Here is a 57,671-nt window from a genome sequence, read left to right as displayed (position 1 = left end):
CACTTCCATGACGAACCACTGGAAATCAGAGGGTGTACTGTCATCGGGGCGGACACGAGGAGGTTTCTCGCCGCACGGGTTTAGTTTTCTCGGATACGGTGGTTCAGCGAGCTTGTCGAGCGTGTTTTTCGTCTTTTTGAATGCCTTACCAAGATCACGCATGATCGCGCCCACGCCATTACCGTCAACATGGACTACACCAACTGAGGACAGAAGAGGAGGAGTGGGGTCCTGGTCTAGATCTGATCCCTGGGACGCGTCGCCTTCTTGGATTATTTCCTGCTCGCCGAGTGCTGTCTCCTGAAAGGCTGCTTCCAAACGGGTTGGATCGCGATAAAGATCGGCCATGGAAGTCTTCAAATGACCAGCGATGTCGTCGAGCTGTTTGAAACGCGCAGGCAACGCCCACGCGCGCTTGACGCGAGCGGGAAGCGACAGCTTGTGCTCGGGTTTTGCGTCTTCCTCCGTAGCCGTGTACAGGATCGAGTTGAAATCAAAGGAAACAGTAGGCTGCGAGCCTTCGGTGTTTTCTACCTTCTTCTGTTCCTTGAGCTTTGCGCGACCCTCGTATGATTCCTTAACTCCGACTGCACGCGCCGTCTTGTAGATCCTATTCGTCTCTGGCTCTGTTAAGGGTACGACAGCTGGGAGTGCGGATTCGTCGGCCCGTTCCAGGAACGGGAACTGCGGGAAGCGCGCCGCCGCCGGACGGCGGTTCAGCGAGTAGTCCAAGAACACGCGATCAAGCTCTTGTAGGTCGTCCGCATCTACCGTGTTGGATGACGCCTTGACGAAGACACCCGTGACGTCGAGGCCCGGGGCGTCGGTGAGGGCTCGGAGGGTGACCTTCCTGATCAGCTCCTTGGCCTTCTTCTTTGGCTCGTCTCCGTGTCCAGTGAATCGGACGATCACCTTGCCGGACGAGTCGGAGACCCAGAAGGAGTTCGGAACGGTGAGGGGCTTCTGCTTGAGGATCTCTTGCGCTTCTTCCTTCACCCAATGGGACAGCAGCGTGATCTCAAAGGAAGCGCCGATCTGCTCGCGCAGGCGAGGCGACGAAAAGATGAAGGGTTGATTACTGTTCGTCTGCAGCATAACGAGGTAACTTGTCATGGTCGGTTCCTCCCTACTCGCCATTGCGTGGGGGAAGTGTTGTCAGGAGTGAATGAATGTCGCTCACGATTCGACCGCTGAAATTAACGAGAACTGAAAACGGGCGATTATTAATCTCAGCCTTAGTGTCATCGTGTAACCAGCCATCCGTGTAGACGATGAGCGCTTGTTGTGGAGTTAGTGTGGCTTTCAAGGCGGTGACTTGATCGTGCGCTTCTTTCTCCCACTTCGACATTTCCTTCGAATCGCTCGTTTGATTAGGGCTGTTTGAATTTTGCTCACTTTTCTTTGTGGGTTCTTCTTCGCTCTGCTTTGTTGGCTCTTTTTCAATGCAGAGAATTGCTATGTCGGCCTCGTAGGCGGCGATAGTTGAGTCCATGTAGTTTTCGGACTTGATGAGGTTGGAAATCTGGAGGGCATCTCTGATTGTCTTAATAGAATCTGAGTCCCCCTCAAAATATATCTTTCTATTGGTTAATCCGTATCCGATTCGATCGTTGTATCTATCGAGAATATTGTTAGATATTGCTATTGCCGCACAGCTCAAAATTACTGAACCAATTAAGGTGCAGCTAAGAGGATATAGAAAAGTCTGTGTTAGGTCCGTCCAGCGTCTGTCGTCAGAAATGTTTACGCAATTAAATGCCCACAGAACGATAAGCAATGCGACGGAGAAGATGCTTGCGTTAATCAGCCAGTGTTTTTGTTTCATAATGGTTCTGTTCCTCAAATGTGGTTGTCTTACGCGGCCACAGCGTCTATGACGCCCATGCCGAAGCTCGTGTGTGAGCCGACGTTCGTGTATGCGGACAGGGCCATGAGGCGCGAGAAGATGCGGGTCGCTTCGGCCCCCTCGACGCCGCTGATGCGCAGGTGGCCCTCGTGGGCGGGGATTTGGCGTGAGCTGAGGCGGCCCTGGCCCGAGTTGCGTGGCATCACCAGTGACACCGTGGATGAGTGTGTGAAATCCTGGGTCGCCAGCACACTCGCCATGGCATGACGGTCGATGCGTGGGGGAGCGAGCCTCCGATTCCACGTCCACCAGCGCTGCTGCAGGCTCGTCGCAATCGTCGCCGGAGACAGGCTCGGAACGTGATGCCCCTTCGATGAAAACGTCGTCGGCGTGACCAGGCGTATCTCCCACGCGGTGTCCTGGTCCTGCTGCGCCAGCTCCTCCCAGGATGCTTGGTTGATGATCTGCCCCTCGGTTGCAATCAGCACCGCGTCGTCCTCGGTGCCTGCGCCCACGCGCATGACGCCTCCCCACGACAGCCATGCATCCAGCGTATCGACCAGGCGATCATCCAGGAAACGCACCTCCACGCCGAACGTGGATTCGGAGTGGCATAGCTCCCCAAGTGAATACGGTTTCACGCTGCCCGCGCCGTGCGGGGGCCGGTGCGCCAGCGTCGGGAACTGGGAAGCCCTGGCCGGGCTGATACCCGGCGGTAAGTCCAACACTGCTGACAGGGCAGCGTGAAGCCGCCTAGGTGTGGCTGGCACCCCTTCGGGCGCGTCAAAGCTCACGTAAACGGACGCTGGCATCGGTGCCTCCCATCACTCGCGTGTGACTGTCATCTCTGACGGTAGCATAAAATGTCTGACAGATCATGTCCAACTGTCAAGTGTTGCGCCTAGTCGACCAATGCCTGCGTAAAAGGACTTTCCCGCATGAAAGTCGCCTTGAGTACCGCTATTTATTTCAATTGGTGAACAACTGTCTAGTGCATTGTTGGATTCATCTGCGGATTTGTGGACTGGGAGCTGCTATAAGCCTGCCGCCCGTCGTCAAAAATGCTCAAATCCCTACCCGTCGCCACAAATTAGGTCAAGACTTCTTAAAATGTGAAACCCCTCTGGGAGGTTTGTCAGGAACCTTGAGATGATTGACACTATGGCGCGTTGTCTGGACTGACCAGGGGCCGCGTCTCCGTTAGCACAGCAGCACAGAAACGAGGAACTCTGATGCACCAACGCTCATGGAAGGCCCTCATCGCGGGAGGAGCCGCCCTCACGGTCGGCTTAACTCTCACCGCGTTCGGAGCGCCCTCCCACGCAGAAGGCGTCGCCGGAATCACCTCCGAGGCGCGCGCCCAGGATGAGGTCATGAACTACGCGGTCAACCTGCCCGCCACCGCCTCGCGCTACGATTTCAACGCGGCCGTCTCCAAGGCCTCGGAAAATGGCGTGGTCCTGGCCCAATACCCCGAATTCAACTCCTTCTTCGTCCAGTCGGTGAAGGCAGCCTATGCGCCCGACCTCGGCAAGAGCCTCGTGGCCGCGGGCATCTCCTACGACTCCATCGGCCCCACCCGCTACAAGACCGTCACGGGTGACGAGGTCCGCACCGAGCAGCCCACGAAGACCGACGCCGAAGCGAACGCCGTCAACGAGGCCGCCGCCGAGCACGAGACCGGCTTGTCTGCCGAATCCCAGCTCAACGACTTCATCCCCGACGAGGGCGACGCCAACGCCTGGGGCCTGTCCGCCATCGGCGCGGTCGAAGCACAGACGGTCGACGTGCCCCGCGCGACAGTCACCGTCGCCGTCATGGACACCGGCATCGACCCCGACCACAAAGACCTGAAGGACCGCATCGACGCCTCGCGCTCGGTCGGCTGCCAGGTCAACGGCATCCCCAACCAGGACCCTTCGGCCTGGAAGGATGACCACTACCACGGTACGCACGTCGCCGGCACCATCGCGGCCTCGCACAACGGTTACGGTGTGGACGGCGTGGCACCCGACGCGACGCTGATCGCCATCAAGACCTCGAACAAGGCCGGCTCCTTCTACCCCGAGTACGTGGCCTGCGCCTTCGACTGGGCGGCCGAGCACAACGTCGACGTGTCGAACTCCAGCTACTACATGGACCCCTACGCCTTCTGGTTGCCGAACGAGGCCTCCCAGGCCGCGGGCCTCGAAGCGGCGTCGCGCGCGGTGCGCTACTCCAAGGAGCACGGCGTCGTTAACTTCGCCTCCGAGGGCAACTCCGACGACGACCACGACAACCCGACGATCGACAAGGATTCCCCCAACGACGTTGAGGGTGCGGCCGTTGAGCGTAACGTCGCGGGCGGCATCGACGTCCCGGCGATGCTGGGCGATTCGGTCCTGTCCGTCTCCGCGCTGAAGCTGCCGACCGGTGCCGACCCGGCTACCGCGAAGCTAGAGCGCGCTGGGTTCTCCAACTACGGCAAGAACTCGGTCGACGTGGCCGCACCCGGCCAGCGCATCTGGTCCACGATGCCCACCTGGGAGAAGGATCCGCCGTTCGGCTACCTGTCGGGCACGTCCATGGCCTCCCCGCATGCGGCGGGCGTGGCCGCGCTGGTCAAGGAGATCCACCCGGATTACACGGCCGATGAGGTCATCGCGCTGGTCAAGAAGCAGGCCGGCTACACCTACGACCGCCTCGCCGAGCCGACGGACGGCAAGGAATACCGCGGCGCGGGCCTGGTCAACGCGCTCGACGCGGTCCTGAAGGATCAGCCCAAGCCCGTCATGGGCAGCATCGAGTACTCCTACGACGGCGGCACTGACTGGCGTCCGCTGGCCGACGCCCACGTCGCAGGCATGATCTACGTGCGCACCACCGTCACCGGCCCGGTCACCACGGCCACCATGAAGGTCGAGGACCAGGATCCCGTGACGGTTGAGGGCACCGGCGAGTTCACCGGCAACCAGGTCGTCCTCCTCGGCGGCCCCTACGACACCAGCAAGCTGCCCGCCGACGAGCCTTTCGCCTCGGTCACTGTGACCGCGGAGGGCCGCAACAAGGACGAGCGCGCCGATGACGATGTCGCGGACGCCGTCCACTTCCACGTCGATGCATCCGCTCACGAGGGCGGCGCGTGGGTGAACGACCCCGCCGGTTGGAAGTACTGCTACACCGACTCGACGTGCGCGAAGGGTCCGCTCGCCATCGGCGCGGACAGCTACTACTTCGACGAGAACGGCATCCTGGGCACCGGCTGGGTCTCCTACGATGGCGCGTGGCACTGGCTGGGTACCTCCGGCCGCATTGCGACCGGCTGGACCAAGGTCGCCGACGCCTGGTATTACATGGACAACTCCGGCGCGATGACGACGGGGTGGACACAGGTGCGCGGCTCCTGGTTCTACCTGGCGGACTCCGGAAAGATGGCCACGGGCTGGACGAAGATCGGCGACTCCTGGTACTACTTCCAGGAGTCGGGCGCGATGGCGACCGGCTGGGTCAACGACGGTGGCACCTGGTACTACCTGAACGAGTCCGGCCAGATGGTGACCGGACGCGTCCAGATCGATGGCACGTGGTACACCTTCGGCAAGTCGGGTGCCTTGCGCCGCTGAGCCACCACTGACGAGGCCGTGGCCCCTTCCCCGGTCACGTGTCCTCGCGCTCTCCTGAGAGCATGAGAAAGCGGGCGGGTCCGAACGTATGGTTCGGACCCGCCCGCTCATATGTTCCAGAGCGGAAAAGGGGCTTCGGGCACTCGAAGCGCCCTAGCCTCGCTCCGGTGTGTCAGCCCAACGAATCGAAGAGGATCTGCAGGCCCTCCGCCATGGTCGGGTGCGCGACCGGGAGGAAGCGGAGCTGCTCGTAGGTCAGGCTACCGGCCATCGCGAGCTGCACGGAGGTAATCACCTCGGAGACGTTCGGGCCGATCAGCGTCGCGCCCAGGATCTGGTGCGTGTTCGCCTCCACGACGGCCTTCCAGAAGCCCTCGCCCGCGTAACGCAGCGTCTTGGCGCGCGGAATCGCAGCCGTCGGAACCTTCGCGATACGCACGTCGAGGCCGGCCTCGCGGGCCTCGCCCTCGGACAGGCCGATGCGGGCCAGCTCGGGGGTGGCAAACACGGCGTAGGGGATCGTGCGGTCCTTCGTGGTGGTCGTCGGATCATCCAGGGACGCGCCTGTCAGCTGCGCGCGGATGATGCGGAAGTCCGACCAGGACGCGTGCGTGAACATGGGGGTGCCCGCGCAGTCGCCGGCCGCCCACACGCCCTCAGCGGACGTGCGCAGGTGCTCATCCACCGCGACGAAACCGCGATCCGTCAACTCAACCCCGGCCTCGTCCAGGCCGATGCCGTCAGTGTTGGGCACGCGACCCACGGCCACCAGGACCGCCTCGGCGGACACCGTGGAGCCATCCGTGAGCGTCAGCGTCGTTGTGTTGCCCTCGCGCGAGGCCGACGCCGCGCGGCCGCGCACGATGCGCACACCGGCGGCCTCAAGGCCAGCCTCAACGACGCGGGCGGCGTCCTCGTCTTCGCGCGGCAGCACGTGATCCCCCGAGGAGATGAGCGTAACGTCCACGCCGAAGGCCGCCATCATCGATGCGAACTCCACGCCGATGTAGCTGGCGCCGATGATCGCCAGGGAGGAAGGCAGCTCCTCCAGGCGCAGGATCTCCTCGTTCGTCCACGCGCCAGACTCCCACAGGCCGGGGATCGCGGGACGCGCCGGGCGCGAACCCAGGTTGATGAGGACGCGCTCGCCGCGGATCGTGCGCTCGCCGCCCTCCTCAAGCGCGATTGTCACCGTACGCTCGCCCGTGAAACGAGCCTCGCCACGGATGAAATCCAGGCCGGGGGCCGCGAACATCTTCTCGTGCGCATCCACCATGGCACCGACGATGCCCTCCTTGTGGGCGCGGAGCTTCGCCAGGTCCACGCGCGCACCCTCGGTACCGACGATGCCGAACGCCTCATCCGTGCGGGCGTCGTTCAGGCGACGAGCCGAGTTGACCAGCGACTTCGTGGGGATACACGCCACGTTAATGCAGGTGCCGCCGACGAAACGCCGCTCCACCATGGCGACCTTCCAGCCGGCCTTCGCGCGTTCCATCGCGAGGGATTTGCCGGCCTTGCCGCCGCCAACAACCAGCAGGTCGACGGTCTCGATTGCGTTCGTGGACATGTTTCTCCTTCAGTTAGTGAGGTGATACTTATTAGAACGACTGGGTGGCGGATCTATTCCACAGGGTGACCACCCCGGGCGTGTCGCTTTTCACTCGCAAACGGCGAGATACCAGTCGATTGGCTGTTGTATGGGAGCGCTATGTCATAGTGTGGTCCTGCCGGTCGTTGAAAGTGCCTCCGGCATGCTTGAATAGAGCCATGAGGGCTCTAGAAATTGGTGATTTCAAGGAGGATGTAGGAGCCGCGCTCGCGCGGGCCTCATCCGGGGAAGTCGTCACGCTCACACAAGAAGGCCAGCCTGTCGCCGAGCTTGGTCCTGTGCGCATGTCGACGTACCAGCAGTTGCGCGACTTGGGTCTCGAGCGCCCCGCCATGGCGGACCTCGACACCTACCAGATGCCGTCCAAAAACCTCCCTGACGGGCGGGGCATCGTCGGCAAACTGCAGGACTGACGAAGTTTGTCACCAGGCTCCATGTGCTACCATGTAGCACATGGAGTCCGTTGGTATTCGGGAACTGCGTCAAAACGCCTCCCAAGTGGTGGCCAGGGCCGCCGCCGGCGAGGTCATTACCATCACTGATCGCGGCCGCCCGGTCGCGCAGATGACGGCGACGCGCCCCAGCAAGATTGAGCAGTTGCGGGCGCAGGGGCGTATCGCGCCCGCAACGCGATCACGTACGAAACTCCCCGTGCCGACGCAGGGGGAGTCGCTCTCCGACGTTCTGGCGCAGATGCGCAACGAGGAACGTTACTGATGCTTCTCTATTTCGACACGTCCGCCATCGTTAAGCTTATGCGTGATGAGGCTGAGACTGCTGCCCTGCATCGCTTCATGAACAGCGAGCCGAACATCTATTTCACGTGCGATCTATCCCGCACGGAGATTGGTCGCGTCGCGATTCGTCAGCAGCTGGACCCCGCAATTGTGGCCGAGACCGTGGGGATCTTTGACATCCTCACACTGGACACGGAAACATACAATCAGGCGGGTTCCCTGCCGCATCCCTTCTTACGCAGCCTCGACGCCATACACTTGGCCTCAGCCCTCGAGCTGGGCAGTGAATTAGACGGAATCGTTACCTACGACGACCGTATGCGCGAAGCTGCGCACGATTGCGGGTTGCAGGTGTTTTCGCCGCGTTGAATGATTCCAAACCCACGGATGCGGTCGCAATGATCCGTTTGCATTGGACTGGCACTTCCCACTAGCTCCGCCGCTTGGCCCGGTTTGTCGGCTCCGCGTGCAGCGGGTCCTCGGGCCACGGGTGCTTGGGGTAGCGCCCGCGCAGCTGCGCGCGCACGTCCCGGTAGGGTCCCGCCCAAAACGACGTCAGGTCCGAGGTGACCGCCGCAGGCCGCCCCGCCGGGTCCGTCAAGTGCAGCACCAGGGGGACGCGCCCGTCCAGCAGGCGCGGCGTGTCCGTCCACCCGAACGCCTGCTGGACGCGCAGCGTGAGCACCGGATGCGCACCGCTCCAGTCAATCGGGCGCGTCCCGCCGGAAGGAATCGGCAGCTTTTCGGGTGCCAGCTCATCCAGGCGCGCCGCCTGGGGCCACGGCAGCAGCGAGCGCAGCACGTCCAGCATCGACACCTGCGACAGGGGAACGCCTGACGCGAGGCGTCGCCCCCACGGAGCCAGCCACTGGTGCGCGCTGCCCGCCAAGGCCTCGTCCGACACGTCCGGCCACGGCTCGCCGAAGACCTCGTGCAGCGCCCGCATGCGCTCCCTCAGGGACGAGGCCTCCTTCCCCCAGCCGAGTTCGCCGAGTCCGCGGGAGGCCAGGTGCTGCGCCACCAGCGCGGTCGCTTCCTTGTCGCTCAGGGCGCGAGCGGGGGAGGAAGACAAGGGGATCGCGCCGAGGCTGCGCGTGCGCGTCGCGCGCAGCACGCCCTTGTCGATCGACGCGTCCGTGCGGGTGACGAGGAGAGTCGTGCCCGCCGCCAGCGCGTCCTCCTCGCTCAGCGGGACGGCGGCGAGGATGCGTGCGTGGCGCGAGGCCGGGGCGCGGTCAATGGAAGCCACCGCCAGCCACTCCTGGCCCTCCAGGGGAGAACCGTCGGGCAGTTCGCCGCCCACGCCGCCCGCCAGAATGTACGCGGACGAGGCCGGGCGACGCCGCGCGATCCACTGCGGGTAAGCGAGCGCGCAGGTCAGGGCCAGCTCGTCCTCGCGGGTTCGCGTGCCCTGTCGCCTCTCCCGAGAGCCACCCGTAGCCCGTGCGTTGCCGCGCGTCGCGTCAGACGTGTCAGTGCCGGGCAGGTCGAGTCCCGCCAACTTCCTGTCGGCCAGCCTGGACACGAGGCCCCTCAGGCGTGCCTCCGTTTCCTTGACGCGCGCCGCCTGGGCGCGGCCGACTCCCGCGTCCCCGCCGCGCCCAAGTCGGCGCTCGAGGCCTCCCAGGTCGGCACCCGGTGCGCGCACGTCCTCCGACAAGAGGGCCACGAAGCGCGCCGCCTTCGACGCCCCCAGGAGAGCGCTCGCAGCCAGAAGCGCCCTGCCCAGGGGCGGGTCCAACGGCAGCGACGCCAAAGTGCGGCCCAGAGTGGTCGCGGCCCCGGCCTCGTCGATGGCACCCAGGGAGGACAAACGCTCCCCGGCGGCCTGCCACGTACCCGCGGGTGGAGCGTCGAGCAGGGCCAGCTCCTCCACCGGCGTGCCCCACGCGGCCACCTGCAAGCGCGCGTCCGTCAGGTCCTGCGTGGCGATGCCCGGAGCGGACTGGGCGGGCCTGCGCGCCACGTCCACGGGGTCCATGACGCGAACGGCGATGCCCGGCCCAGTGCGCGCGGCGCGGCCCGCACGCTGTTCCAAACGAGCAAGCGAGGCGGGAACCGTCACCAGCGAAGACAACGAGCGCCCCGCATCGAAGCGCGGCTCGCGGGCCAGGCCGACGTCGACCACGACGGACACCCCCGGAATTGTCAGCGACGACTCAGCAATCGAGGTGGAGAGGATGACGCGGCGCTGATCGGTGGGGGAGAGCGCGCGGTCCTGCTCGGCGGCGCTAAGTTGGCCATGCAAGGTCAGAACCTCGACGCCGGGGACGCTCAGCGCGCCATGCACGGCCTCGATCTCCCCGACGCCCGGCAGGAACACGAGGATCGACCCCTCGGTGGCAGCGACCGTGTCCTCGACCGTGCGCGCCACGTGCGCCAGGTACTCGCGGCGCACACCCACGCGCTCATTCCCGATCGCGCCCACGGCCTCGACGCCGCGCGGCGGGGGAGCGTAACGCAGCTCCAGCGGAAAAATATCGCCCGGAATGTCAACGAGCGCGGGCTCTTCGCCCGTCGCCTCGCGCAGCCACGAGACCGTGCGTGAGGCCTCCAGCGTCGCGGAGGTCAGAGCAATAAACAGGTCCTCGCGCAGCGCTGAGCGCGCATCCAAGGTGAAGGCCAGCGCCAGGTCCGTGTCCAGGTCACGCTCGTGGAACTCGTCGATGACGAGGCCCGCGACGCCCGGCAGCTCCGGGTCACGCTGTAGGCGGCGCAACGCCACGCCCGGCGTCACCATCTCCACGCGCGTGCGCTCGCTAACCCTCGAATCCCCGCGCACCGAATAGCCGACCTGCCCGCCGACCTCCTCGCCAAGCAAGCGGGCGATCCGGCGGGCTGCGGCGCGCGCGGCCACCCTGCGCGGCTGGGTGACGAGCACCCGCCCGGCCGAGGCCTCGTGCTCGGTGAGCGCAACCGCGACAGCGGGCGGCAGCAGCGTCGTCTTACCCGTGCCCGGGGGAGCGGTCACCACCGCGCAGCCGCCCGGTCGCGTCGCCGCCGCGATAGCGCCCAGCGCGCGCGTGACCGGCAGCTCCGGCGGGTTGGAAACAAGTTCTTCGAGGGTGGGCATGGCTCAATATTTCACAAGCGAGTGATACTGCTGACGGGCTTTCACTGCGCGGAGCTGCCGTTTTTTCGCAGCATTTCAACGTCGTACCCTGCTTCTGCCTCTGCGACCCACGCGTCAATCTGGTCCTCGCTGACAGCTTCTCCGTGCACGGTCTGTTTGTTCATACACACAGGCTAATACGAAGGTGATGAGGCTGAGGAAGATGGGGCGGCAGAGTAGACTGGAAGCAGTATGACTACGGAGAACACTGCGCCGACGCTCGCGGCGGCCACCCTCGCACACACCACGGGGCGCGTCACCATCCCCGCAGACATGGACCCGATTGTGGTCCTCGGAATCGCAGACCAGGTGCTTCGCGCCCTCGAACGCGGCTTCCCGCACGTCCGCTTCCTCGTGACCGGGCGCGACATCTCCCTGGCAGGCACCCAGGCGGACATCGACGTGGCCGCCGGACTCCTCGAGGAACTCATCGGCATGGCCCGACGCGGCACCGCCCTGGATGCCACCGCCGTCGAACAGGCCATCGGGCTGCTCGGACGCCTCACCTCGGGCGAAGCCCCCACAGAGGAGATCCTCTCCGCGCGCGGCCGCTCGATCCGCCCCAAGACCCCCGGCCAGAAGGCCTACACGGACGCCATCGACCGCGCCACCGTCGTCTTCGGCATCGGCCCCGCGGGCACGGGCAAAACCTACCTGGCTATGGCCCAGGCCGTGCGCCGCCTCCTCTCCGGCGAGGTGCGCCGCATCGTCCTGACCCGCCCCGCCGTCGAGGCCGGGGAAAACCTGGGCTTCCTGCCCGGCTCCCTCACCGACAAGATCGACCCCTACCTGCGTCCCCTCTACGACGCCCTGGGGGACATGCTCGACCCCGAGGCCCTGCCCAAGCTCATGGCCGCCGGCACCATCGAGGTCGCGCCACTGGCCTACATGCGCGGCCGCACCCTCAACGACTCCTTCATCATCCTGGACGAAGCCCAAAACACGACGGTAGGCCAGATGAAAATGTTCCTCACGCGCCTGGGCTTCGGCTCCAAGGTCGTCGTCACGGGCGACGCCTCGCAGGTCGACCTGCCGGGCAGCCAGACCTCCGGCTTGTCCGTCGTCGAAAACATCCTGGGCGACATTGACGACATCGAATTTTGCCGCCTGACCAGCGCCGACGTCGTGCGCCACGAGCTGGTTGGTGCGATCATCGACGCCTACCAGCGCTACGACGATCGAAACGCCGCGCGCCGCGCGCGCACCCGCAGCCACAACACCGCACGCAGGGAGTACACGTCATGACCGAGGTCATCAACGAGACCGACTACGAGATCAACGAAGCCGAGTTTTCCGCCCTGGCCGACTACGTGCTCGACCAGATGCATGTCAGCTCCGACGCGGAAGTCAACATCATCTTCATCGACCCCGAGCCGATGGAAGACCTGCACGTGCGCTGGCTCGACCTGCCCGGCCCGACCGACGTCATGAGCTTCCCCATGGACGAGCTGCGCCCCGGCACGGCCGACCGGCCCACGCCCCCCGGCATGCTCGGCGACATCTGCATCTGCCCGGCGATCGCCTCCCGCCAGGCCGCAGAATCCGGCCACAGCGCCGCCGAAGAAATGCTGCTCCTGGCCACGCACGGCATGCTGCACCTCCTCGGCTACGATCACGCGACCGATGCCGAGCGCGAGATCATGTTTGCCCTCCAGCGCAAGCTCCTGCTGACCTTCCTGGCCACCCGATGACCCTCACCGTGCCCCTGGAGGCAGCCCCGGCCTCGTCAATCGTCGGTGTGCCCTCCATGGCCCTCCTGATCCTGGCAGTCATCGCCCTGGCCTTCGCGTCCATCGCGCAGAGCGTCGAGCAGGCGATTCAGCGCCTGACCCTGGCCGGCGTCGAAGACCTCATCGAGGAAGAATACAGGAACGCGCGCACCCTCTACGGCCTCGTCGATCACCGTCGGCGCACCCTGCTGTCGCTGCGCGCTTTCCGTACCTTCTGGCAGGTCGTCTACGCCGTCACGGGCACCATCGTCCTGGTGGACACGCGCCTGCCATGGTGGGCGATCGCCCTCATCGCGGTGTCCGTCATCGCAGTGATCCAGCTGATTTTCGTCTCCTTCCTGCCCGCCCAGTGGGGCGCGCGCAACCCCGAAGGAATCGCGTTGGTCGGAACGGGGCTGGCTGATCGCCTCGCGCGCCTCAGCCACGTCGCAGACCCGCTGCTGACTCGCGTACGCTCTTCACGCCCCGCCCCCGAACCAACCGAAGCGCAGGCGCGCGCCGAACTGATCTCCGACCTGCGTGAAATCGTCGACGAGGTCGGCGAACCCGAAAGCTTCGAGGAAGAGGACCGCGACATGGTCCGATCCGTCCTGGACCTGGGGCACACGCTCGTGCGCGAGGTCATGGTGCCGCGCACCGACATGGTGACCATCGACGCGGACACGCCCGCGCCCTCCGCCCTGCGCCTGTTCGTGCGCTCCGGCTTCTCGCGCATCCCCGTCGTCGGCGACGACGTGGACGACATCCGAGGCATCCTGTTCTTCAAAGACCTGGTCTCCCGCTGGGAAGCCACCGGCGGCCACCTGGACCTGCGCGCCGAGCAAATGATGCGCCCCGCCGAGTACGCCGTCGAAATGAAGCCCGCGGACGACATGCTGCGCCAGATGCAAGCCGAGCGCTTCCACATGGCCATCGTCATCGACGAATACGGCGGCGTCGCCGGCCTGGTCACCCTCGAGGACATCCTCGAGGAGGTCGTCGGTGAACTCACCGACGAACATGACCGCCACTCCATCGAACCCGAGGAAACAGAGCCGGGCACCTGGCGCGTGCCCGCACGTTACCCGATTTCCGAGCTGGGCGAGCTCCTCGGCCGCGACATCGAAGACGAGGACGTCGACTCCGTCGGCGGCCTTCTCGCCAAGGCGATCGGCAAGGTTCCGCTGCCCGGCGCGACCGGCACCCTCGCCGGCGTCATGATGACGGCGGAAGAGGCGCGCGGACGCCGCCGCCAAGTCTCCACGATCCTGTGCCGCCTCGACCCCGACGTCCAACTCATCACCGACCACAACCCCGCCGACGACAAGGACAACTGACATGCGATTTCCCTCCGACGACGAACTCATGGCCGGCCCCAATGCCTTCGGGGACGCGCGCATCGAGGTAGCACCCGACGCCGCCGACCCGGAAGCCGACGCCCGCGCGCAAATCGAGGCCGGCCTCGGCGAAACCTCGGACGAGGCCGGGGCTGAGTCCGGCGACGACGCGGACTCCGAGGACTCTGACGGCTCTGAGGACTCTGAGGAGGACGAGGACTACGACGACCTCGAGGGCCTGGAGGATGAGGAGGACGCCGATCTCGACGCGTTCGAGGCGCTGACCTCGCTGGCGTCCCTGCGCGAGGACGCGGCAGCGACCATTGAGATCCCGGACTTTCCCGAGGACTTCCGCGCTGGCTTTGTCTCGATTGTCGGGCGCCCCAACGTCGGCAAGTCGACCCTGACGAACGCGTTGGTCGGGCGCAAGATCGCGATCACCTCGGGCCGTCCCGAGACGACGCGCCACAACATCCGCGGCATCGTGCACGGGGAGGGCTACCAGCTGGTCCTCGTGGACACCCCCGGATACCACCGGCCGCGTACGCTGCTGGGCAAGCGCCTCAACGACATGGTGCGCGAGGCCCTGTCCGAGGTCGATGTCGTGCTCTTCTGCCTGCCCGCCGACCAGCGGATCGGCCCCGGCGACCAGTTCATCGCCCGCGAGCTGCGTGGCATCAAGCGCCCGATCATCGCGGTGGCCACCAAGTGCGACGCCGTGCCGCGCGAGCGCGTCATGAAACACCTGCTGTCCATCGAAAAGCTGGGGGAGTGGGCCGCCATCGTCCCCGTCTCCTCCGTGGAGGGCAAAGGCATCGACCACCTGCGCGAGGTGCTCGCCGAGACTGTGCCGCTGTCTCCGCCGCTCTACCCCGAGGGCGACGTTACCGACGAGTCGCGCGACACCCTCATCGCCGAGTTCATCCGCGAGGCCGCCCTGGAAGGCGTGCGCGACGAGCTGCCGCACTCCCTGGCCGTCCAGGTCGAGGAGATCATCGAACGACCCCGCCGCGAGGGCGACGACCGCCCGCCCATGCTCGACATTCACGTGAACGTCTACGTCGAGCGCGACTCCCAAAAGGCCATCATCATCGGCCGCAAGGGTTCGCGCCTCAAGCAGATCGGCACCCAGTCGCGCGCCCACATCGAGGAGCTGTTGGGCCAGCGCGTCTTCCTGGACCTGCACGTGCGCACTGCGAAGGACTGGCAGTCCGACCCGAAAATGCTGGGCCGATTGGGCTTCTGATATGCCCAGCGTCATCCGCGTGCGCGGTGCCCGTGTCCACAACCTGAAGAACGTGGACGTTGACGTTCCCCTGAACACCTTCGTTGCGGTCGCGGGCGTGTCCGGGTCGGGCAAGTCCTCCTTGGCTCTGGGCACGCTCTATGCGGAGGGTTCACGGCGTTACCTGGAGTCCCTGGCGACCTACACGCGCAGGCGTATCTCCCAGGCAGCCAAGGCCTCGGTGGACGAGGTGGCGCACGTACCTGCCGCGCTCGCGTTGCGCCAGCGCCCCGGCGTGCCCGACGTGCGCTCCACTTTCGGCACGGCGACGGAACTCCTCAACCATCTGCGCCTCCTGTTCTCGCGCGCGGGTTCCTACCTGTGTCCGAACGGGCACCGCGTCCCTCCCTCGCGTAACGTCGCCCGGGGGGTTCCTCTCACGTGCCCGCAGTGTGTGGACTCCTTCTACGGTCTCGGCGCGGAGGAAATGGCCTTCAACTCGGGCGGCGCGTGCCCGGTGTGCGAGGGGATGGGCGTCCAGCGCGTCGTCAACCGAGCGTCCCTCGTGCCCGATGAATCCCTCACTATTGACGAGGGCGCGGTTTCCCCGTGGGGGTCCCTCATGTGGAAGCTCATGAAGGACGTCGCCCGCGAAATGGGCGTGCGCACGAATGTGCCCTTCCGGGACCTGAGCGATGCGGAGAAGACGATCGTCTACGAGGGACCCGCCGAGAAACGTCACATCGTCGTCGCCACCAAGACCGGTGGCGCGGAGCTGGACTTCACCTACTTCAACGCGGTCGCCACGGTCGAAAACGCCCTGTCGAAGGCGAAAGACGAGAAGGCTCTCGCCCGCGTCGACAAGTACCTCATCACCCGCACGTGCCCGGCCTGCGACGGCACGCGCCTGGGGGAGCGGGTGCGCTCCACGCTGATCGAGGGCATCGACCTGGGCGAGGCCTCTCGCCTGACGCTCACGGAGCTGCGCGAGTGGGTCCAGCGTGTCCCCGGCCTCGTTCCGGATGAGGTAGCTCCCATGGCCCGCGTCATCGTCGAGGAGATGACCGAGCCGATGCAGCGTCTCGTGGAACTCGGTCTGTCTTACCTGTCTCTCGACCGCGCCTCCTCGACGCTATCCAACGGCGAGCGTCAGCGCGTGCAGCTCGCCCGCGCCGTGCGCAACCAGACGACTGGGGTCCTCTACGTTCTCGACGAGCCGACCATCGGCCTGCACCCCGCCAACGTTGACGGCGTCCTGGCGATCATCCGTCAGCTCCTCGCCGACGGGAATTCCGTTGTCGTTGTCGACCACGACACACGTGTCCTCGCAGCCGCGGATCACCTGATCGAGATCGGACCCGGAGCGGGAGCGGACGGCGGTCGCGTCATCTTCCAGGGGTCTATCGACGAGGCCTCCCACGTCCCCGCATCCCGCATCGGCCCATACGTGGCTGGGTCTCGTCGGGTTGAGCGCGCGGCGGGGGAGTCGGATCAGGGCACGGATATCGATGGGCGCGGCGCGCTTTACTTGGAAACCTCGCAGATACACACGGTGCAGTCCCTGAGCGTGGACATACCCGTCGGATCTCTGACAGCCGTCACGGGCGTGAGCGGCTCGGGCAAGACGACGCTCGTGCTGGAGTCGCTGGTTCCCGCGCTGCGTGCGCGCCTTGCTGGTGAGCCTTTACCCGCGCACGTGCGCGACGTGGACGCCGCCGGGATCTCCCGCGTCAACCTGATCGACGCGACACCGATCGGCGTGAACGTGCGCTCGACCGTGGCCACGTATTCCGGTGTGCTGGACGAGCTGCGCCGGGCGTTCGCGCGCACGGAGGAAGCGCAGGCGGCTGGACTGAAGCCCGGCGCGTTCTCCTACAACACGGGTTCGCTGCGATGCCCGACCTGCGACGGGACCGGGCAGATCACCCTGGATGTGCAATTTTTGCCCGACGTGGACATTGAGTGCACAGATTGTCGAGGGAGCCGCTACGGCGCGCAGGCCGCATCGATTCGCCGCGATGGCCTCTCGTTACCCGATATTTTGGCGATGAGCGTCGACGAGGCCCGGGTGGCCGTGCGCGGGCTGAAGAAAGCAGGCGTCCTCCTCGAGACCCTGGCCGGCCTCGGCCTGGGCTACCTGACGCTCGGCGAGGCCACGCCCGCTCTGTCCGGTGGCGAGGCGCAGAGACTCAAGCTGGCCTCGGAAATGGGGAGGCGTCAGGACGGCGCGCTCTTCGTCTTCGATGAGCCGACCATCGGCCTGCATCCGGACGACGTGCAGGTCCTCGTGGATGTGCTCCAGCGCCTCATCGAGCGGGGAGCGACCGTTGTCGTGATCGAGCACGACCTGGACTTGATCCGCTGCGCTGACTGGGTCATCGACATGGGCCCAGGCGGCGGCATCGAGGGCGGTCGCATCGTCGCACAGGGCACCCCGAGCGAAATTGCGGCCAACGAGGCCTCGGTGACGGGCCGTTACCTGCGCTGACGGGGTCATCATTACCGGCTCAGTGCCCTGTGCACGGGCTGGTTGTGGGCCAGGAGTGGCTCGGTTTGCCAGTGCCGCGTTTATTCTTGTGTGTTGGGGCGCTGCACCCGATCCGTAGGCAATGCACCTCTTCTGATCGGGTGCAGTGCCCCTGATCGGGTGTAGTGCCCCTGATCGGGTGCAGTGCCCCCGTGCTTCTGGCAGTTGTGGCGGTTGCCGGGGACGTGGGTGTCTTCTGGGAGTTGCCTTCTGCTGGGTTTTTGTGGCCTCGTGTTGTGGTCCTCAGAAGGGCCGAGCTGCCATGCCCTGGGACAGAACAGCCCACGAAGAAGGCATAACGCGGTGCCCGGCTACCGAATGGCAGCCGGGCACCGCGCTGTATTGTGATCAGATCACTTGACGATGACGACTCGCAGGAAGCGGGGACCGTGCACGCCGTTGACGCGGACCAGCTCGATGTCGGAGGTCGCCGAACCGCCGGCGATCCAGGTCATGGGACGGGTCGGATTCTTACTGAGGATGTCCACCGCCTGGGGGACCGTGGGGACGATGTCGGCGGCCTTGAGGACGACGACGTGGGTGTCGGGCACGAGCGAGATCGCGCGTCGACCCTGGTCGGGCTCTCCGTCGAGAACGATGGTGCCGGAGATAGAGATAGCAACGCGGCAGCGCGTGACGACCGCGTCGATCTCATCCAGCTCCAGCGTCGGGATGGCCTGCTCACGGCTATCCTCACGGACCGTGCGACCGTCGCGGGCAGCGGCCTTCTTGAAGGCCTCGTCCAGGCCGGTCGGCACGACGACGGAGGTGGCCTTCTGGTCGGCCAGGAAAGTCGAGATCGCGTCGGCGACCTCGGACTCCTTGGAGACCACGACGACCTTTGCCGAGTAGTCCTCAAGCTTTTCGATCATTTCGTCGATGACGGCCTGCGAACCGGGCGCGTGCTCGGTGGAACGGATGTAGTCGCGGGGGATCGGGCGCACGGGACGGCCCTGCTGGGAACGGGAGATGGCGTCGCGTGCGCGAGCCAAGATCGCGGTCTTTGCGTCCATGGTGGTGGTGCTCATGTCACGCCTCCTTCGGGGTCGTGTTGGTGGTCATGCCGTGTTCGGAAGCGAGCGGGAGTCCTGTAGCGGGGCGGTCCGTGCGCGGCGCATTGGCGTCGGAGTCCTTGTGGGTGCGCTTCCACCACTGACGGAAGGTCTCCTTCGGGGCGACCGGCAGGTCGCGTGCGCGCGTCCACAGCGAGGCCGGGAACGGCAGTGCACCGATGGCACCCTTCTTGGCGAACAGGCGGGTGGCCTTCGTGCCGGTGCCCGCCATCTTCCACAGCGTCGAGTTCGACATGACGGGCGTGGCCATGCCCAGCGCGAGGTCCCACACGTCGGGCACGAGGTTGCGCTTGACATCAACCGTGCGCGCTCGCATGTGGATGAGGATCGTCGGGATGTCGATCTTGACGGGGCAGACTTCGCCACACGCGCCACACAGGGAGGAGGCGAAGGGCAGGGTGTGCACCGGATCGTCCTCGGCGAGGCCCTGGGTGAGCTGCGGGGTCAGGATCGCGCCGATGGGGCCCGGGTAGACGGAGCCGTAGGCGTGGCCGGAGGTGTGCTGGTAGACCGGGCAGATGTTCATGCAGGAGCCGCAGCGGATGCAGGCGAGGGCCTGGCGGCCGATCGGGTCGGTGAGGACCTTGGTGCGGCCGTTATCCATGAGGATCAGGTGGAACTCCTGCGGGCCATCGCCGGGGGTGACGCCCGTCCACATGGAGGTGTAGGGGTTCATGCGCTCGCCGGTCGCGGAGCGGGGGAGCAGCTGGGAGAAGATCTCCACGTCCTGGAAGCGGGGGACCAGCTTCTCGATGCCCATCAGGGTGATGAGTGTGTCGGGCAGGGTCAGGCACATACGGCCATTGCCCTCGGACTCGAAGATGGAGACGGTGCCGGTTTCCGCAATACCCATGTTGGTGCCGGACACGGCGACCTTGGCGTGCAGGAACTTCCTACGCAGGTGGGCGCGGGCGGCGGCCGTCAGTTCGGTCGGGTCGTCGGAGAGGTCACGGGGCGCGTCCTCCATGCGATCCAGGAAGATACCGCGGACCTCGGAGCGGTTGCGGTGGATGGCGGGGACCACGATGTGGCTGGGCATGTCGTCAGCCAGCTGGACGATCATCTCGGCGAGGTCGGTCTCGCGAGCGCTGATGCCCTGGTCCTTCAGGTACTCGTTGAGGTTGGTCTCCTGGGTGGCCATGGACTTGACCTTGACGACCTCGGTGACGCCCTTGGACTTGATGATGTCCGCGACGATGCGGTTGGCCTCGTGCTTGTCGCGCGCCCAGTGGACGATACCCCCGCGGGCGGTCACGTTGCGCTCGAACTCCTCGAGCAGCTCGGGCATGCGCGAGGCGACCTCGAACTTGACGGCTTCGGCGGCGCTGCGCAGGTCCTCCCAGTCCGGCATTTCCGCGACGCGCTGGGCGCGCTTAGAGCGGATCGTGCGGGTGGCGTGGCCCAGGTTGCGGCGCATCTGGGTGTTGGCCAGCGTCTTGTGGGCGCCTTCCGGGAAGGTCGTGCCCCAGCGGAGGGTGTCCTCGGGGATGGTGACGGTGGTGCGCCAGCCGCCGGTGTGCGACTCGGGGGCGGAGGGCATTCCGATGAACGTTGCGGTCATGTCAGATCACCTGTGCGCTTTCGGGTGCGAAGGAGATGTTGCCCTCGAAGGGCTGGTCCTTGGTGGATGCCAGGATTTCGGCGAGGTGCATGGGGCGGATGCCGGAGTTGAGGCGGGAGAGGCCGCCGCCGACGTGCATGAGGCAGGAGTAGTCGCCCATGACGAGGACTTCGGCGCGCGTGGACATGACGTTGGTGACCTTGTCCGCGAGCATGGAGGTGGAGGTCTCGGAGTTCTTCATGGCGAAGGTGCCACCGAAACCGCAGCAGACCTCGGCGTCGGGCAGGTCGACGAGGGTCAGGCCCTCGACGGCGCGCAGGAGGCGGTAGGGGCGATCGCCGACCTTGGCGATACGCAGCGAGTGGCAGGTCGGGTGGTAGGTGACGGTGTGGGGGAAGTAAGCGCCCACATCCTCCAGGCCGAGAACGTCGGTGAGGAGCTCGGTCAGGTCGTAGGTGTGCGCGGCGATGCGCTGGGACTGCTTGGCCAGCTCGTGGTCACCCACGTGCTCGGCGACGACCTTCTGCTCGTGGCGCACTGCACCGGTGCAGGAGCCGGAGGGGACGACGATGGCGTCCCACTCGCCGTCGAGCACGGGCTCGAAGGCCTTGACATGGTTGCGGGTGATCTTGGCTGCGTCTTCGAAGTAGCCGGTGTTGGCGTGCATCTGTCCGCAGCACACCTGGCCTTCAGGGAAGACGACTTCGTGGCCGAGGCGCTCGAGCAGCGTTACTGTCGCCTGGGCGGCCTGGGGGAACATGACGTCTGCCAGGCAAGTGGAAAAGAGAGCGATTCGCACTGGGGATCCTTCCTCGTGGGTGCTGTCGCCCATTAGTATGACTGGGTCTGAGGTCCCAGGAGAACGATTCTGTGGGGTCCCCGCGAAGTTACCTGTGAGAGTGGCGGAAATATGCGGAAAAGTCGTTGTAAATAGTCCGTTGAAAATCGCCGTCAAACAGGTCATCTAGGACCTCTGGGACCCGACTTAGAACAAGGTGATCTTGCGTTTATCGTTTGTCTCTCGTCGCATGACCGCGTGCAGTAACCCCGGCCTCGTTCATGGAGGGGGCATGAACGAGGCCGGGGCAGGCAATCGTGGGCGCGGCGCGGTCAGCCGGTGGTGCCCTCACCGGTGACGATAATGAGGTTGCAGTCGGCAGACGCCGCGAAGCCAGTGATGGTGAACGACCCCCAGTCGGAGTAGATGTCGTTCGCCTTCGTGTTGAGAATATCGTTCGCGTGATCGGAGGGGACCGTGTAGAAGTGGCAGTCCTTCGGCACGTACTGGTAGAGGCCCGGGTAGATGCCGGGCAGGAGGGAGTTGTTCCCGTCTGCGCCGTCCGTGAGCATCTGGATCGTGTCGGCGCGGACGGTCGCGACGCCGGTCACCCAGAAGTGGTGGTCGGGGGAGGGCAGTCCGCGTCCCTCAGGGAAGTTGGCCGCCGCGACGTGTCCCTCGGTCGCGCCCATGGTGGGCATGCGCACGTTGAAGGAATCGGTGCGCTCCTGGACCTTGATCTCCCCGTCGGTTGTGTAGGTGAATTCCGCGAAGCGGGGATCCTCGAGGAGGCGCTCACGTGAGGATGGTGAGCCGAAGGGGTTGCAGGCGGCGGTGAGAGCCGCGACTGCTGCGAACGCGGTCAGTAAACGCAGGGGAATCTTCATCGGAGGGCCTTCCTGACGGAGGGACGCAACGGGCGTCGTTGCGGCATTCAGTGCGTCGAGGCTACAAGCGTGCGCAACGTGCACGCAAATAAGTGGGGCCCGGCAGACGCGCGTCTGCCGGGCCCCACCGCACACAATGACGGGAATTAGTGCGGCATGTAGGAACCCAGCCACCCCTGGGAGGCGACGAACACCAGGACGCACAGCACCAGGAGCAGGCCAATCGAGTACGGAGCGGCCTTCTTGAGGATCTCCGCGTCCGAACCCTCCGAATCGACGGAGGTAGCGGCAATCGCCAGGTTTTGCGGGGACACGATCTTGCCGATGCCACCGCCGATGGTGTTGGCGGCCAGCAGGATGGATGGGTCGAGGCCCGCACCCGCAGCAGCGGTGGACTGCAGGTTCGCGAAGAGCGCGCCCGCCGAGGTCGCGGAGCCGGCGACGGCCGTGCCGATCCAGCCCAGGATGGGGGAGAGGAAGGCGAAAGCAGCACCCGTCGTCGCCAGGGCGGCACCGATGGAGGTGGTCTGGCCCGAGAAGTTCATGACGAAGGCCAGCGCCATGACAGAGGCAATCGTCAGGATCGCCATGCGCAGCGAGTAGATGGTGCGCGGCAGGACCGTGAACATCTCACCCACGGAGGTCTGGAAGCGACCGTTCGAGGAGTTCGTGCCGTACACGATGGCGACGATGATGCCGGTGACGAAGATCCAGGTGCCGGGGTTGGACAGGATCGACAGCGAGTAGATCGCGGCGCTTGAGGGGGTACCGTCGGCGGTCAGCAGGTTGCCGTAGACGCCGGGCCAGTGGATCTTGACATCCGTGGAGGAGAAGAAAGCAGCGACGGGCTTGGCCAGCTTCGTGATCGCGATGATAACGACGACGAGGACGTAGGGCAGCAGGGCCAGGCCGATGCGCGACCCGGTGGGCTTGTCGGATTCGTCGGTCGTCGTGGCGAATTCCTCGGGGGTCGTGGGACCCCAGAAGAGGAGGAAGACATAGCAGGCGGCGAAGCCGAGGAGGGAGGCGACGACCGCGGTCAGCTCGTAGGAAACGGAGGGGGTGAAGAAGTGGCCGACGCCGGCTGCGGCACCCGCGACGAGGGCGAGGGGCCAGAGCTGGCGCACGCCGCGCCCGCCGTCCAGGATGAACAGCATCAGGAACGGGATGAACAGACAGAAGATCCAGGTCAGGTGGCCCATGTCGCCTGCGACGATGACGGGTTCAGCGCCACCGAGCTTGCCGGCGGTCGTCGTGGGGATGGCCATAGCGCCGAAGCCGACGTTGATAGCGTTGCCGACGACGGTGACGACGGCTGCCTTGATCTTCGGGACGCCCAGGGTCACGAGCATGGCGCAGGTGATGGCCACGGGCGCGCCGAAGCCAGCCAAGCCCTCGAGCAGGCCGCAGAAGCACCAGGCGACGAGGAGTGCCTGGGCGCGCTGGTCGCCGCGACCGATCGTGTTGAACACGGCCTTGAGATCGGACGATCGGCCGGACTTCTCCGTGAGGTTGTAGAGCCATACGGCTGCGATGATGATGTAGATGATGGGCATGAAACCCATGGCCGCGCCCTGCGTACCGGCCAGGAGCGCCATGCCGATGGGCATCTTGAACGCGAGGACCGCGATGACGAGGGACGTGACGAGTGAGATGATCGCGCACCAATGGGTGGCGACCTTGAACACGCCCATGAGAACGAAGAAGAGGATGAGAGGGAGGAGGCCGACGATGGCCGTCAGGAAGACGTTGCCCGCGACCGACGTCGTCGAGGGGGTAAAGGATTGGGCTAACAACAGGGGGGTCATGACTGCTCCGCGCATCGCTGAGTGGGACATTGGACCCATTTATCATGGCATATGAATGGCGCGATTGACGAATGTTGGTGCGGATTTTCAGGCCGTTGGTCCTTGACGCATCCGACGTGTCTTGGTGATGCGTCGTCGGATCGTCGCGCCGCATCTCACGTCCAGTATGTGCAGCCCTCTCTCACGTCACCAGGAGCGTCGATAGACTACGAAGTGTGAAGACTACATCTGACGTTCCCGTTCCCACCGGCTCGCGCATGCCTATTGGCAAGTACCGTGCGTTCCTGGATACGAATCCGATCGACCTGTCGGATCGCCAGTGGCCCTCCAAGCACATCACGAAGGCGCCGCGCTGGATGTCCACCGACCTGCGCGATGGCAACCAAGCCCTCATTGAGCCGATGGACCCGGCTCGCAAGCGCCACATGTTCGACCTGCTCATCAAGCTGGGCTACAAGGAGATCGAGATCGGTTTCCCCTCGGCCTCGCAGACCGATTTTGACTTCGTGCGTTCGCTGATCGAGGATGACGCGGTGCCCGAGGACGTCACGATCTCGGTGCTGACCCAGTCGCGCCCCGAGCTGATCGAGCGCACTGTCGAGGCCATGGTCGGCTTCCCGCGCGCCACCGTTCACCTGTACAACGCGACCGCCCCCGTGTTCCGCGAAGTGGTCTTCCGTGCGGACAAGGCGCAGACGATTGAGCTGGCCCAGTTCGGTGCGCGCGAGGTCATCGCTCAGGCGGAGAAGCGCCTCGGGGATGACACGATTTTCGGCTTCGAGTACTCCCCGGAGATTTTTGTCGACACGGAGCTGGACTTCGCCCTCGAGGTGTGCGAGTCGGTCATGGATGTGTGGGAGCCGGGCGAGGGGCGCGAGATCATCCTGAACCTGCCCTCCACGGTCGAGCGCGCAACGCCGAATGTCTTCGCCGACCAGATCGAGTGGATGAGCCGCAACCTGAGCCGCCGCGAGTACATCGCTCTGTCCGTTCACCCCCACAACGATCGAGGCACCGGCGTGGCCACGGCGGAGCTGGCACTCCTGGCGGGAGCGGATCGCATCGAGGGCTGCCTGCTGGGCCAGGGCGAGCGCACCGGGAACGTCGACCTGGTGACGCTGGGTCTGAACCTGTTCAGCCAGGGCATCGATCCGGGCATCGACTTCTCGGACGTGGACGCGATCCGTCGGACGGTCGAGTACTGCACGCAGATGGAGACCTCTCCGCGCGCCCCCTACGTCGGCGACCTCGTCTACACGAGTTTCTCCGGCTCGCACCAGGACGCGATCAAGAAGGGTTTCGCGGCCCGCAAGACGAAGGTGGATGCGGCCGGTGGCGACGAGAACGCTGTCGTGTGGGAGCTGCCCTACCTGCCGATCGACCCGCACGACGTGGGCCGCTCCTACGAGGCCGTGGTGCGCGTGAATTCGCAGTCCGGCAAGGGGGGCGTCGCCTACCTCATGTCGACCGCGCACTCCCTGGAGCTTCCGCGTCGCCTGCAGGTGGAGTTCTCCCGCATCGTTCAGCGTCACACGGACACCTATGGCGGCGAGATCAACGCGGCAACGCTGTGGAAGATCTTCGCGGACGAGTACCTGCCCACCAGCGCCGCTCCCGGCCTGGAGCCGTGGGGCCGTTTCGAAATGCGCTCTTCGCAGGTGTCTTCTATCGATGATGAGCACGTCGAACTCAATGCGACGCTCTTCGACGGTGGCGAGTCCGTGAAGGTCCAGGCGGTGGGTACGGGTCCGATCGACGCCTTCGTCTCGGCGCTGCACGAGTTCGACCTGGACGTGCGTATCCTCGACTACTCCGAGCATGCGATGAGCCAGGGCCGCGACGCGCGCGCCGCCGCCTACGTGGAGGCGGCCGTAGATGGCCAGATCGTGTGGGGTGTCGGTATCGACTCCTCGATCACGCGCGCCTCGTACAAGGCTGTTATTTCGGCGGTCAACCGCGCTTTGCGCTGAGCGCATCGACAGAGGAAACACCGGCCTCGTCCCAATGGGCGAGGCCGGTGTTTTGCTGCGCGTCAGGCGCGTGCCGAGGTCATGGTTGGCTTCTGCGTGAATATGGTGAGCGCGTGCAGTACCTGGCCGTCGAGGATGCGGGAGATCCTCTCTGTGAGGATATAGGGGTCGGAAGTCATGCCGGAAGCCAGCCACTGGCTGACGTGTCCGAGCATGCAGAGCGTGAAGTGGTCGGCGATGAACACGCGGTCGCCCTCGGTGACTCGCAGGTCTTGGCTCAGCTCGTCAACGACGGGTTCCATGACGGAGTGCAGCTGCTTGTAGAGGAAGATCTGGAATTCCTCCATGCCGAGCGAGGAGAGGACCGAGCGGGTCTCCTCCGGGTGGGACTGCATCCACACGAGCATGGCGAGCAGCCCGTCGGACCATTCGTCGTAGGTGGAGTGGGCGGCGACCTGGTTGCCGACCTCGCGCTTAAAGACCCACACGGTCAGGTCGCGAATGTCGGAAAAATGATAATAAAAGGCCTGACGGGTCACGCCGGCGGCGCGCGTGAGACCGGAGACTGTCACCTTAGACAGGGGTGTGGTTGTCAGCGCGTCGCGTAAGGCGCGCGCGAGTGCCGTTTTGGCATCAGTGTGGGGCATCAGAAGTCCTCGTCAGCGGTAAAAGAGAGGTTACGTGCGGACTGTACATGTCGGAATGCGGAACCGCTAGATCCCGCGTCTAGACACAGTTGCCTGTTTGGGTAGCGTGTCCTCTCTTACACGTGAATACGCCGCACATTTTGTATTTTGACACCATGTTCTGACCGTAATCAAGAAGTTACATTTGGCATTGTAGTAAAGGTTTGCCGCTGTGTCATGCGTGGTGTGTGGGGTCGTTGTTGTGACACTTCCTTGCTTCTGTGGTCAGGTTACGATGCAGGGGTTGTCGTCACAGGGGAGTGTGGGGGAGGTGTGTAGAAAGAATCCCGGCCTCGTCGATGAGGACGAGGCCGGGGTGAGGCAAGCTGTGCACCTTCGCGCGGTCGGTGGGAGGTCCGCGTTACTGTGCCAGGCGCGCCAGAGCCGGGGTGGTTTGGTCGGTCATGAGGACGCGCATGCGAGCGATCGCCAGCGAGGGGTTGACCTCCAGGCCGGAGAGCATCCACTGGGCCATATGGGCGGTGGTTGCCAGGGCAAAGTGCTGAGCGACGACGTCGCGCGCGGTGGCCGTGGCTGTGCCGGGCAGGCGAGACTCGATGAGTTCCTGGATGTGCGAGGCAAAGAAGGCCCACAGGTCGTTCGGTTCGATGGTCTTCATTGCGGAGGCGGTTTCATCACGATGCTCATGCATCCACATCATCGTCGTCTCGATGGCATCAAGCCATTCTCCCGAACCGGTGGTCAGGCGAGCTGTGACCTCCTCGCGGAAAACCCAGGAATTGAGGTCGTTGAGCGAGCTGAAGTGGTAGTAGAACGCTTGACGGGTAACCCCCGCAGCGCGTGTCAGTGCGCTGACAGAGATCTTTGACAGTGGCATTTGCGTCAGGGCCTGACGCAGCGCAGTGCCAAGCTTTTCACGGGCATCAATCGGGGGAGCCATATCTTTCCTTCCTTCGACGGTTACGAGTAAACCATACCACTTACGAGAAAACTATCTACCCGAAAACTACCTTAAAGGTGTTAGACCGACCACGCTGTCAGTTTCTCATACTTTGTTGACAACGCCCACAGATAGACTTGTCGGCGATTCTGACACCACACTTCACAAGGAATTTCGCCAATCGCGACGCCCCGAGCGCGAGGCAACCCCGGCCTCGTACCCGTGACACAATGTGTCCGTGATGAAGTCCTATCGAGACGAGGCGATCGTCCTGCGCACCCACAAGCTGGGCGAAGCCGACCGCATCATCACCCTGCTCACTGCCGAACACGGTCAAGTCCGCGCCGTCGCCAAGGGCGTACGCAAGACGACCTCGAAGTTCGGTGCGCGCGTCGAACCCTTCTCCGTCATCGACGCACAGCTCTACATCGGGCGCACCCTCGACACCCTCACTCAGGTCACCTCCATCGCCCAATACGGCGACGCCATCGCCGCCGACTACGACCTCTACCTGGCGGCAACCGTCGTCGTCGAAACCGCGCAGCGGCTGACCGCCGACACGCAAGACGGCACCCACTCCCAATACCTGCTGCTCCTCGGTGCCCTCAACGCGCTCGCGCGAGGCCGGCACGACCCCACTCTCGTCCGTACCTCCTACACGCTGCGAGCCCTCGCCCTGGCGGGCTGGGCACCGTCCTGCTTCGACTGCGCTGTATGCGGTGCGCAGGGGCCGCATGGGTCGTTCTCGATCCCCGACGGCGGCACTGTTTGCGACACCTGCCGTCCGCCCGGCGCATCCTCCCCGGCGCCCGACACCGTCGCACTCCTCGGCCAACTCCTCAGCGGCGACTGGGTGCGTGCGGACCGCTGCGAGGCCTACGCGTGCACCGAGGCCTCGGGCCTCATCTCCTCCTATACTCAATGGCATCTCGAGAGGCGCCTGCGCTCGCTGACCGTTATCGACAGGAGTCACCAATGACCACCCATCGCCCCACCCCCATGGACCGCGCCCCCAGCGATCCCACGGCACCCCTGCTGGGACCCGGCCAGTGGCACGTGAATGCGCCCTCCTTCGGACGCGGCGAAGTCCCCGCACACGTCGCCCTCATCATGGACGGAAACGGGCGCTGGGCGAACTCGCGCGGCCTGACCCGCACCGAGGGCCACCGGGCGGGGGAGTATGCGCTTATGGACACCATCGCGGGTGCAATCGACGCGGGCGTGCGCTACCTGAGCGTCTACACCTTCTCGACAGAGAATTGGAAGCGATCGCCCGCCGAGGTCTCCTTCATCATGAACTACGCCTCCGACGTACTCGCACGGCGCACCGGCCAGCTGGCACAGTGGGGCGTGCACGTGCGCTGGAGCGGACGCCGCCCGCGCCTGTGGACGAGCGTGATCAAGGCGTTGGAAAAGGCTGACCGAGCGACTGCTCATTGCAAGACTCTGGACCTGATCATGTGCGTCAACTACGGTGGGCGCGCTGAGCTGGCCGATGCCGCGCGATCCATCGCCGAGGGCGTGGCTGCGGGACGCCTGAGTCCGCGCGGCGTCAACGAAAAGACCTTCGCGCGCCACCTGTACCTGCCCGACGTCCCCGATGTGGACCTTATGATCCGCACGTCGGGGGAGCAGCGCCTGTCCAACTATCTGCTGTGGCAGATGGCCTACGCGGAGATGATGTTCGTCGATACTCCCTGGCCCGCATTCGACCGCGAGGAGCTGTGGGGCTGCCTGGAGGAGTTCGCGGGACGTGATCGCCGCTTCGGCGGGGCGATTGATCGCGTCGCGCAGTCTTAGTTGCGGTCCTTGGCCAATGAGTGGTCGACGGCGGCGCGCTTACGGTGGCCCCACACGACCTTGGCGGTGATGAGACCAATGATGAGCGCCAGGCCGGCCCACCCCCACGGGGATCCGGCAATCGCTCGGACCGCCGCGGCGAACACCGCAAGCATGCCGAGGCCGTAAAGTAGCGCCCATAGAACGCACCCGGGGATCATTGCGAACGTGTAGGTGCTCCAGCGCATGCGCACCAGCCCCGCGCCCGCGTTCACCGCGGTCTGAATGCCGACCGTCAGAAAACACAGGGGGATTGCGATAATGCCCCACTTGTCGAGCAAAGCCGCGCCCTTGCGGGGAACCGGGCCGTCAAACCAGCGGGCCATGGCCCCCAGGAATCCGGTGCGTCCCGAGGCACGCATCGCGCCGGAGGCAACGCCGCGCGCAAGCCAGTAGGTTGACTGGGCGCGGAAGAAAACGACCCCGAACAGAAAAACGAAGAGGAAGATCCCCTCGCGGGCGAATTCAGGGACCATGTTGTCGATTCCTGCGGTGTGCACGAACCCTCCATCGGATACACAATGAAACGTAGGTTATCCTAACCTATCGAGCAGTGTGGAGGGAATCCCCTGCTGCCGCCTGGGCACCCCTAGTGCGTGGCGGCCTTGGCCTGGCACGAGGAACAGGTGCCGAAGAGTTCCAGGGAATGCTCGACGCCCGCGAATCCGTGAGCCCGCGCGACGCTGGTCACCCACGACTCGATCTGAGACTGCTCGATTTCTTCGGTGAAGCCGCACTCGCGACACACCAGGTGGTGGTGATGATGGTTGCTCGTGCAGGTGCGATACAGGGACTCGCCGTCGGAGGAGCGCAGCGTGTCGACGCGCCCGTCCTCGGCGAGTCCCTGCAGTGAGCGGTAGACCGTCGCAAGGCCCACGCGATGGCCCTGGGAGTGCAGGTCCTCGAAGATCTGCTGGGCGCTGCGGAAGTCAGTCACGCGCGTCAGCTCGTCCAAGACGGCCTGGCGTTGCTTGGTCATGCGCTGCATGTGTGGTCCTTACGTGGTGGCGAATTTAGTGGGTGACCGCCTGCTCGGGGTGCTGGTTGTGTGTGCGAGCCACGCGCAGTCGGCGCACCCGGCGAATGCGGTCCACGACTGCCCTGATCATAAACCCGACCGCGTACAGTCCGATGGCACCGACAACGATGGTCGCGCCGGGGGACAGGTCGATGAAGTAGGTCAGGGACAGGCCGCAGGTGCAGATGAGGACGCCGAGCACCATGGCGATGCCCATGGTTGAGCGGAACGACCGCGCCCCCAGCTGCGCGATGGCAACGGGAATGACCATGAGTGCACTCACCAGGAGCGAGCCGACGACGCGCATCGCGACCGCCACGGTCAGGGCCGACAGAATCGCGATGAGGAGGGAAAGCGTGCGCACGGGCAGACCTGTCGAGCGCGCAAAGTCCTCGTCGTTGGTCACGGAGAAGAGGGCGGGTGCCAGGCCCACGCCGAGCACGATGATCGCGAGTCCCAGGATCGTGATGAGCGAGATGTCGCTCCAGCGCACAGTCGAGATTGATCCGAAGAGATAGGAGTTGAGCTGGGCGGATGTGCCGCCCGCCAGGCCGATGAGCAGCACGCCTCCCGCGATGCCGCCGTAAAAGAGCATCGCCAGCGCAGTGTCGCCCGACGTGCGTCCGCTCTGGCGGACCAGCTCAATCATGATCGCACCCAGCAGGGAGATGATCACTGCGCCCGGGACAGCCCACGAGTCTGCCGGGGATACGTTCGCGAACGTGCCGACCAACCAGCCGAGCGCAACACCGGTCAGAGAAATGTGCCCGATGCCGTCGCCGAGCATCGCGAGCCTGCGGTGTACCAGATACGTGCCGATGATCGGTGCAGTCAGCCCGACGATGAGCGCGGCCAGGAGGGAACGCTGCATCATCTGGGAAGAAAGAAGGGTGGTCACGGCGTCAATCATGCGTCTCTCCCGTCCAGATTCCGCTGACGAGGCCTTGGTCGCCCTGTGAGGGAGCAGTGGCCTCAGAGGGAGGGCAGTGGTTGCCTCCTCCGTGGTGCTGTTCGTGGTCATCCTCAATATGGGGAGGGCCGTCGTAGGAGACGTGCCCGGCGCTGATGTGCAGCTCGCGGTCGAGGAGAGGGCCGAGTTCGCCCAGCTCGTGTAGGACGATGAGGATCGTCGTGCCCTCTGCCTTCGCGTCGGCGACGATTGACGCCAGGCGCGCGCGGGAGGCGGCGTCGATCCCGGCCATCGGTTCATCCATGATGAGCAGCTCGGGACGGCGCACGAGGGCGCGCGCGATGAGGACGCGCTGAGCCTGGCCGCCCGACAGGATATTCATGGGGGAGTGGGCGCGGTGGGCCATGCCGACGCGCTCAAGCGCCTCCATCGCGCGGGCGGTGTCGCCGGGCAACGCCCACAGGCGTGTCGGGCCAAGGAGACCGGAGCGCACGACCTCAATTGCGCTGGCGCTGATAGCACCTCCCGAAGAGATGCGCTGGGGCACGTAGCCGATCTTCTTCCAGGGCACGCGGCCTCGGGCGGTGATCGAGCGGCCGAAGAGGAGGGCATCACCGCTCGTGATGGGGGCGGTGCCCAGGATGGCCTTGAGCGTCGTGGACTTGCCCGACCCGTTCGAACCGGTGATGGCAACGGTCTGGCCGGCGGGAATAGACAGGGAGATCCCGTGAAGGATCAGGTCCGTATCCCAGGCCACATGCAGATTATCGAGACGCACGACGGCGGTCGTCTCCGCCTGGGAGGCTCCCGCCGTCGTGGTGGTGTCAGTCGTGATCACTGGCAGTTGTTGGCTTTCGTCAGGGCGTCAATGTTGTCGTTCATGACTGCGGCGTAGTCCTTGGAAGAGTCGGTCTGGGACTCGATCGGATCCAGGACGGCCGTGGAGATTCCGAGGTCATCGGCCAGGGTCTGCGCGATCTTGGGGTCAATGAGGGCCTCGGTGAAGATGGTCGTCACGCCCTGATCCTTGGCAATCTTGCCGATCTCGGCCAGGCGTGCGGGGGAGGGGGAGGACTCAGGGTCGAGGCCCGAGATGCCCACCTGGGTCAGGCCGGTGCGGTCGGCGAGGTAGCCGAAGGCGGTGTGCGCGGTGACGAAGGTCTTAATCTGGCAGGTCGAGGTCTTCGTGACGAGGTTGTCGCCCAGGGAGGTGAGTTCCTTGTTCAGGGCCTGTGCGTTGGCCTTGTAGGTCTCGGCGTTGGTCGGATCGGCCTCAGCGAGCTTGTCGCCCACCAGGGTTGCGGCATTGGCCATACGCGCCGGGTCGAGCCAGAAGTGCGGGTCCATGCTCATGTCGTGGTGGTGGTCGTGGTCGGCGTGCTCATGGTCGTGGCCCTCGTGCTCGTGGTCGGCGGCCTCCCCAGACTGGGCTTTGCCGGACTGAGCTTCGCCGGACTGGGCCTCGTCGGTGCCCTCGTCCTCGCCCGGATGGTTGGACGTCGAGTCGATCGCAACCAGCTGGGCAGCGGAGGACACATCAATGACGGTTGTGGGGGCATGCTGCTCGATGGCTTCATCGACCGCGCCCTGGAAGCCGGCCAGGTAGACCACCGCGTCGGCGGAGGCCAGGGAGTCGACCATCTTGGGCGAGAGTTCAAGGTCGTGAGGCTCGGCACCGTCCGGGGTCAGCGAGGTGACGGTGACGTGCTCACCGCCAACCTTCTCAGTCAGGTACTTCAGGGGATAGAAGGAAGCCATGACGGTCAGGGTGCCGTCCTTGCTGGCTTTGCTGGTCTTGTCGCCGGTCGAGGCGGAGGGGGAGCAAGCGGACAGAGCGAGCGCTGTAGCTGCCGCACATGCGGCGACGAGGATTCTTTTCAACATGAGAATCATTCTCTGACCTAGTGAGAATGATTGTCAAGTCATTCTCGGAGAGCGAACTTGTCTGATCAGGGCTTTAGCGCGCGTGCGCGGTCGTTCCGCGCACGACTAGGTCGGGCGAAAAGACGTAATCCTCGTGAATGGGGGCGGAGTTGGGTGTGGCCAAGGCCTCGAAAAGATTGCGTACGGCGGCGGAAACGATCGAGGCGACGGGCTGGTGGACGGTGGTCAGGCCCGGGCTGAGGCGGGACATGAGGAAGGTATCGTCGAAACCGATGATGGAGATGTCATCCGGGACCGACAGTCCCATGGAGGTGATCGTTCGGATTGCGCCGAGCGCCTGTAGATCCGACCCGGTGATGATTGCTGTAACTCCGCGCTCGATCAGGCTGGCCGTATGGGCTGCCGCGGCCTCGTATGTGTAGAAGGTTTCCTCGATGATGGGGGCGTGGTCACCGATCAGCTCGCCCATGATCTGTGTGAAGGCCTCTGCCTTGCGCAGAGCGGGGACGATGTGGGTGCGACCGCCCAGGAGAGCGATACGGGTGTGACCGAGCTCGTGTAGGTGGGTGACGGCCGCGCGGATTCCCAGTGCGTCGCCCGTAGAAAAGTCAGGGGCAGGAATCTCGGGACGTGCGCCATTGATGGTCACAAAAGGGATTGAGTGCTGTGTCACATTGAAATAGGGACCAAGGTCTGCCAGGAGGTCAGCATGCCGTCCGGATACGAAAATGAGGCCGCTCACACGATGGTCGAGTAGAGAAGATAGGTGGTCGAACTCCGAGGTTGCACCCGGTGTTTGCGTCCGAATGAGTGAAATACCACCTGCTCGCGACACCTCCTTCTGGAGGTGATGGGTAAAAGAGGCGAAGATCGGGTTCGTCAGCTCGGGGACGATGATGCCAATCGTCGGCGTGTCGGGGGTACGTTCGGGTGTCGGGCGGTCGTATCCCAGTTCGTCAATCGCGGTCAGGACCTTGCGGCGCGTGTCTGCGGAGACCTGTCCGACGCCGTTAAAGACGCGCGAGACCGTTGCCGTCGAGACGCCCGCGTGTGCGGCGATATCGGCCATACTCGTGCGGTTTTTCGTCATCGACTCAGCTCTCCTTTGGGTGTGTGCGCACGACTCGACGATAACCAATGTAACAGCTGGTTCATAATTCGGAAAATTGTTGCAGAAACAAAAACGGACGTATTACAGTGACTAATAGCAGGTCGCTGATGGAGGCGACCAGCCCGACCAACACAGGAGTAAATATGCGACGTGGCATCGCAGCACTCGGCGCCTTTGCGGCGGTCACCGCCCTGGCTGCTTGCAGTGGCAACACCACCCCGGCCGCGACCGACAACGACACGACGGCGACCCTCACGATCTGGGCGGACGACACTCGTTTCACGCAGGTCCAGACTTTCGCCAGTGACTTCACGGCCGAGACGGGCGTTGCTGTCAATGTTGTTCAGAAGTCCGAGGCTGACATGGACACCGAGTTCACCACCCAGGTGCCCACCGGAAACGGCCCCGACCTGATCGTTATGGCACACGACAAGCTCGGTGCGCTCGTCGCTAACGGTGTCGTCGCCCCCGTCGACCTGGGCGAAGCCAAGTCCCAGTTCTCCGACGTGGCCGTCAAGGCCGTGACGTACAACGGCCAGACCTACGGTGTTCCCTACGCCGTTGAGTCTGTCGCCCTGGTTCGTAACGACGCCCTGACCAGCGACACTCCCACCACCTACGACGACTTGATTTCCTCGGGCAAGGCGTCGGGTGCCGAGTACCCCTTCATCATCCAGATGGGCGACAAGGGCGATCCGTACCACTTCTACGCTTTCCAGACCTCCTTCGGCGCTCCCGTTTTCAAGACCAACTCTGAGGGCGAGTACACCGCCGAGCTGGCTATGAACGGCTCCGGCGGCACCGAGTTCGCCAACTGGCTGAAGGCTCAGGGCGACGCGGGCATCGTGTCCCCCTCGATCACCGGCGACATTGCCAAACAGAAGTTCCTTGACGGTGCCGCGGCCTACACGGTGACCGGCCCCTGGAACGTCGCGGCCTTCCGCGCGGCCGGAATGAAGGTCTCTGTCCTGCCTGTCCCCGCTGCCGGCTCGCAGGCCGCCCAACCCTTCGTTGGCGTCCAGATGTTCTACCAGAGCGCCAAGTCCGCCAACCCGGTTGCCGCCAAGCAGTTCTTCAACTACCTGGCTACCCCCAAGGCTCAGGAAGAGATGCAGAAGCTCGGTGGCCGCGCCTCCGCGATGCCCGAGGTTGCCGCTGCTTCCGATGACCAGGACATCAAGGACTTCTCCAAGGTTGCTGAGGGCGGCGCGCTCGCTCCCGCGATCCCTGCGATGGGTACCGTCTGGAACTTCTGGGGCCAGACCGAGGCCGATATCGTGACCGGCAAGGATACGCCTGACGCTCTGTGGTCCATGATGGTCACCAACATCGAAGGCAGCATCGCCTCCAAGTGAGTCCCCTCGCTCGGCGATAGTCGCTCGAGCAAGACCTCACCTCGACGCACTGGAGTGCTCATGCCCGCCCGTCCCCATTGGCGTTGCGGGCGGGCATGAGCCCCATCGATATTCAACGCCGCAAGTCGGCGCACAGGCACCTGCGGTGCCCTTTTTGACCGCCGTCAGGCGGATTCGTCGCAATGACGCGCGTACGCGCACGTGTGGAGGACACGATGTCTGAGCCAGCGAAGGCTACAGAAAAGAAAAAGACGGGGCCCAAGGCCTCGCATGCGAGCGAAGTGACCAAACCTGGTTTCTTCGTGAAACTCGTCCTGATGATGCTCATCGACGCCCTGGGGCTCTACGGCATGTTCACCGCGTACCTGGTGAAGTCGTGGACGGTTCTCGCCGTCCTGGCCGTGCTGCTTCTCGTCGTGAACTGGGTGTACTTCTCCAAGCGGATGATCCCGGCGAAGTACCTGGTTCCCGGCATGGTGTTCCTGCTCATCTATCAGGTGTTCGTCATGGGGTACACGGGCTACGTGTCCTTCACGAACTACGGGCAGGGCCATAATTCGACCAAGGAAGACGCGGTTGCGTCGATCCTGAAGTCTGCGGAGCAGCGCGCCCCCGGCGCAGTGAATCTCCCGGCCGCTATCGTTGAAGACGGCTCGGGCCTCGGCCTGGCCATCGTCGATGCCGAGACCGGTGGTATCAAGGTCGGCAACTCCGAGAAACCCTTCCATGAGGTGGGTGGCACGCAGTCCGCCGGCATGATCACCGCCGTTGACGGGTACAAGGTTCTCAAGATCAACGATGTTCTGAAGCGCCAGACCGAGGTCTTCGCGCTGAACGTCCCGGCCTCCGAGGATCCCAACGCGGGCCACTACAAGAGCGAGGATGGCACGACCGCCTACCTTGCGAAGTCTCGCTACAACTACGATGAAGCTGCGGACACGCTGACCGACACCGAGACGGGCACGGTCTACACGGCCGACGGTAAGGTCGGTGCGTTCGTCGACGCCGAGGGTAATCAGCTCGATCCGGGCTGGCGCGTCTTCGTCGGCTTCGACAACTACCGCAACATGTTCACGCGCGGCGATCTGGCGGGTCCCTTCATGAAGGCCCTCGTATGGTCCTTCATCTTCGCTGCCGCATCGGTCTTGTCGACCTTCGCGCTCGGCCTCATCCTCGGCCTCGTCTTCGCGGACAAGCGCATCAAGGGGCGCAAGATCTACCAGTCCCTCATGATCCTGCCCTACGCCTTCCCGGCCTTCCTGGCCACGCTGGTGTGGAAGGGTATGCTCAACAAGGACTTCGGCTTCATCAACCAGGTGCTCCTCGGCGGTGCGCACGTCCCGTGGCTCACGGATGGAACGCTGGCGAAGCTCTCGATCCTGGGCGTGAACCTGTGGCTGGGCTTCCCCTACATGTTCCTCGTCTGCCTGGGTGCCCTGCAGTCGCTGCCGGGTGACGTTGAAGAGGCCGCGAAGATCGATGGTGCTTCCGGACTGCGTACCGTGTGGTCCATCAAGCTGCCCCTCGTGCTGCAGTCCACCGTCCCGCTGCTGATCGCGTCCTTCGCGTTCAACTTCAACAACTTTTCGCTCATCTACATGTTGACCGGCGGTGGCCCGAACTACCCGGGCATGGATGTCGGCGAGACTGACATCCTGATTTCGATGGTCTACAAGATCGCGATCGAGTCGGGTTCCCCGAACTACGGCCTGGCCTCGGCCATGTCGATCATCATCTTCATCGTCGTGGGCGTGATCGCGTGGCTCGGTTTCCGCCAGACGAAGACCCTTGAGGAGCTGTGATGAGTGCTGCAAAAGTGACGAAGAAGAAGAGCGAGCCGACCCTCAAGGGTGCGCGCTGGTGGAAAGAGGTCGGATGGCGCCACATCGTCGCCATCGTCATGATCATCTACTGCCTGGTCCCGCTGCTCTATGTCCTGTCGGTCTCCCTCAACCCGGGCGCGACGCTGACGGGTTCGAACAAGCTGTTCTCGAACGTGTCGTTCGATAACTACATGTCCCTGGGGTCGGGCAAGTACGCTGCTTACTGGTCGTGGGTCGTCAACTCTCTGATCGTGTCTACCACGACCGCTATCGGTACTGTCCTCATGGGCGCTGCTGCCGCCTACGCGTTCAGCCGCTTCCGCTTCAAGGGGCGCCGTGGCACGCTGACCGGCCTCCTGCTGGTCCAGATGTTCCCGCAGATGCTGGCCTTCGTGGCCCTGTACCTGCTGCTCCTGGGTATCCAGGACATCTTCCCGGTCATGGGCCTGAACTCGAAGCTCGGCCTGATCTGCGTCTACCTCGGTGGCGCGCTCGGCTCGAACACTTTCCTGCTGTACGGCTTCTTCAACTCGATCCCGCGTTCGCTGGATGAGGCGGCGATGATCGACGGCGCGACGCACGCCCAGACCTTCTGGACGATCATCATGCCGCTGGTTCGCCCGGTTCTGGCCGTTGTCGGCCTGCTGAGCTTCATCTCCTCGCTCGGTGACTTCGTGATCGCGAAGGTCGTCCTGCAGGATCAGGATCAGTTCACGCTGGCCGTCGGCATGTACATGTGGGCAGCCGATGAGCGTACCGCCCCGTGGGGCATTTTCGCGGCGGGTGCCGTCCTCGCGGCCGTCCCGGTCATCCTGCTGTTCCAGTACCTGCAGAAGTACATTGTCTCCGGCCTGACCGCCGGCGGCGTCAAGGAGTAAGTGCGCCGCGCCCTCCTGCCTAGCCAGCCCCGGCCTCGTCCCCTATCCCCGTGGGACGAGGCCGGGGTTCTTTGCGTGTTCGGGCACCGTGTGGGTCGAGGGCGCAACAAAGCCGCCCAACGCCCGCCCGGTGTCCGCCTGGCGTCCTGTGCTCGGGCTGGTTGTGGCGGGGGAGTGGCTCGGTTTGCCAGTTCCGTGTTTGTTCTTGTGTGTTGGGGCGCTGCACCCGATCCGTAGGCAATGCACCTCTTCTGAACGGGTGCAGTGCCCCTGATCGGGTGCACGGTCCCGTAACGGGTGCAGCGCCCCCGCTCTGCCGTTGCTTCTGGTGGTGGTGTGGCTGCTTGTCCGGGTCGCGGGTGCCTTCGTGCCTGGTCGCCCGCGAGCCTTGGCAGCCTCTTGTCGCTTGGAGTTGTCGACTAGAAATCCCCGAGTCCTCTGGGCGGGCCTCCGCCCGGGCTGTCCGTGTGGTGTAACCGTGTTGTGGTTGGCCCAAGACGCTCTCCGCAATACCTGGGGCGAATCAATCGATCGGGTCTGCGCATTGGCGGGTTAGTGCTGACATTCGTCGGGCCTAGCTGCGCGGGCGGGGTGTTCGGTCTGCATTCGGGCGAGAGGGGAGTGAGGTGTGATCTGCAACTCGTTAGGTGAGATAGGTTGACAGGTTAGTTGGTTATATGGTTCATTAGTCGTGTAATGAACCGCTGAACCGAGGAGGCTGCCAATGGCACCCACATTCGTCTCGGGGATCCCGATCTACGTGCAGATCGCCGATGACATCCGTGCGCAGATCCTGCGCGGCACCCTGCGCGCTGGGGACCAGCTCACCTCCACCACGGAGTACTCCGCGACCTACCGCATCAACCCGGCCACCGTCGGCAAGGCCTTCTCGATCCTCGTCGACGAGGGACTCGTCGAAAAGCGGCGAGGCATCGGCATGTTCGTTGCCGAAGGCGCGCAGAGCGTGCTCGTGGCCGACGGACGTGCGTCCTACGTGGAGGAGACCCTGAACCCCGCCGTCGAAGCTGGCCTGGCACTGGGCCTCGATATCGACGCCATCATCGACCACGTCCGCGCCTACAGCGCCGATACAACCGCCAAGGACAACTCATGATCACCCTGACCTCCATCACCCACACCTACCGAGGGGAGATAGTGCCGGCTTTGCTCGACGTCTCCCTCACCCTCGGGGAATCGACTGTTACTGCTCTGGTCGGCCCCAACGGCTCGGGCAAGACGACGCTCATGCAGATCCTCGGAGGCCTGCTGGCACCCACCTCGGGGAGCATCTCCATCGATGCCGCACAGACCAGTGCCGACGACCTGTTCACCGACTCGATCATGGCTTCGTCCAGCCGAGACCTCGACGATGTCCCCGCAACTATCCTGATCCAATACGCCCGTCTGCGTCCCACCTGGGACGAGCGGCTTTTTGCCCACTACGCCCGGCGCTTCGGTCTGCCGGTCCGCAGCCGCAAGACTCTTGGAAAGCTCTCCGCAGGCCAAGCGGCCGTTGTCACCGGCGCGATTGCCCTGGCATCGGGTGCACCCATCACCCTCCTCGATGAGATCCAGGCGCCCCTGGACGTGCCCACGCGCTACGCCTTCTACGAGGAGATTCTCGCCCTGGCGGGGGAGTGCATGGAAGGAAAGCGCCCGCAGCGCCGCTTCCTCGTTTCCTCGCACATGGTTTCCGAACTCGAAAAGGTCGCCGAAGATGTCATCGTCTTGAAGAAAGGCGTGCTCCTCGCTCATGAGAGCGTCGACGACTTCACCTGCAGAGTCTGTGCACTGACCGGCCACGCCTCCGACGTTGAGCGCCTCCTCGTCGCCCGCCCGGACCTCGCCGTCATCGCCAGTCGCGAGCTGGGTCCCACGCGAGAGATCGTCGTGGACCTGCGTGGCGGCACCATTGATGAAGCCACGATCGTATCCCACTCACTGACCTCCTCGCCCTGTTCCTTCCAGGACGCCTTCGCCTACCTCATCCAGGAGAACGACCAATGAGCACCGCACCCACTGTTTCCTCTCAGCCCTCGATCTGGCGACTTGGAATGGTCGATTGGCGATTCGCTTTCGGAGTGTACGCCTCGGTTGTCGTCGGTCAATTTCTCATTAACTCGACGGTGAGCGCCATCATGTACGCGACCTCCGATGACTTCTCCCAGCACGTCGATCAGGCCGCCGTCAACGCTGCCTTCACGACGGGCATCTACCTCCTCATCACACAGATCATCACGACGACGACGTATCTGCGGGCAGCGTCTCTGAGCGGAGCGTCGCGCCGCACCCTGGCACTGTCGACCTACGTGCTAAGCGCTGTCGTTATCGCGATCGCCAGTGTGATCTGGTGGGTGCTCGCCCTGACTCAGACACACATCTTTTTCCTGGGGAGCCTCGAGTACCCCCTCGGAGTGGACTCGTGGCTCATCGTCGTGGCCGCCTGGATCGCCTGCGACGGTGCCGGACGCCTGATCGGTGCGGCCTCGCGCCATAGTCGAAGCCCGTGGACGGTCGCTCTCGGCATTATTGTGGCGACTGTACTGGGCCTAGCCGGCATCGCCGGTCCGGTCACCTGGCTGGTTCTCACGCTCGTTCACAAGTCCGGCTACCTTCCCCCGATGCACCCCGCCTTCTGGCTGCTCGGCCTCCTCACTCTCGCAGTTGCCGCCGCCGGATGGCGCCTGACCCTCACAGGCCGCCTGCGCCGCCTCAACTGAACGCAAGTTGCGCCTGGGGAACATGACCCCTCGCCCCGGCCCCGGCCTCGGCCCCCGCTTAATTCGGACGAGGCCGGGGTTCTGTCGGCGGTCGGGCGCGCACCTGTGGTGGGATCCATGAGCGCACAAGCGGGGAGAAACCGCCCCAAACAGCGGTTATCGACTAGTATCAATGGCGACACGACAGCCAGTCGTGCCCCAGATACTCAAGGAGTGACAAGTGGCTAAGGGACCCTCCCGCCTCGACAACGTGATCAGCCTGGCCAAGCGCCGCGGCTTCGTCTTCCCCTGCGGTGACATCTACGGTGGCACCCGTTCCGCGTGGGACTACGGTCCGCTCGGCGTGGAACTGAAGGAAAACATCAAGCGCGCCTGGTGGAACGCCATGGTCCGCCGCCGCGCCGACGTCGTCGGTCTGGACTCCTCCGTCATCCTCCCGCGCGAAGTGTGGGTTGCCTCCGGCCACGTCAAGGCCTTCACAGACCCGCTCATCGAGTGCCTCAACTGCCACAAGCGCGCCCGCGAGGACCAGCTCATCGAAGAGCTCGCCGAAAAGAAGGGCGTCGAAGAGTCCTCCCTGACCACCGCTGACCTCGTCTGCCCGAACTGTGGCGTGCGCGGCCAGTGGACCGAGCCCCGTGCCTTCTCCGGCCTGCTCAAGACCTACCTGGGCCCCGTCGACGACGAGGCCGGCCTGCACTATCTGCGCCCCGAGACCGCTCAGGGCATCTTCATCAACTACGCGAACGTCATGAACGCCGCGCGCAAGAAGCCTCCGTTCGGCATCGGCCAGATCGGCAAGTCCTTCCGCAACGAGATCACGCCCGGCAACTTCATCTTCCGTACCCGCGAGTTCGAGCAGATGGAACTCGAGTTTTTCTGCGAACCCGGCACCGATGAGGAATGGCACCAGTACTGGATCGACTACCGCAAGGCCTGGTACGTGGACCTCGGCATCGACCCGGAGAACCTGCGCGAGTACGAGCACCCCAAGGAGAAGCTCTCGCACTACTCCAAGCGCACCGTCGACTTGGAATACCGCTTCGGCTTCCAGGGCAGCGAGTGGGGCGAGCTCGAGGGCATCGCCAACCGCACCGACTACGACCTGCGCGTCCACTCCGAGGCCTCCGGCGCGAAGCTCGACTACTTCGACCCGAACACTAAGGAACGCTGGACCCCCTACGTCATCGAGCCCTCCGCGGGCCTCACCCGTTCCCTCATGGCCTTCCTCATCGAGGCCTACCACGAGGACGAGGCCCCCAACGCCAAGGGTGGTGTCGACAAGCGCGTCGTGCTCAAGCTGGACCCGCGCCTGTCCCCCGTCAAGGCCGCCGTCCTGCCCCTGTCCCGCAAGCCCGAACTGACCGGCCCCGCCCAGGAGCTGGCCGACGAGCTGCGCGGCATCTGGAACGTCGACTACGACGACGCCGGTGCCGTGGGACGGCGCTACCGTCGCCAGGACGAAATCGGTACGCCCTTCTGCATCACCTACGACTTCGACTCGATCGAGGACCACGCCGTCACCATCCGTGAACGTGACACGATGGAGCAGGTGCGCATCCCGCTCGACACGGTCAAGTCGTACCTGATCGAACGCCTGGGCTGCTGATTTGTCCATAGCCTCAACGTCCGCAGCGGCCCCGCTTCGTGTGGGGCCGCTGCGCCTGTGGACGCCCGTTGTCCTGGCCCCCATGGCCGGGGTGACAGACGTGCCCTTCCGACGCCTGTGCCGCATCATGGGCGAGTCGGGCCTGCCCGACCATCTGCGGCCCACCGGCATCCCCTCCTGGGCTGTCGAACCGGGGGAGAGGGCCACGGCCTCGTCCCCTCAGCCCCCGCGCGATGGCGCAGGCGAACCGCGCCACGTGGCCATCCCGCGCGTGGACGCGCCCGCAGGCCTGTACGTCACCGAGATGGTGACTAGCCGCGCCCTCGTCGAGGAGAATGAGCGCACCCTGGAGATGGTGCGCCCCGACCCCGCCGAGCGCGTGCGCTCCCTGCAGCTCTACGGCGTTGACCCCGCCGTCATGGCGAAGGCCGCGACAATGCTCGTTGAGCGCGACCTCACCGACCACATCGACCTGAACTTCGGGTGCCCCGTCCCCAAGGTCACGAAGAAAGGCGGGGGAGCGGCCCTGCCCTGGAAGCGCGACCTGTTCACTGACCTCGTCGCCGCCGTCGTGCGCGCCTGCGACCAGGCCGGGGAGCGCGTGGGGCGCGAAATCCCCGTGACCGTGAAGATCCGCATCGGCATCGATGCCGAGCACGAGACCGCGACCGAGGCCGCCCTGAGTGCGCAAAAACTGGGTGCCGCCGCGCTCACCCTGCACGCGCGTACCCAGAACCAGCACTACGCGGGACGCGCCCGCTGGGACGAGATCGCGCGCCTGAAGGAGCTGCTCGACATCCCCGTCTTCGGCAACGGCGATGTCTTCGAGGCCGCCGATGCCCTGGCGATGCTGGAGCGCACCGGCTGCGACGGCATCAGCGTCGGGCGCGGCGCCCAGGGACGCCCCTGGATCTTCCGTGACATCGTCGCTGCCTACCACGGTGGGGCCATCCCGCCCGGCCCCAGCCTCGCCGAGGTCGTCTCCGTCATCGAGCGTCACGCCGCCTGGTGCGTCGTCGACCAGGGCGACGAGGGGCGCGCGCTGCGCGAGATGCGCAAGCACATCGGATGGTACCTGCGCGGCTTCGCCGTCGGCGGCCCCCAGCGCCACGCCCTCTCCATGGTCTCCACCCTCCAAGAGCTGCACGATCGCCTCAGGGATCTTGACCTCGACCAGGCGTTCCCGCCAGCCGCCCGCGGGCCGCGAGGGCGAGCCGGCGGCGAAAAAACACCCCACCTGCCCGACGGCTGGCTGGACCACCCCTACCTCACGCAGCGCGAACGAGAGCGCCTGCACCTGGCAGAAATCGGATATTAAGCGAAGGAATCATGCCTCACTCATCTGCGCCCGACCCCGACCCTGTGCCCGGATTCGTCACCATCGGACGAGCCGCCAAAAAGGCGACCCTCGGGGGACGCACTCAGGTGATCGTGCCCGTCAGCGGTGACACGCGCGCCCTCACTGATCAGGTTGGCGCGCTCGCTTCCTGCCGCGCTGATATCGTCGAGTGGCGAGCCGACACCTACCTGTTCTCCCTGGTGGGTTCACACTTCGTGGCTGCCTCCGAGGTAGCCGACGACCTGGTGCGCATGGCCCGCTACGTCGCGGACGCCTCGCCCCTGCCCATCCTGGCGACCATCCGCACCTCCGTCGAAGGCGGCGAAGCGTCCCTGGACGATGAGGAATACTGCGCCCTCGTGGCAGCCCTGGCTCCCCACGTCGGAGGCGTCGATGTGGAGATCAGGCGAGACGGGTCTTCGGCTCTCATCGAAGACGCTCATGCGGCCGGCGCGCTCGTCATCGGCTCATTCCACGACTTCGAAGGGACCCCCAGCGACGACCAACTCGCCGAGGTGCTCGCCGACATGAACTACGCGGGGGCCGACGTCCTCAAGTTTGCCTGCATGGCCCACAGTGCCACCGACGCCGCGCGCGTACTCGGTGCGCAGGCATGGGCGCGCGAGGCCTACGACCGTCCCGTCATCGGCATCGCCATGGGACCCAACGGCGCGCCGACGCGCCTGGTCGGCTCTGCTCTCGGATCAGCTGCGACGTTTGCGACCCTGCCCGGTGCCGAGGGGAGTGCCCCCGGACAGTTCACCATCGAGCAGGCCCGAGCGGTCCTCGACATCGTCGAGGGCTCCGAGGCCTAGAGACACGTGTGGGGGGCGGGCCTCGTGGCCTGCCCCCCACAGCTATGTCAGCGACACGCTAGGAACGTTCACGCCTCCTTGGGCGTCACTGTCACGACCGTGTCAGAGATGCTGACCGGGCCGGGAGCGGCGGGGGTGATCTCGCCGAACTTCTTCTTGTTCGTCACGACCATCGGGGTGATGGTGTCGTAGCCGGCTTCGCGGATGACGTCCCAATCGACCTCAGCCAGGACATCGCCACGCTTGACGATGTCGCCCTTCGAGACGCGGGGCGTGAAGCCCTTGCCGTCCAGCTTGACCGTGTCCATACCGATGTGGATAAGGATCTGGACGCCGGAGGCGGACTTGAGGCCGTAGGCGTGGCCGGTCGGGAAGGCGACCGTCACCTTGCCGTCGCAGGGGGCGACGACGACCGCGTGAGCGGCGGGGGAGATGGCGACGCCGGGGCCGAGCGTACCGGAGGCAAAGGCCTCATCATTCACGTCGGAGAGCGCAACCAGCTCACCTGTCATGGGGGAGGTCAGCGTCAGGTCAGCCTTGGCCTCGTCGCTGAAAGACGGGGCGGGGGCAGCCTCAGCAGCCGGCGCGGTAGCCTCAGCGGCAGCATCCTCATTGGCCGGTGCAGCAGCGGCAGCCGCGGCAGCGGCGGCGGGAGCGGCGGAGACGCCAGCCTTCATGGCTTCCTTCTTCTCGCGAGCCACAGCCTTCTGCTCCTTCGTGCGGTAGTCGAAGAAGACGACCATCAGGAAAGCAGTAGTGAACGCTGCCAGGATGCCCAGACCGTAGACGGCCATGGGGGTGAAGACGGGGATCGTCAGCAGCGAGGTGAACACGAAGGTGTTCGTGGTTGCGCCGCCGCCAACACCGATGACCAGGCCGCCGACGACACAGCCGGTGAGCATGAGCGGGTAGATGCGCTTGAAGCGCAGGTGAATACCGTAGAGGGAGGGCTCGGAGATACCGCCGAAGAGGCCCGCGGCCAGGGCACCGGATGCCGTCTGACGCATGTCGGTGTCGCGGTCACGGATCGACAGGAAGAGCACGCCGGCGGTGGCACCGAAGCAGGCGAAGTTCCACGCGCCCATGGGGCCCTGAATGAAGTCGGAGCCGGTCGAGGCGATGTTGGCCAGCTGCAGGGCGTTGAGCGGCCAGTGCAGGCCGAGCGGCACCAGGAAGGGGTAGATGATCGGGATGATGATCGCGAAGACGATGGGGGCGTGGCCGTTGAGCCAGGCCAGGCCGCTGCCCAGGCCGTTACCGATCCAGATCGACAGGGGGCCGATCAGGAAGGCCGTCAGCGGCATGATGATGACGAAGGAGATGAAGGGGACGAACACCATCTGAACGTTCGAAGGAACGATCTTCTTCAGGCCCTTGTAGACCAAAGCCAGGAGCGGCACCATCAGCAGCGGCACGAACACCTGGCCGCCGTAGTCGGACAGCTGCAGGGGCAGGCTGCCAACCTGGGTGACGCACTGCTCGGTGCCCAGGGCATTCGTCGTGCAGGTCGTCTCGGCGAACGAGGTGGCGTTGCTCAGGCCCGTGAAGTTGGGGGTGAGCAGCGACAGGATGACGGCCGTGCCGACCCACGGGTCGATGTCCAGCTTCTTGGACGCGTTGTAGGCGACCATGGCGGGCAGGAAGTAGAAGACTGCGCGCCACATGGAGTTCACGTAGCCCAGCCACGCGGGAATGGTTTCCGCGCGGGTGTCGACGATGTGCAGGGCGTCGAGGACCGCCAGGAACGCCAGGATCAGGGAGGCACCGAGCAGGACGGGCAGGAGGGGACGGAACGAGTCGGACAGGTACTCGAAGAATGCGTCGACGAGAGCGTTCTTGCCACGCGCCTTCGCGCGGGCGGCGGCCTTGACGTCGTCGTTGGAGGCTGCGGTGCCTGACTTCATCGAAGGCAGGTTGTTGATCTCGTTGAAGACTGACTGAACGGCACCGCCAATGACGATCTGGTAGCGATCACCCGACTGGGGCACGGCTCCGAGAACGCCGTCGATGTTCTCGACCGTGTCCTTGTCGACGACGGAGGCGTCACGCAGCTCAAAGCGGAGGCGCGTGGCGCAGTGGGTAAAGTGAATGATGTTGTCGGGACCACCGACTGCATCGAGGATTTCCTGTGCCGTGTTGGACACGGGGGACTCCTTCCGTGAATGAGATTCGACGCTGAATGCGACTCCTGAGGTTTAGCATGTTTGAACAAATGAGGAAAGCTGCGCTGGGGTATCTCACAGTAACAATTTGGTAAATTTTCGACATCTGCTGCAACGAGGTTGCAGCAGATGAGCAAAAAACGCTGAACGGGTGTTTCTTTTCAATGCCTTTTATTCCAGATCAAAACCCATTAGAGCCTTCTCGTAATCTTCTCATCCCCTTCTTTCTTTGACCGGACATTCTTGGTGTCAGAGATTGATGAGGAAGAGGGGCCTCATCGTGACGAGGCCACCGTCCGTGCGGTTCTATCGCTCATACGCCTCGGGCCACGCGGGGCTTGCCGAGCACCGATCATGGACGAGGCCGTGGCGCGCTCGCGGGGTAGGTGTCCAAGTGCGGGGGCGCTGGCCGCGTACCATAGGTTTGTGAACGAGTTTTCTTTGGCAATCCCGGGTGTCGATGGCACTGACGCGGCCTCCCCGTACAGCCCGGCCGATTCTGAGCGCTGGGTGCCCGAGGACCACAAGTCGTCGGCGCGCACCGAGTTCGAGCGTGATCGCGCGCGCATCCTGCATTCCTCGGCGCTGCGCCGCCTGGGTGAAAAGACGCAGGTGCTGGGTCCGATCTCGGACGATTTCGTGCGTACACGCCTGACCCACTCTCTAGAAGTTGCCCAGGTGGGCCGTGAGCTCGGCAAAGAGCTGGGGGCTGACCCGGATGTCGTGGATGCCGCGTGTCTGTCCCACGACCTCGGGCATCCGCCCTTCGGGCATAACGGCGAGCGTGCCCTGGATACTGCTGCGGCCTCGATTGGCGGTTTCGAAGGGAACGCCCAGACCCTGCGTCTCGTCACCCGATTGGAACCCAAGGTGATCGGCGCTGGAGATGTGCCCGCGGGCCTGAACCTGACGCGCGCGACGCTGGACGCGATCTGCAAGTACCCGTGGGTCAAGTCGGGTGGCCCAGACCTGGCCAAGTCGACGCGCAAGTATTCGGTCTACCCGGACGACGCGCCCGTGTTCGCATGGATGCGTCAGGGCGCGCCGGCGGGCAGGCGCTGCCTGGAGGCCCAGATCATGGACCTGTCCGACGACATCGCCTACTCGGTGCACGATATGGAGGACGCGGTCGCGACCCGCAAGCTCGACCCCGCCGACCTGTTCGACGACGCGCACTGCGCAGCCGTCATCGCCTCGACGCTGGACTGGTACGGTCCGGCGGTGGCTCGCTCGGACCTGGAGGATGCGCTCGAGCGCATCGTGTCCATGCCCGTGTGGCTGCGCTCCTTCGACGGCTCCTACGCGTCCCTCGCCCACCTCAAGGATGCGACGAGCGAGTTGATCGGTCGCTTCTGTTCGGCGACCGTCGCAGCCACGCGCGAGACCTTCGGGGATGAGCCGCTGGGCCGCTACCGTGCGGATCTGGTCGTGCCGCGGCAGGTGCGCGCCGAGATCCAGATCCTCAAGGGCATGGCCGTCCACTACGTCATGAGTCCTCGCGAGAGTGAGCCGGTGTACTACCAGCAGCGCACGCTCCTGGCGGACCTGGTCGACGCCCTGTACGAGGCGGGGGCTGACTCCCTTGAGCCGGTGTTCGCCGCGCAGTGGCGGGCCGCCTCTGATGATCGCGTGCGCCTGCGTGCCGTCATCGACCAGGTCGCTTCGCTTACCGACGTCTCGGCCTCGGCCTGGCACGCGCGCTGGTGCGGGATGCTGTCCTCGCAGCTCTAAGCACAATCGGACCACGCGCGCGGGTGGGTCTCGGTAGACTGAAGCCATGGCGGGTCTGATTCGCAAGGACGATATCGAAGCGGTACGTAACGCAGTGAAGATCGATGAGATCATCGGCGAGCACGTAGCGCTGCGACCCGCGGGCATCGGCTCCCTCAAGGGCTTGTGCCCCTTCCACGACGAGCGCACCCCGTCCTTTAACGTGCGCCCCCACCTGGGCATGTTCCACTGCTTCGGGTGTGGGGAGAGCGGCGACGTCATTTCTTTCGTGCAAAAGATCGACCACCTGCCCTTCACCGAGGCCGTGGAGATGCTCGCACAAAAGGCGGGGATCACGCTCCACTACGAGGAGGGCGGCACCCGCGTGCGCACGGAGGAGCCGGGCAAGCGCCAGCGCCTCCTGGACGCCCACCGCGTCGCCGAGGAGTTCTACTGCAAGCAGTTGGGCAGCAAGGAAGCCCACAAGGGCCGCGAGTTCTTGGCTAAGCGCGGCTTCAACCAGGCGATGTGCGAGCATTTCGGGGTCGGCTACGCCCCGGCCTCGTGGGATTCGCTCACCCGACACCTGCGCTCGAAGGGCTTCACGGACCAGGAGATCCAGGTCGCGGGCCTGGGCACGACCGGCAGCCGCGGCATCTACGACCGTTTCCGTGGGCGCCTGGTGTGGCCGATCCGCGACATTACGGGCGCGACAGTCGGTTTCGGTGCCCGTCGCTTGGACGACAACGACAAGGAGTCGCCCAAGTATCTGAACACCCCCGAGACGCCGATCTATAAGAAGTCGCAGCTTCTGTACGGTCTAGATTTGGCGAAGAAGTCGATCGTGACGCAACACAAGGTGGTCATCGTCGAGGGCTATACGGACGTGATGGCCGCGCACGTCGCGGGCGTCACGAACGCAGTGGCCACGTGTGGCACCGCCTTCGGGTCGGAGCATGTGCGCATCATCCGCCGCCTGCTGGGCGATCATGCGGACCCTGCCGCAGGCGTCGTGCTCTCCAGCGGGCGTGCCCACGGCTCCGAGGTCGTCTTTACTTTCGACGGTGATAGCGCCGGGCAGAAGGCCGCATTGCGCGCATACGGGGAGGACCAGAACTTCGCGGCGCAGACCTTCGTGGCGGTGGCGCCGGGCGGCCAAGACCCGTGCGACCTGCGCCTGTCCCAGGGCGACCAGGCGATCGTCGACCTGGTGAACTCGCGCATCCCCCTTTTTGAGTTCGCGATTCGCTCGGTCCTGTCCCAGATGGACCTGCGTAGCGCCGAGGGGCGCGTGCAGGGCCTGCGCGCCTCGGCTGGCATCGTCGCGCACATCAAGGACCTGGCTCTGCGCGCCGAGTACACGCGCCAGCTCGCCGGATGGCTCGGCATGGACATGCGTACGGTCGAGCAGGCAGTCCGGGCGGCGGGCCGTGTTGAGGTGATTACCCCCGGTCCGCGCCCTGGAGAGATCGAGATGGCCGGTGCGGGTCGCCCTGCCCCCACCCCCGTGCGCCGCGGCCCCGAGGATCCGGTGACCCGCGTCGAGCGCCAGGCCCTCGAGGCGGTCTTACAGCACCCGCTCTACGTCGTCGGCTCCGGATTCGAGGAGCTGGACGGCCAATCCTTTACCGTGCCCACGCACCGCGCCGTCCACGACGCGATTCGTGCGGCCGGTGGCCTGGACGCCTTCACGCAGATGATGCGCCAGGCCGAGGCCCACTTCGGCCCCGGCGACAACGCGACCCTGGCGGCGTCACGTCACTTCGTCCAGGTCATCCTCGACGCGGCGGGCGAGTTCATCGGCCCTGCCGTCACCGAGCTGGCGGTCAACCCCCTGCCCGTCGCGGGCGAAGCCGACGTGCGCTCCTACTGCCGCGGCGTCGTCGCGGCCTTGGTTCGCATGGACCTCACCAGACAGTTAGGTGAAGCACGTGCGGCCCTGTCGCGCATGAATGAGGAGGATCCGCAGTACTCTGAGGTCTTCCGGTCGCTCATGCGTCTGGAACAACGCAGGCAAAACTACACCGAAAGGGATTAATACAACATGGCAGAAGTGGAGAGCTTCACTCTGGACCATACAGCCGTGAAGGCACCTTACGTGCGCCTCATCAACGTGGAGGCCGGCCCGAAGGGCGACCAGATCTCGAATTTCGACGTGCGCTTCGTCCAGCCCAACAGCGGCGAAATCCCGTCCTCTGGTCTGCACACGATCGAGCACCTGCTCGCCTCTCTGCTGCGTGACCGCATCGACGGCGTCATCGACTGCTCGCCGTTCGGCTGCCGCACGGGCTTCCACCTCATCATGTGGGGTACCCCCTGCGTCAAGGAGGTGACTGCCGCTATCGCCTCGTCGCTGCACGCCATCGCCGAGGAGGCGACCTGGGAGGACGTTCCGGGAACGGACGTGTACTCCTGCGGCAACTACCGCGATCACTCGCTGTTCAGCGCGCGCGAGTGGGCTCGGACGATCCTCGAGCAGGGTCTGTCCGTCGACCCCTTCGAGCGCGTCTTCATCGTTCACTGATCGAGACACACAATAGTCCGGGGCTCAGCCGAAAGGTGGGCCCCGGACTCGTCTGTGCGGGGGCGTCGCGTCAGGGGCGAGCGCACACCCGCCACGGCCTCGCCTCTTAGTCCAAGCCGACCGCGTCGCGCACGCTGGCCTCGAGGGCGTCGGCCTGGCGCTGAGCGGCCGCGTCGAGTGGGCCGTCGGCCGTCAGGATGGAGAACAAGCCGTCTGGTCCCCGGCGTACCCACGCCGTGATCGTCGTTCCGGCGTCGGTGTCCGCCTGGGCGAACATGACGATGGAGCGGTTGACGTACTCGCTGACCTGGCGCATGAACTCGTCCGGGTCTCCCTGGCTGCGCCCAGCCAGGGCCGCGCGGGCCGGGTCCACCCACTCCAGCGCGAAGAGTTCGCCCTCCGCCTCCCAGCGCGCCCGCGCCACGTCGTACCACGGGAAGACCTTTGGGACAGGCGTCTCGTCGCCGGACGAGGCCTGGGCTCCGAAGACGTACAGGCCCGACTTTGCGGCTGCCAGCCAGCGCCCGTCCTGAAGCTCCAGGCTGGGGGAGCGGCGCTCGCGGGAGGGCAGGGCGGAGGCAAGGGACTTGGGGAGAGTCGTCATGCGTTGATCGTATCCTTTCTCCGCATTGGTGCGCACAGGCCTATGCGTACGTGAAAGCGTACGATATGATGGGAGTGGAAAGGAAAGATCATGACTGCTGTGAGTGCCACTGCCGCCCGCTCGGATCTGTACCGGCTTATCGACACCGTGAATGAGGAGTCAACCCCGATCACGATCACCGGCCGTCGTGGGAATGCCGTGCTCATCGGCGAGGCCGATTGGTGTGCCATCCAGGAGACCCTCTACCTGCAGGGGATTCCGGGAATGACGGACAGCCTGAAGGAAGCCACTCGTGAGGACCTTGACGATGCCCTCGATGACGTGGAGTGGTAGTCGTGTGGCGGGTCGTTTTCTCCAAGCAGGCCGCGAAGGACGCGAAGAAGCTCTCTGCCAGCGGACTTAAAGCGAAAGCGCAGGCTCTCATTGAGGTTCTGACAGAGGATCCTTTCGCGGTGCCTCCCCGCTACGAGCGCCTCGTGGGTGACCTCGCCGGGATGTATTCGCGCAGGATTAACATTCAGCACAGGCTCGTCTATGAGGTCTTCGAAGAGGAGCGCACCGTTCGCGTCCTGCGCATGTGGACGCACTACGAGTGACGCACTGCGTGTCAGCGACCCGAGACTTGAGCGCTATCACCCATTTCGGCCAGGACGGCGGCCTCGATCTCGTCGGCCTCGATAATTTCTTCAGCCGTTATCGCCTGCGTGCCCGAGGTGATGCGCGAGTGGCGCATCGCGAGCAACTCGAAGCCGAGCGCCGCGGCCACGATAACCGCCACGACGATGAAACCGATGAGCACGCCGCGCGCGGTCGCCGGAGCAAAGCCCGCGTCCGTTGAAGTCAGACCCGCCTGCGTCATTGACACGATGGTCGCCAGGACTGTCATCGCGATCGCACCGAAGAACTGCTGGACCGTGTTCATGAGGGCGGTGCCATCGGCAGTGAGCGGGCCATCCACGTGAGTCATCGCGTGGGTCTGCGTGTTTGCGTACGCCAAGCCGAAACCCAGCATGAACATGAAGTAGAAGGTAGCCATCCAGCCGGTGGACAGAGACGTACCACGCGCCGCCAGGGCAATGCAGGACACCAGGGTTATCACCGCACCGACGAGGATCGGAGTGCGCGGGCCGAAGCGGTCTAGGAGAGAGCTGCCGATTGGTGCCATCACAGCGCCAAGGACCGCGCCGGGCAGAACCAGCAGGCCCGCGCTCATCGCCGATGATCCGAGAGCCAACTGGGCGGCGTTGGGCAGCAGGTAGCCGAGGCCGAGCGCTGCGAACTGGAAGAACGCGAACGCTAGGAGCGAGTAGCGGTAGGCAGGCGCGCGCAGTACCGACAGACGGATCACAGGGGTAGGAGCCGAATGCGAGCGGAGAACGAACAGAACGGCACCAGCGACGCCGAGGACGATGAGACCGAGGGACATCAGGAGGGAGGCTCCCTCCGCCAGCGCGGTCCCCGCGCGTTCAACACCGAGGACGAGGCCGACGAACGTTAGCGCGATGAGGGCAACCTGCACGATATCGAGCGAGACACGCGACACTTGACCGCCGGTGATGGAGGCCGAGCCGACGCATACGGACACAAGAACGAGCGCCGCGCAGATCCAAAACACCGCGCGCCAGGACGCGACCGTCCCGATGATGCCGCCCAGAATCGGGCCGAGGGCCGGTGCGGTGCCCAGGACGAGAGCGCCCACACCCATCAACGCGCCGATTTTCGAGCGCGGAGAACGGGTTAGGATGATCGTGAACATCAGGGGAGTGACGATACCTGTGCCCATGCCCTGGATCAGGCGGCCAGCCAACAGAAGCGGGTACGTGGGTGCGAGAGCCGCAACCAGTGCGCCGGTCAAGATCGAGCCGGCGGCCGTGAAGAACAGTGAGCGAGGCGTGAAACGGCGCTGGAGCCAGCCCGTGATCGGCATGACGATGGAGACAACCAGCAGGTAGCCGGACGTCATCCACTGCACGTCGGCCATCGTCACGGAAAAGTCGGACATGAGGGCAGGGAACAACACGTTGAGGACTGTCTCGAGGAAGAGCCCCAGGAACGCGAGGATTGCCGTTGCGGTGATCGCGCCGATCAGCTGGGGGAGATGCGGTCGGAAGATGCAGGAGAGCTCACTGCAGAAAAACCTTTCTAGGGCGCGCCGACGATCGCTAGGTGACGGAGCCGCAGCGGCTGCGTCGGGGTGTTCGGCACGCGAACGCAAGATGGCACTGTAGCGAAATAGGGAGGGGCTTCGTAAGCCGACATGTGGGTGAGAACTTCCACAGGGGTGGGGGAGTGGGTCACATTCCGAAATCAACCGGCCGCAATGCGGACGGCGGGCATATTCTGGCTTCATCTTTGTGAAAAAACCACGACAGGAGGCCTCATGGCATCGACGCAGCACACCCCCACGGAACTTGAGGCTGCCGGCGACCTGGTCCTGCCCGCCGCCGATGAGCTGGCTGGCCGTTTCCCCCTGACCCCCAACGCTCACCCGGCGACGCCGGAAGAGTACAGCGAGATCATGTCGACCCTGGCTTTTGGCAAGAAGTTCACGGATCACATGGCCCACATGCGCTGGACCCGCGAGGGCGGCTGGAGTGACCGTGGCGTCATCCCCTACGGCCCGCTCGAGCTGACCCCCGGTGCTTCCGTCTTCCACTACTGCCAGTCTGTGTTCGAGGGCATCAAGGCCTACAAGCGCGAGGATGGCTCCGTGTGGACCTTCCGCCCCGGCTACAACGCCGCGCGCCTGAACCACTCGGCCCGCCGCCTGGCTCTGCCCGAGCTGAGCCGCGAGGACTTCGTGGCCTCTCTCGTGGACTACGTGCGCGCCGACGTGAAGTGGGTTCCCGACGTCGACGGCTCCTCCCTCTATCTGCGTCCTTTCATGTTCGCCTCCGAGGAGTTCGTGGGCGTGCACCCCGCGGGTGTCGTCGACTACTACGTCATCGGTTCTCCCTCGGGTCCCTACTTCAAGGGCGGCCTGTCGGGCGTGGCCATCTGGGTGGAGCGCGAGTATCACCGCGCCGGCCCCGGCGGCACCGGCAGCGCCAAGGCGGGCGGCAACTACGCGGCCTCCCTGCTGCCCCAGATCCAGGCAGAGGCCAAGGGCTTCTCTCAGGTCTGCTTCCTGGATACCTACGAGGGCAAGTACCTCGAGGAGCTGGGCGGCATGAACATGTTCGTCGTCATGGCAGACGGTACCATCCGTACCCCCGAGCTCACCGGCGTCATCCTCGAGGGTGGCACGCGCAGCGCGATTCTGCGCATGCTGCGCGACCAGGGCGTGGATGTGCGTGAGGAGAAGATCGCCCTGTCCGAGGTTGTGGACGGCATTCGCTCGGGCGGCGTTGCCGAGGTCTTCGCCTGTGGCACGGCCGCTGTGGTCACCCCGATCACGCGCCTGGCTGGCGACGACTTCGACGTCGAGATTGCGGTGGGGGACAAGACCCGCGAGATCCACAAGCACCTCACCGACATCCAGTGGGGCCGCGCCGAGGATCCCTACGGCTGGACGTACCGCCTGGCCTGAGTATTCACGCGTGAGGGAGCCACGGCCTCGTCAATGGACGAGGTCGTGGTTTCTTTTTGTGGTCGCAGCGCGGCATCGATTCTTCCTGACAGTGGTGTCAGAACCTAACTAAGGCTATCCTTGGTTGTGGACGCTCGTGTGTGTCGTGTTGATAGGAGAACGATGAAACGCGTGATCGTTGTTGCCTGCTCGTGGGCAGCGGCTCTATGCCTGGCGCTCGCCTACCTGGTGATCGGCTGGGGCATCGATGATATTGCGGGAAACAATGCCTGGTCGACGTGGTGGATCGCCCTCGTAGGTGCCCTGGGATCGGGCTTCTTCGCGTGGGCCGTCAGCGCCCTCGGGGCGACCGCTATGAAGCAGCTGGAACCTAGGCTGCGCCACTCGATGATCCGACAGGTCTTTGCCCTGGGTCCGACGCAGCGCACCAGCGAGCGGGCGGGTCGCGTCGTCAACTCCGCGACCGACGGCGTCGAGCGTGTCGCCGCCTACAAGGGTATTTTCCTGGCCCCCATGATCGCGTCGCTGACGACCCCGATCCTCGTCGTCATTGTCGTCGCCCTGACCCTCGACCCTGCTTCCGGTGGATTCCTCGCTATCGCGATCCCACTCGTGCCTATCTGCGTCCTGGGCTTCCGCAAGGCATTCAAGCCGGTGTCCTCACGCTATCGTCACGCCTCGCGCCAACTGGCCGCCAAGGAACTCGACGCGATCCAGGGCCTGGGCGACCTGGCCCTCATGAACGCGGGCAAGGACATGGGGAAGCGCCTGGCTGATGCCGCCGAAGAGGTGCGCTCGAAGGTCATGAGCTACCTGGCTGGCAATCAGCTGATCCTCCTCGTCATCGATTCCGTCTTCTCCCTGGGCATGATCACCGGTGCGATCACGCTGGCCCTCATCCGCTACACGCAGGGGACGCTGAGCGTCGGCGGTGCCATCTCCCTCGTGCTGCTCTCCTCGATCATGCTTGATCCGCTGGACCGCATCGGTCAGTTCTTCTACATCGGCATGGGCGGCATCGCCGCCAACAAAGAAATCAAGAAGTTTAACGCTCAGATTCCTGCCGTCATGGACGCTGAGGGGGTCAAGGCCCCCGCGAAGCCGGCCAAGCCCGGCGAGATCCGCCTGGAAGACGTGTCCTTCGCGTACACGCAGGGCACCCCGGTCCTGCAGGGGGCCAGCCTGACGGTCTCCCCCGGAGAGCACGTCGCCCTGGCTGGTTCCTCGGGTGCGGGCAAGTCGACCATCTCCGCTCTGCTCCAGGGGTACCTGCGCCCCAGGAGTGGTCACGTGAGCCTCAACGGAGTGGACCTGGCGGATGCGCCCCTGTCGTGGGTGCGCGCTCAGAGCGCCGTCGTCGAGCAAAGCACCTACCTGTTCTCCGGCACGCTGCGAGAGAATCTCCTTCTCGCGGCTCCCACGGCGACCGACGCTCAGCTCGTCGAGGCCCTGCGTGCCGCGCACCTCGGCGACTTCTACGAGGCCCTGCCTGGTGGCCTGGACGCCCGCGTGGGTGCCCGAGGCCTGGCCGTGTCGGGTGGCGAGGCCCAGCGCATCGCTATTGCCCGCGCCTTCCTGAAGAATGCGTCGATCATGATCCTGGACGAACCCACCGCCCACGTGGACCTGGCATCCGAGCGCGAAATCCTGGCATCCCTCGACACCGTGTGCGCCGGGCGCACCACCCTGACGATCTCTCACCGAGACGCCACCATCAAGGGCGCTGACCGCGTCGCGACGCTCCAGGAAGGAACGATCCGATGACCCGCAGGCAACTCTCTCTTCGGCTCCTGTCGATCACTCGCCGCGTCTTGCCGCCGCTGGCCGCCTCCATTGTGGCGCGCGTCGTCTTCCTCATGATCGGCGTCTGCCTGTTCGCCCTGGGGGGCTGGGCGGTCGCGAGCCTGGCCGCCGGCACCAGCGCGTGGTCGATCCCCGTTATTATTGTGTGCGCCGTGGTTCTCAGCCTCCTCAAGGGCGGTGCCCGCTACCTCGAGCAGTTCGCCGGACACTTCGTGGCCTTCCACTGCCTGGCGATGCTGCGCAACTACTTCTACGACCAGCTTGAACCTCAGGCCCCCGCAGGCACGGACCGCCTGGATTCGGGTGACATCATGAACCGCGTGACGAAGGACATCGACCGCGTCGAGGTTTTCTTCGCCCACACGCTCGCCCCCGTCACCACGGCCATCATTGTGCCGATCCTGACGCTCGTGTGGATGGGAACCTCCGTGTCCTGGGCGGTCGCCGCCGTCCTGGGTCCCTTCCTGGTTGTTGTTGGAGCGATCATTCCGTTCCTGGGGTCGGGTGCGACCGCCCGCGCGGCCCGCGAGCTGCGCGACGCCCGAGGCGCGCTCGCCGCCCATGTCACCGACTCGGTGCAGGGCGTGCGCGAGGTCCTGGCATTTGGCGCGCAGGAGCGACGCGAGGCCGAGATGGATGACATCGAGGCGCGCATAGACTCCGGGCT

Annotated in this window: 51 protein-coding genes (1 of these 51 running past the window's edge); 29 read left to right on the top strand and 22 right to left on the bottom strand. The window is 64.9% G+C overall.

What is annotated here, in order from left to right; all coding sequences use genetic code 11:
* The 3 genes in view from QZ149_RS01295 to cas6 are tightly spaced (at most 29 nt apart) and all read right to left on the bottom strand, a layout consistent with a single transcriptional unit that may run on beyond the window.
* Window positions 1–1,113, bottom strand: the 5' portion of a protein-coding gene (locus QZ149_RS01295; protein WP_291448982.1) for a hypothetical protein. It extends 957 nt beyond the left edge of the window; only the first 1,113 of its 2,070 coding nucleotides appear in the window; the start codon lies at window positions 1,111–1,113; its stop codon lies beyond the left edge, outside the window.
* A 13-nt stretch (window positions 1,114–1,126) separates the two neighbouring features.
* Complete coding sequence (locus QZ149_RS01290; protein WP_291448980.1) at window positions 1,127–1,825, bottom strand: hypothetical protein; 699 nt, start codon at window positions 1,823–1,825, stop codon at window positions 1,127–1,129.
* A gap of 29 nt (window positions 1,826–1,854) precedes the next feature.
* Entirely contained in the window at window positions 1,855–2,574 is a 720-nt protein-coding gene (gene cas6, locus QZ149_RS01285) for a CRISPR system precrRNA processing endoribonuclease RAMP protein Cas6 (protein ID WP_291448977.1), read from the bottom strand.
* A 504-nt stretch (window positions 2,575–3,078) separates the two neighbouring features.
* Between cas6 and QZ149_RS01280 the strand changes: the two genes are divergently transcribed.
* Window positions 3,079–5,448 (top strand): S8 family serine peptidase, encoded by a 2,370-nt coding sequence (locus QZ149_RS01280; RefSeq protein ID WP_291448975.1) that lies wholly within the window; start codon window positions 3,079–3,081, stop codon window positions 5,446–5,448.
* A gap of 172 nt (window positions 5,449–5,620) precedes the next feature.
* On the opposite strand, the gene QZ149_RS01275 is transcribed toward QZ149_RS01280, so the two are convergent.
* Window positions 5,621–7,018 (bottom strand): FAD-dependent oxidoreductase, encoded by a 1,398-nt coding sequence (locus tag QZ149_RS01275; RefSeq protein WP_291448972.1) that lies wholly within the window; start codon window positions 7,016–7,018, stop codon window positions 5,621–5,623.
* A 200-nt stretch (window positions 7,019–7,218) separates the two neighbouring features.
* Here QZ149_RS01275 and QZ149_RS01270 point away from each other — a divergent pair, with 200 nt between their 5' ends.
* The 3 genes from QZ149_RS01270 to QZ149_RS01260 are packed head-to-tail and all read left to right on the top strand — an operon-like array spanning window position 7,219 to window position 8,166.
* Window positions 7,219–7,473, top strand: coding sequence for an antitoxin PHD (locus QZ149_RS01270; RefSeq protein ID WP_009647282.1), 255 nt, complete (start codon window positions 7,219–7,221; stop codon window positions 7,471–7,473).
* A gap of 40 nt (window positions 7,474–7,513) precedes the next feature.
* Window positions 7,514–7,777: a type II toxin-antitoxin system prevent-host-death family antitoxin gene (locus QZ149_RS01265; RefSeq protein WP_291448968.1), complete on the top strand. Its 264-nt coding sequence runs from the start codon at window positions 7,514–7,516 to the stop codon at window positions 7,775–7,777.
* Window positions 7,777–8,166 (top strand): type II toxin-antitoxin system VapC family toxin, encoded by a 390-nt coding sequence (locus QZ149_RS01260; protein ID WP_291448965.1) that lies wholly within the window; start codon window positions 7,777–7,779, stop codon window positions 8,164–8,166. The genes QZ149_RS01265 and QZ149_RS01260 overlap by 1 nt, the downstream gene beginning before the upstream one ends.
* A 61-nt stretch (window positions 8,167–8,227) precedes the next feature.
* Here the strand turns inward: QZ149_RS01260 and hrpB are convergent, their stop codons facing one another.
* Both hrpB and QZ149_RS01250 read right to left on the bottom strand, forming a co-directional pair.
* Window positions 8,228–10,870: an ATP-dependent helicase HrpB gene (hrpB, locus tag QZ149_RS01255; RefSeq protein WP_291448962.1), complete on the bottom strand. Its 2,643-nt coding sequence runs from the start codon at window positions 10,868–10,870 to the stop codon at window positions 8,228–8,230.
* A gap of 41 nt (window positions 10,871–10,911) precedes the next feature.
* The gene (locus tag QZ149_RS01250; RefSeq protein ID WP_291448959.1) at window positions 10,912–11,034 is read right to left on the bottom strand and encodes a toxin-antitoxin system antitoxin subunit; all 123 of its coding nucleotides are present in this window, start codon (window positions 11,032–11,034) and stop codon (window positions 10,912–10,914) included.
* A 67-nt stretch (window positions 11,035–11,101) separates the two neighbouring features.
* On the opposite strand from QZ149_RS01250, the gene QZ149_RS01245 reads away from it, so the two are divergent.
* Genes QZ149_RS01245 through QZ149_RS01225 form a run of 5 tightly spaced genes read left to right on the top strand, consistent with a single transcriptional unit; the run spans window position 11,102 to window position 17,668 of the window.
* Window positions 11,102–12,154 carry a PhoH family protein gene (locus tag QZ149_RS01245; protein ID WP_009648899.1) on the top strand — a complete coding sequence of 351 codons (1,053 nt, stop codon included), beginning with the start codon at window positions 11,102–11,104 and terminating at the stop codon, window positions 12,152–12,154.
* Entirely contained in the window at window positions 12,151–12,600 is a 450-nt protein-coding gene (ybeY, locus tag QZ149_RS01240) for an rRNA maturation RNase YbeY (protein ID WP_291448954.1), read from the top strand. The genes QZ149_RS01245 and ybeY overlap by 4 nt, the downstream gene beginning before the upstream one ends.
* The gene (locus QZ149_RS01235) at window positions 12,597–13,955 is read left to right on the top strand and encodes a hemolysin family protein (protein WP_291448952.1); all 1,359 of its coding nucleotides are present in this window, start codon (window positions 12,597–12,599) and stop codon (window positions 13,953–13,955) included. The genes ybeY and QZ149_RS01235 overlap by 4 nt, the downstream gene beginning before the upstream one ends.
* A gap of 1 nt (window position 13,956) precedes the next feature.
* Complete coding sequence (gene era / locus QZ149_RS01230; protein ID WP_291448949.1) at window positions 13,957–15,201, top strand: GTPase Era; 1,245 nt, start codon at window positions 13,957–13,959, stop codon at window positions 15,199–15,201.
* Between the two features lies 1 nt (window position 15,202).
* On the top strand, window positions 15,203–17,668 hold the full coding sequence (locus QZ149_RS01225) for an excinuclease ABC subunit UvrA (protein ID WP_291448947.1): 2,466 nt from the start codon (window positions 15,203–15,205) through the stop codon (window positions 17,666–17,668).
* Window positions 17,669–18,060: 392 nt separating this feature from the next.
* Here QZ149_RS01225 and QZ149_RS01220 read toward each other — a convergent pair whose 3' ends face one another.
* The 5 genes from QZ149_RS01220 to QZ149_RS01200 all read right to left on the bottom strand — a co-directional run bounded on the left by QZ149_RS01220 (window position 18,061) and on the right by QZ149_RS01200 (window position 23,814).
* Window positions 18,061–18,735 carry an LUD domain-containing protein gene (locus QZ149_RS01220; protein ID WP_291448944.1) on the bottom strand — a complete coding sequence of 225 codons (675 nt, stop codon included), beginning with the start codon at window positions 18,733–18,735 and terminating at the stop codon, window positions 18,061–18,063.
* 1 nt (window position 18,736) lies between these two features.
* The gene (locus QZ149_RS01215; protein ID WP_291448941.1) at window positions 18,737–20,341 is read right to left on the bottom strand and encodes a LutB/LldF family L-lactate oxidation iron-sulfur protein; all 1,605 of its coding nucleotides are present in this window, start codon (window positions 20,339–20,341) and stop codon (window positions 18,737–18,739) included.
* A gap of 1 nt (window position 20,342) precedes the next feature.
* On the bottom strand, window positions 20,343–21,140 hold the full coding sequence (locus QZ149_RS01210; RefSeq protein WP_009647401.1) for a (Fe-S)-binding protein: 798 nt from the start codon (window positions 21,138–21,140) through the stop codon (window positions 20,343–20,345).
* Between the two features lie 311 nt (window positions 21,141–21,451).
* Window positions 21,452–22,006 (bottom strand): hypothetical protein, encoded by a 555-nt coding sequence (locus QZ149_RS01205; protein WP_291448936.1) that lies wholly within the window; start codon window positions 22,004–22,006, stop codon window positions 21,452–21,454.
* A gap of 146 nt (window positions 22,007–22,152) precedes the next feature.
* The gene (locus QZ149_RS01200; RefSeq protein WP_291448933.1) at window positions 22,153–23,814 is read right to left on the bottom strand and encodes an L-lactate permease; all 1,662 of its coding nucleotides are present in this window, start codon (window positions 23,812–23,814) and stop codon (window positions 22,153–22,155) included.
* A gap of 215 nt (window positions 23,815–24,029) precedes the next feature.
* Between QZ149_RS01200 and leuA the strand changes: the two genes are divergently transcribed.
* Complete coding sequence (gene leuA / locus QZ149_RS01195) at window positions 24,030–25,784, top strand: 2-isopropylmalate synthase (protein ID WP_291448930.1); 1,755 nt, start codon at window positions 24,030–24,032, stop codon at window positions 25,782–25,784.
* Window positions 25,785–25,846: 62 nt separating this feature from the next.
* On the opposite strand, the gene QZ149_RS01190 is transcribed toward leuA, so the two are convergent.
* Together QZ149_RS01190 and QZ149_RS01185 are read right to left on the bottom strand one after the other, a co-directional pair.
* Window positions 25,847–26,431, bottom strand: a complete 585-nt coding sequence (locus tag QZ149_RS01190) for a TetR/AcrR family transcriptional regulator (RefSeq protein ID WP_291448927.1) — start codon at window positions 26,429–26,431, stop codon at window positions 25,847–25,849.
* 400 nt (window positions 26,432–26,831) lie between these two features.
* Window positions 26,832–27,371 (bottom strand): TetR/AcrR family transcriptional regulator, encoded by a 540-nt coding sequence (locus tag QZ149_RS01185; RefSeq protein WP_291448924.1) that lies wholly within the window; start codon window positions 27,369–27,371, stop codon window positions 26,832–26,834.
* Window positions 27,372–27,612: 241 nt separating this feature from the next.
* Here QZ149_RS01185 and recO point away from each other — a divergent pair, with 241 nt between their 5' ends.
* Window positions 27,613–28,350 carry a DNA repair protein RecO gene (recO, locus tag QZ149_RS01180; protein ID WP_291449028.1) on the top strand — a complete coding sequence of 246 codons (738 nt, stop codon included), beginning with the start codon at window positions 27,613–27,615 and terminating at the stop codon, window positions 28,348–28,350.
* A complete protein-coding gene (uppS, locus tag QZ149_RS01175) occupies window positions 28,347–29,171 on the top strand; it encodes a polyprenyl diphosphate synthase (protein ID WP_291448921.1) in 825 nt (274 codons plus the stop codon). The genes recO and uppS overlap by 4 nt, the downstream gene beginning before the upstream one ends.
* Here the strand turns inward: uppS and QZ149_RS01170 are convergent.
* The 6 genes from QZ149_RS01170 to QZ149_RS01145 form a co-directional block, all read right to left on the bottom strand.
* Window positions 29,168–29,710: a hypothetical protein gene (locus tag QZ149_RS01170; protein ID WP_291448919.1), complete on the bottom strand. Its 543-nt coding sequence runs from the start codon at window positions 29,708–29,710 to the stop codon at window positions 29,168–29,170. The genes uppS and QZ149_RS01170 overlap by 4 nt on opposite strands.
* An 89-nt stretch (window positions 29,711–29,799) precedes the next feature.
* Window positions 29,800–30,198, bottom strand: coding sequence for a Fur family transcriptional regulator (locus QZ149_RS01165; RefSeq protein WP_291448916.1), 399 nt, complete (start codon window positions 30,196–30,198; stop codon window positions 29,800–29,802).
* A gap of 25 nt (window positions 30,199–30,223) precedes the next feature.
* Window positions 30,224–31,138, bottom strand: a complete 915-nt coding sequence (locus QZ149_RS01160; RefSeq protein WP_291448913.1) for a metal ABC transporter permease — start codon at window positions 31,136–31,138, stop codon at window positions 30,224–30,226.
* The gene (locus QZ149_RS01155) at window positions 31,131–31,976 is read right to left on the bottom strand and encodes a metal ABC transporter ATP-binding protein (protein WP_291448910.1); all 846 of its coding nucleotides are present in this window, start codon (window positions 31,974–31,976) and stop codon (window positions 31,131–31,133) included. Before QZ149_RS01155 ends, QZ149_RS01160 begins: the two co-directional genes overlap by 8 nt.
* Window positions 31,973–33,031: a metal ABC transporter substrate-binding protein gene (locus QZ149_RS01150; RefSeq protein ID WP_366488030.1), complete on the bottom strand. Its 1,059-nt coding sequence runs from the start codon at window positions 33,029–33,031 to the stop codon at window positions 31,973–31,975. The genes QZ149_RS01155 and QZ149_RS01150 overlap by 4 nt, the downstream gene beginning before the upstream one ends.
* 64 nt (window positions 33,032–33,095) lie before the next feature.
* Window positions 33,096–34,112, bottom strand: coding sequence for a LacI family DNA-binding transcriptional regulator (locus QZ149_RS01145; protein ID WP_291448904.1), 1,017 nt, complete (start codon window positions 34,110–34,112; stop codon window positions 33,096–33,098).
* 164 nt (window positions 34,113–34,276) lie between these two features.
* Between QZ149_RS01145 and QZ149_RS01140 the strand changes: the two genes are divergently transcribed.
* From QZ149_RS01140 to aroD, 9 genes are all read left to right on the top strand, one after another.
* Window positions 34,277–35,488: an extracellular solute-binding protein gene (locus QZ149_RS01140; RefSeq protein ID WP_291448901.1), complete on the top strand. Its 1,212-nt coding sequence runs from the start codon at window positions 34,277–34,279 to the stop codon at window positions 35,486–35,488.
* A gap of 215 nt (window positions 35,489–35,703) precedes the next feature.
* Window positions 35,704–37,290 (top strand): ABC transporter permease subunit, encoded by a 1,587-nt coding sequence (locus tag QZ149_RS01135; protein WP_291448898.1) that lies wholly within the window; start codon window positions 35,704–35,706, stop codon window positions 37,288–37,290.
* Window positions 37,290–38,189 (top strand): sugar ABC transporter permease, encoded by a 900-nt coding sequence (locus tag QZ149_RS01130; RefSeq protein WP_291448896.1) that lies wholly within the window; start codon window positions 37,290–37,292, stop codon window positions 38,187–38,189. The genes QZ149_RS01135 and QZ149_RS01130 overlap by 1 nt, the downstream gene beginning before the upstream one ends.
* A 724-nt stretch (window positions 38,190–38,913) precedes the next feature.
* A complete protein-coding gene (locus QZ149_RS01125; protein ID WP_291448893.1) occupies window positions 38,914–39,303 on the top strand; it encodes a GntR family transcriptional regulator in 390 nt (129 codons plus the stop codon).
* Window positions 39,300–40,196 carry an ABC transporter ATP-binding protein gene (locus tag QZ149_RS01120; protein WP_291448890.1) on the top strand — a complete coding sequence of 299 codons (897 nt, stop codon included), beginning with the start codon at window positions 39,300–39,302 and terminating at the stop codon, window positions 40,194–40,196. Before QZ149_RS01125 ends, QZ149_RS01120 begins: the two co-directional genes overlap by 4 nt.
* Window positions 40,193–40,909, top strand: a complete 717-nt coding sequence (locus QZ149_RS01115; RefSeq protein WP_291448887.1) for a hypothetical protein — start codon at window positions 40,193–40,195, stop codon at window positions 40,907–40,909. Before QZ149_RS01120 ends, QZ149_RS01115 begins: the two co-directional genes overlap by 4 nt.
* A gap of 220 nt (window positions 40,910–41,129) precedes the next feature.
* Window positions 41,130–42,518: a glycine--tRNA ligase gene (locus tag QZ149_RS01110; RefSeq protein ID WP_291448884.1), complete on the top strand. Its 1,389-nt coding sequence runs from the start codon at window positions 41,130–41,132 to the stop codon at window positions 42,516–42,518.
* An 82-nt stretch (window positions 42,519–42,600) separates the two neighbouring features.
* Window positions 42,601–43,836 carry a tRNA dihydrouridine synthase DusB gene (gene dusB, locus QZ149_RS01105; RefSeq protein WP_291449025.1) on the top strand — a complete coding sequence of 412 codons (1,236 nt, stop codon included), beginning with the start codon at window positions 42,601–42,603 and terminating at the stop codon, window positions 43,834–43,836.
* A gap of 11 nt (window positions 43,837–43,847) precedes the next feature.
* Entirely contained in the window at window positions 43,848–44,672 is an 825-nt protein-coding gene (gene aroD / locus QZ149_RS01100) for a type I 3-dehydroquinate dehydratase (RefSeq protein ID WP_291448882.1), read from the top strand.
* Window positions 44,673–44,740: 68 nt separating this feature from the next.
* On the opposite strand, the gene QZ149_RS01095 is transcribed toward aroD, so the two are convergent.
* Window positions 44,741–46,816, bottom strand: coding sequence for a glucose PTS transporter subunit IIA (locus QZ149_RS01095; RefSeq protein ID WP_291448880.1), 2,076 nt, complete (start codon window positions 46,814–46,816; stop codon window positions 44,741–44,743).
* A 444-nt stretch (window positions 46,817–47,260) separates the two neighbouring features.
* On the opposite strand from QZ149_RS01095, the gene QZ149_RS01090 reads away from it, so the two are divergent.
* The 3 genes from QZ149_RS01090 to QZ149_RS01080 are packed head-to-tail and all read left to right on the top strand — an operon-like array spanning window position 47,261 to window position 51,068.
* Window positions 47,261–48,565: a deoxyguanosinetriphosphate triphosphohydrolase gene (locus QZ149_RS01090; RefSeq protein ID WP_291448877.1), complete on the top strand. Its 1,305-nt coding sequence runs from the start codon at window positions 47,261–47,263 to the stop codon at window positions 48,563–48,565.
* A 46-nt stretch (window positions 48,566–48,611) separates the two neighbouring features.
* Window positions 48,612–50,582, top strand: coding sequence for a DNA primase (gene dnaG / locus QZ149_RS01085; protein ID WP_291448875.1), 1,971 nt, complete (start codon window positions 48,612–48,614; stop codon window positions 50,580–50,582).
* Window positions 50,583–50,588: 6 nt separating this feature from the next.
* A complete protein-coding gene (locus QZ149_RS01080; RefSeq protein ID WP_291448872.1) occupies window positions 50,589–51,068 on the top strand; it encodes an S-ribosylhomocysteine lyase in 480 nt (159 codons plus the stop codon).
* Between the two features lie 106 nt (window positions 51,069–51,174).
* On the opposite strand, the gene QZ149_RS01075 is transcribed toward QZ149_RS01080, so the two are convergent.
* Window positions 51,175–51,672, bottom strand: coding sequence for a hypothetical protein (locus tag QZ149_RS01075; RefSeq protein WP_291448870.1), 498 nt, complete (start codon window positions 51,670–51,672; stop codon window positions 51,175–51,177).
* A 90-nt stretch (window positions 51,673–51,762) separates the two neighbouring features.
* Between QZ149_RS01075 and QZ149_RS01070 the strand changes: the two genes are divergently transcribed.
* Entirely contained in the window at window positions 51,763–52,005 is a 243-nt protein-coding gene (locus tag QZ149_RS01070; protein ID WP_291448868.1) for a type II toxin-antitoxin system Phd/YefM family antitoxin, read from the top strand.
* 2 nt (window positions 52,006–52,007) lie between these two features.
* The gene (locus QZ149_RS01065) at window positions 52,008–52,268 is read left to right on the top strand and encodes a Txe/YoeB family addiction module toxin (protein WP_291448865.1); all 261 of its coding nucleotides are present in this window, start codon (window positions 52,008–52,010) and stop codon (window positions 52,266–52,268) included.
* Window positions 52,269–52,279: 11 nt separating this feature from the next.
* Here the strand turns inward: QZ149_RS01065 and QZ149_RS01060 are convergent, their stop codons facing one another.
* Window positions 52,280–53,887, bottom strand: coding sequence for an MFS transporter (locus QZ149_RS01060; RefSeq protein ID WP_291448862.1), 1,608 nt, complete (start codon window positions 53,885–53,887; stop codon window positions 52,280–52,282).
* Between the two features lie 165 nt (window positions 53,888–54,052).
* On the opposite strand from QZ149_RS01060, the gene QZ149_RS01055 reads away from it, so the two are divergent.
* The 3 genes from QZ149_RS01055 to QZ149_RS01045 all read left to right on the top strand — a co-directional run.
* On the top strand, window positions 54,053–55,201 hold the full coding sequence (locus tag QZ149_RS01055) for a branched-chain amino acid aminotransferase (RefSeq protein ID WP_291448860.1): 1,149 nt from the start codon (window positions 54,053–54,055) through the stop codon (window positions 55,199–55,201).
* A gap of 162 nt (window positions 55,202–55,363) precedes the next feature.
* Entirely contained in the window at window positions 55,364–56,965 is a 1,602-nt protein-coding gene (locus QZ149_RS01050) for an ABC transporter ATP-binding protein (RefSeq protein ID WP_291448857.1), read from the top strand.
* On the top strand, window positions 56,962–57,671 hold a 710-nt coding region (locus QZ149_RS01045), incomplete at its 3' end, for an ABC transporter transmembrane domain-containing protein (RefSeq protein ID WP_291448854.1). The genes QZ149_RS01050 and QZ149_RS01045, both read left to right, overlap by 4 nt.

This window comes from Actinomyces sp. ICM47 (genome assembly GCF_905369875.1).
Taxonomy (GTDB): Bacteria; Actinomycetota; Actinomycetes; order Actinomycetales; family Actinomycetaceae; genus Pauljensenia.
The sequence above is the reverse complement of the archived record's forward strand: the minus strand, read 5'-3'. Positions and strand labels throughout refer to the sequence as shown.

Coding starts and splice junctions, on each gene's coding strand:
- QZ149_RS01290 (WP_291448980.1), bottom strand. CDS start 1,825: ATGAAACAAAAACACTGGCTGATTAACGCAAGCATCTTCTCCGTCGCA.
- QZ149_RS01280 (WP_291448975.1), top strand. CDS start 3,079: ATGCACCAACGCTCATGGAAGGCCCTCATCGCGGGAGGAGCCGCCCTC.
- QZ149_RS01275 (WP_291448972.1), bottom strand. CDS start 7,018: ATGTCCACGAACGCAATCGAGACCGTCGACCTGCTGGTTGTTGGCGGC.
- QZ149_RS01270 (WP_009647282.1), top strand. CDS start 7,219: ATGAGGGCTCTAGAAATTGGTGATTTCAAGGAGGATGTAGGAGCCGCG.
- QZ149_RS01265 (WP_291448968.1), top strand. CDS start 7,514: ATGGAGTCCGTTGGTATTCGGGAACTGCGTCAAAACGCCTCCCAAGTG.
- QZ149_RS01260 (WP_291448965.1), top strand. CDS start 7,777: ATGCTTCTCTATTTCGACACGTCCGCCATCGTTAAGCTTATGCGTGAT.
- hrpB (WP_291448962.1), bottom strand. CDS start 10,870: ATGCCCACCCTCGAAGAACTTGTTTCCAACCCGCCGGAGCTGCCGGTC.
- QZ149_RS01250 (WP_291448959.1), bottom strand. CDS start 11,034: ATGAACAAACAGACCGTGCACGGAGAAGCTGTCAGCGAGGACCAGATT.
- QZ149_RS01245 (WP_009648899.1), top strand. CDS start 11,102: ATGACTACGGAGAACACTGCGCCGACGCTCGCGGCGGCCACCCTCGCA.
- ybeY (WP_291448954.1), top strand. CDS start 12,151: ATGACCGAGGTCATCAACGAGACCGACTACGAGATCAACGAAGCCGAG.
- QZ149_RS01235 (WP_291448952.1), top strand. CDS start 12,597: ATGACCCTCACCGTGCCCCTGGAGGCAGCCCCGGCCTCGTCAATCGTC.
- era (WP_291448949.1), top strand. CDS start 13,957: ATGCGATTTCCCTCCGACGACGAACTCATGGCCGGCCCCAATGCCTTC.
- QZ149_RS01225 (WP_291448947.1), top strand. CDS start 15,203: ATGCCCAGCGTCATCCGCGTGCGCGGTGCCCGTGTCCACAACCTGAAG.
- QZ149_RS01220 (WP_291448944.1), bottom strand. CDS start 18,735: ATGAGCACCACCACCATGGACGCAAAGACCGCGATCTTGGCTCGCGCA.
- QZ149_RS01215 (WP_291448941.1), bottom strand. CDS start 20,341: ATGACCGCAACGTTCATCGGAATGCCCTCCGCCCCCGAGTCGCACACC.
- QZ149_RS01205 (WP_291448936.1), bottom strand. CDS start 22,006: ATGAAGATTCCCCTGCGTTTACTGACCGCGTTCGCAGCAGTCGCGGCT.
- QZ149_RS01200 (WP_291448933.1), bottom strand. CDS start 23,814: ATGACCCCCCTGTTGTTAGCCCAATCCTTTACCCCCTCGACGACGTCG.
- QZ149_RS01190 (WP_291448927.1), bottom strand. CDS start 26,431: ATGCCCCACACTGATGCCAAAACGGCACTCGCGCGCGCCTTACGCGAC.
- QZ149_RS01185 (WP_291448924.1), bottom strand. CDS start 27,371: ATGGCTCCCCCGATTGATGCCCGTGAAAAGCTTGGCACTGCGCTGCGT.
- recO (WP_291449028.1), top strand. CDS start 27,613: ATGAAGTCCTATCGAGACGAGGCGATCGTCCTGCGCACCCACAAGCTG.
- uppS (WP_291448921.1), top strand. CDS start 28,347: ATGACCACCCATCGCCCCACCCCCATGGACCGCGCCCCCAGCGATCCC.
- QZ149_RS01165 (WP_291448916.1), bottom strand. CDS start 30,198: ATGCAGCGCATGACCAAGCAACGCCAGGCCGTCTTGGACGAGCTGACG.
- QZ149_RS01160 (WP_291448913.1), bottom strand. CDS start 31,138: ATGATTGACGCCGTGACCACCCTTCTTTCTTCCCAGATGATGCAGCGT.
- QZ149_RS01150 (WP_366488030.1), bottom strand. CDS start 33,031: ATGATTCTCATGTTGAAAAGAATCCTCGTCGCCGCATGTGCGGCAGCT.
- QZ149_RS01145 (WP_291448904.1), bottom strand. CDS start 34,112: ATGACGAAAAACCGCACGAGTATGGCCGATATCGCCGCACACGCGGGC.
- QZ149_RS01140 (WP_291448901.1), top strand. CDS start 34,277: ATGCGACGTGGCATCGCAGCACTCGGCGCCTTTGCGGCGGTCACCGCC.
- QZ149_RS01135 (WP_291448898.1), top strand. CDS start 35,704: ATGTCTGAGCCAGCGAAGGCTACAGAAAAGAAAAAGACGGGGCCCAAG.
- QZ149_RS01130 (WP_291448896.1), top strand. CDS start 37,290: ATGAGTGCTGCAAAAGTGACGAAGAAGAAGAGCGAGCCGACCCTCAAG.
- QZ149_RS01125 (WP_291448893.1), top strand. CDS start 38,914: ATGGCACCCACATTCGTCTCGGGGATCCCGATCTACGTGCAGATCGCC.
- QZ149_RS01120 (WP_291448890.1), top strand. CDS start 39,300: ATGATCACCCTGACCTCCATCACCCACACCTACCGAGGGGAGATAGTG.
- QZ149_RS01115 (WP_291448887.1), top strand. CDS start 40,193: ATGAGCACCGCACCCACTGTTTCCTCTCAGCCCTCGATCTGGCGACTT.
- dusB (WP_291449025.1), top strand. CDS start 42,601: ATGGCCGGGGTGACAGACGTGCCCTTCCGACGCCTGTGCCGCATCATG.
- aroD (WP_291448882.1), top strand. CDS start 43,848: ATGCCTCACTCATCTGCGCCCGACCCCGACCCTGTGCCCGGATTCGTC.
- dnaG (WP_291448875.1), top strand. CDS start 48,612: ATGGCGGGTCTGATTCGCAAGGACGATATCGAAGCGGTACGTAACGCA.
- QZ149_RS01080 (WP_291448872.1), top strand. CDS start 50,589: ATGGCAGAAGTGGAGAGCTTCACTCTGGACCATACAGCCGTGAAGGCA.
- QZ149_RS01075 (WP_291448870.1), bottom strand. CDS start 51,672: ATGACGACTCTCCCCAAGTCCCTTGCCTCCGCCCTGCCCTCCCGCGAG.
- QZ149_RS01070 (WP_291448868.1), top strand. CDS start 51,763: ATGACTGCTGTGAGTGCCACTGCCGCCCGCTCGGATCTGTACCGGCTT.
- QZ149_RS01055 (WP_291448860.1), top strand. CDS start 54,053: ATGGCATCGACGCAGCACACCCCCACGGAACTTGAGGCTGCCGGCGAC.
- QZ149_RS01050 (WP_291448857.1), top strand. CDS start 55,364: ATGAAACGCGTGATCGTTGTTGCCTGCTCGTGGGCAGCGGCTCTATGC.